Consider the following 55,914-nt stretch of genomic DNA (forward strand, 5'->3'; position numbering starts at 1 on the left):
CAGCGGATACGGCGTCCGGCCAGTTGTCAGCTCGACGAGCGTGGCCCCCAGACCGTAGACGTCGGTCTGCGCACTGAGCACTCCCCCGCGCAGCAGTTCCGGTGCCGCGTACGGGATGGATGCCATCACCGTCCCACCCGCAGCGAGCGGAGTCGCATCCCCCAGTAGGCGTGCAATTCCCCAGTCGGACAACATCACCTGCTCGTAGCCGTCGATTCGCTCGGTGGAGACGAGAATGTTGGCCGGCTTGACGTCCCGATGCACGACGCCCTGCGAGTGGGCGTAGTCGAGTCCCTTGGCCACCTCGGCGACGATGCGCGCCGCCCGGGACACGTCGAGAGCGATCTGTCCGCGGGCGACCAGCCGCGCGGCGCTGTAGCCGTCCACGTAGTGCATCGACATCCACAACTGGTGCTCGAACTCACCGTGCTCGTGCACCGACACGATGTTCGGGTGCACCAGTTGCGCGGCGACGGCCGCTTCCATCCGAAACTTGTTGCGCAACCTCGGCGATCGAGACGCGTCCCGGTCCAGGATCTTGAGGGCCTCGAGCCGATCGTGGCCGCGTCCGAGAACCAGATACACCTCGCTCATGCCCCCGACACCGAGGCGGCGCTGCACCCGAAATCCCGCGAACTCCGAACCCGGCTGCAATCGCATCGTCATGGAATCGCCTGCCGCACAGGGCTACTCGCGCCGCCGTAACCGACGGGTGACACGATCGGACACGTCCGCAGCATCGACAGAACTGTAGTCCGTTCCAGGGCTCGAGGCGACTCGGCAGTTTCGCCACCAGCGCCGATGTCGTTTATGGTAATTACCGGTACTTGACCGAAACAAGAGAAAAAGAACGGCAAACCGATAACGGTCAGCCGATTACGGTGACTCGAGTTGTAAGGAAGTCAAGTAAGTGAAAGCAATAAAAGAAGCATGGGGAGGCCTGCTCAAGCCGGTCTTCGTCCCCGCCTCGGTCATCATCTTCGTCATGATCGCCTTCTCCGTGATCTACGCGAGCACGGCGGCAGACTCGTTCGAAAAGCTCAACGAGGCCATCACCGCGGGCGTCGGCTGGTGGTACATCCTGGCCGCGACCGGCTTCGTACTGTTCTCCCTGTACTGCGGCCTGAGCAAAGTCGGCAACATCCGGCTCGGTCGCGACGACGAGAAGCCCGAGTTCGGCGTCCTGTCCTGGTTCGCCATGCTGTTCAGCGCAGGCATGGGCATCGGCCTGGTGTTCTACGGCGTCGCCGAGCCGCTCTCGCACTACGTGACGCCACCCGAGGCGGGCGGCGTTCCCGGTAGCACCGACCCCGCTGCACGTCAGGCCATGGAGCTCACCCTCTTCCACTGGGGCCTGCACGCCTGGGCCATCTACGTCGTCGTCGGACTCGGCATGGCGTACATGACGTACCGCAAGGGTCGCCCGCTGACCGTCCGCTGGCTGCTGGAACCGCTGCTCGGCCGCAAGCGCATCGAGGGTCCGATCGGCCACGCCATCGACACCGTCGCCATCGTCGGCACACTGTTCGGCGTCGCGACCTCACTCGGGTTCGGTGTCCAGCAGATCTCCGCGGGCCTCGAGTACCTCGGCTGGGTCGAGACCACCAATTGGTTCGTGATCGTGCTCATCGCCGCCATCACCGGTATCGCCACCTTCTCGGTGGTCAGCGGTGTGTCCAAGGGTCTCAAGTGGCTCTCGAACATCAACATGGGACTGGCAGCTGCACTCGCCCTGTTCGTGCTGCTCCTCGGCCCGACACTGTTCCTGATGCAGTCCTGGGTACAGAACCTCGGCGGCTACGTCCAGGCTCTTCCCGAGCTGGCCCTGCGCACCTCGCCGTTCTCCGACGACGGCTGGGCCGGCGGCTGGACCATCTTCTACTGGGGCTGGTGGATGAGCTGGGCACCGTTCGTCGGCATGTTCATCGCGCGTATCTCCCGCGGCCGCACCATCCGTGAATTCGTGTTCGGTGTGCTGCTCGCTCCGACCATCGTCGGCTCGCTGTGGTTCACCATCTTCGGCGACACCGGCATCCTTCGGCAGCGCAACGAGGGCGATCTGCTCGACGCCGAGGGCGCGGTGAACACCGACACCAGCCTGTTCCAGGTGCTCGACGGCCTCCCGATCGCCGCGATCACCAGCGTCATCGCCATCGCGGTCATCGTGTTCTTCTTCGTCACGTCCTCGGACTCGGGATCGTTGGTCATCGACATTCTCTCGACCGGTGGGGAACTGGAAACCCCGAAGATCACCCGGGTCTACTGGGCCGTGCTGCAGGGCGTGGCCGCGGCCGTGCTGCTGCTCGTCGGTGGTTCGAGTTCGCTGACGGCGCTGCAGACGATGTCGATAGCCACGGCCGTGCCCTTCTCGATAGTGCTGGCCCTGGCCTGTGTGTCGATGCTCAAGGCGTTCCGCTACGACGTCGCCACCACACCGCGGTACGTGCGCGTGACCACCACCTCCGACGTCGCAGGAGAGGAGACGACGGTGTCCGCACCTGCCGCACCTCGAAAGCGTGCGACGGCCGGGATCTCCACGACGTTCTCCGGACTGTCGCCGTCGCGGGAGGGGCTGACATCCTCTCGCGCCGACGGAAGCGTCGTACTGGCAGTGCACGAGGTGCCCAACGAACAGCTCGAGGTTCATCCCGAAACCGGGGCGGTCGAGTACTCCGGAGACAATGCTCCGGTCGACCCACTCGGCGGCGAAGTCTTCGACACGCAGGAATTCGCCGACTCGGCCGAGGGCCAGAAGGACAGCAACCACACCGACTGACCGATCGATCCACCTCTGGCCCTCGCGACGCCGTCGCGGGGGTCAGAGGTTTTTCGAAGCCCAGTCGGTCAGAGCCTCCAACGACGGCAGCAGCGCCTCTCCGGACGTCGTCAGGCTGTAGCCGACGGAGATGGGTGGCCCGTCGTCGACGGTGCGCGTCACCAGGCCTGCCTTGCCGAGTTCGCCCAGTCGCTCCGACAACACCGAGTCACTGATGCCACCGACCGCGCGGCGAAGGTCCGAGAACCCCATCGGCCCGTTCATCAGCGTCGCGAGAAGAATTCCGTTCCATCTCTTGCCGAGGAAGCCGAAGGCTTTGGTCAGCGCCCCGTCGCAGGCACGAGGGTCGTGAGGCTGCTCGCTGGTGACCATACGTCCACCTTACCGAGGTGCTACAGTCCGCCTTGCTGCTTCTGAATTACTAGTGGCCTCGGATATGAAAGAAGGGCTCATGTTCATCGCAACCGTCGTCGTCTCGGTTCTGCTCGCCGTCGCGCTCACGTTCTCCGCCATCGGAAAACTGACGAAGAATCCCTCCGTCATCCCCATGCTCGAACAGGTCGGCGTCCCCGCCGACAAGATCCCCTGGCTCGCCTACGTCGAAATCCTCGGAGCCGTCGGCCTGCTGGTCGGATTGGCCGTCTGGCCCATCGGCGTCGCAGCCGCGGTCGGCGTCATCCTCTACTTCGTCGGAGCCGTTGCCGCCCACCTTCGCGCCAAGGACAAGGAATTCGCACCCGCCGCCGGACTGGCCGTGTTCGCGATCGTCGCGCTGGTGCTACGGGTGCTCAGCGCCTGACCAGTCGTAATCCATCTGGCTCGCGGTGGCGAGAGCATGATCCGCTCCCGCCCACCGCGCGACCAGGTGCAACGCCAGATCGAGACCGGCGCTGATACCCGCCGAGGTCGCCAGATCGCCGTGGTCGATGTATCGAACGGCCTCGTGGACGACGAGCGCAGGCCATCGAGCGGACAGTTGCTCCAGATCCTCCCAGTGCGTGGTGACCGGGCGTGTGTCGAGCAAATCCGCTGCGGCGAGCACGAACGCACCGGTGCATACCGACGCGACCAACTCCGCACCGGGCCGAGTGCGCTGCAACCACTCCAGCACTCGGCCGTTCGCCTCGAGGGCGTCGACGACACCTCCGGGAACCAGGACGACGTCGTACCCCCGCGGATCGTCGATCGTGGTGTCCACCCCGATCCTCATTCCACCCCTGGCGACGACCGGCCTGTCATCGATCCCCACGAGACTCACCTCGAAAGGTCGTGCACTCCCGGCACGGTCGGCCACTCGATTCGCCACCGAGAACACCTCGAACGGCCCGCACGCGTCGAGTACCTCGACATCGTCGAACAAGACAATTGCAACGCTTCTGCTCATACCCTGACTTTCAGCTGCTCGTGGTCGACACGATGACGGGCACCATCACCGCGGCCATCACCGCAGCGTTCACATCCGAGACGGCCTTGCGCACAGCCGCGCCTGCCCATTCCCCCTCGGCGACCTGCTTCGCCCTCTGTTTCAGCAGCTTCTTGTCCGCATCCACTATCACCTTGTGCGTCAGGTCCACCGCCGAGATCAACGAGATCAGCGCAGCCGTGTGGGGCGACGGCGTCGTCCCGTCGACGAGCGCGCCGCGTAGGGAATCTCTCAACCCCTTCTCGTGCGAGGTGTCACGAGCAGGCCACGTCGTGGTCGGGAACAGCCCCAATACCTTGGCCTTGTTCTCGGCGACGAAACCCTGGGCCACCAACCGAGCAATCAACTCCTTCGACAGATTCTTCTGCGACTTCTCGATCACCTTCTGCGGCTTCATCGGCCGCGACGCCGATGCCACGAGATCGAACACTCGACGCAGCAGGCCATCGGCGGGGGGCGCTCCTGCGACGACCACGTGATCTTTCTTCGTCTGCTCGCCGGGGCCGGTGATGCGCAACGACCCACCCATCGCGAGCTCGACCACCAGGGCACCTGCCAGCACCCGCGGTAACTTCGTGCTGTCGGCCAGCGGCTTGCCCGAGTCGTCGTCGAGCAACAGCAACAGGAGGTCCTCTGCGATCAAGGTCATGACGCGAGGCTACCCAGGATGTACGCGTAGTTGTGAGCCACCAGTTGCTCGAGAATCGCTATGTCCACATCGGCGAGCTTGTTCACGTACAGGCAACCTGCGCCTCGCTTGTGCTTGCCCAAGCGTTCGAGCAGTGAATCCGATTGCGGGGCGTACGTCGCGCCGTACACCGACAGATTCGCCTTACGTGGGGAGAACCCCACGACGAGACTCTCGCCCCGACGGCCACTGCCCGTCGTGTAACGGTAGGCACCGAAACCCACCATCGTCGGCCCCCACATCACCGCCGGCTGCCCGGTCACCCGACCCATCATCTCGGCCAGGGCGAGACCGTCCGCGCGGCGAACCGGATGTTCGACAGCGGCCAGAAAATCCTCGGCCGGTACATCGGTGGGTCGAGTCAGGTTCTCGTTCAATTGATCAGGGCCTGCCAGTTCGACGGCACCCGCTCACGCGGCCCGGGCACCGTCTGATCGAGCGGATGATGTTGCGGCGGAGCCAGTTCGGGGCCGTCGTACATCTGCTCGTCGGCATAGTTGTAGAACCAGTCCTCGCCGGGCTCGTAACTGCGCACGAACTGGTGCCGGGTGGACTCCGCATGCTTACTGGCGTGCTGCGACGGTGAGGAATCGCAACACCCGATATGGCCGCACTGCGCGCACCGACGCAGATGCACCCACCACCCTTGCGTTTGCGTGCACTCCACACAGCCCGGGCCCGACGGTGGGACCTTCGGGTCGATGCCTTCGATGGTCATGTTGCCTCCTCTGTGGCCGGGTCGACGGGCAGCCGAACGATGAACCGTGTGTCGCCCGGTTCGGACACCACTCGCAGATCACCCTGGTGCTTCTTCACCACGATCCGCCACGAGATGTCCAGACCGAGACCCGTACCTTCGCCGACCGGTTTGGTGGTGAAGAACGGCTCGAAGATCCGCGACCGAATCTCCTGCGGCACACCGGGTCCGGTATCACAGATCTCGATCTGAACCTGATCCTCGTCCAACGATGTCCGCACCGTCAACACCCCCTTCTCTTTCGGGGTCGTTCCTGCAGGCTCCACTCCCGCGCCTGCCATCGCCTGCACGGCATTGTCGATCAGGTTCGTCCACACCTGGTTGAGTTCGGCTGCGTAGACCGGGATGGGCGGAACCGCGGGGTCGTAGTCCTTCACCACCCGAATCTCGTCACCGATCTTGCGGCCCAACATGATCAAAGTGCTGTCGAGCAATTCCCGCACGTCGACGGTCTGGTACGGCGCGCGGTCCATCTGCGAATACTGTTTCGCTGCACCGACGAGCGTGGAGATGCGCGTGGTCGAATCCGCGATCTCGTTCATCAACAGCTCGGTTTCGACGGTGTAGTTGAGCCACCGGATCGCACCCTCCAGCATCGTCGGATCGTCCACCGTCGCAGCAACCTTGTCGAGCCACGGCACATCCAGACCGGCCGAGACGAACGTCGGAGCCAGATCCCAACCGTCGCCGATACCCTTGTCCTCGAACCATTCTCCGAGTTCGTCCTCGCGGTCCGACGCCTCCATCGCGGTCAGCTTCGGAGCCTTGGCCACCAACTCCACGGCCTCGTTCTGCAGTCCGACCAGATGCGCCATGCTGCCGCGATCGAGAGTGCCGCCGGCGATCATCGCCAACTTCTGCCGCATGTGCGCCACCCGATTCCGCAACGCCGACGTAGCCCGCACCGCAGCGGCTGCCGGATTGTTCAGCTCGTGCGTCAACCCGGCAGACAGAGAACCCAACGCCAACAGGCGTTCTCGTTGTTCCACTATCTGCTTGGTGTTCTGATTGCCGAAGAACAGACCCTCGAGCAGGTGCAGCGCCATCGGGAACCATTCCCGCACGATGGACGCGAAGCACTCGGCGTCGAGCACGAAGAACCGCGAGCGCTCGGTCACCCGCATCGAACCCTGGTACGTCTGCGGCACCCGATCACCCAGGTACGCCTGCCACGCACCCGCGTACACCCCCCGCTGGGAGGTCCGGTTGACCACCAGATCCTCCCCGCCCGAGAGCTTCGAGAGCACGACGGCACCGTCCATCAACACGTAGAAGCACGTCGCCGGATCGCCCTCCGCATACACCGGCCCGGGTTCGATCGTTTCGATGCGTCCGTCCCGACACAGCTCCGCCAGCTGCGAGTCGGAGAGATGCTCGAACAAGAACAGAGTCCGCAACTCCTCCGGATCACACGCAAGCCCACTCTGGTCACTCCGCGGGCTCCGCTCCTGCGCGCTCACGGGTTCGCCAGATATCTGTGCACCAACATCACGGCCATTGCTCCCTCTCCCACTGCCGACGCGACGCGTTTGGCCGAGTCGGATCGAACGTCACCGGCCGCGAAGACGCCGGGCACACTCGTCTCGAGGTGATGCGGCAGGCGAGTCGGCGTCCACCCGGCAGGTCCCCGTCCGTCGGTGACGAGATCCGGCCCGGTGACCACGAATCCATGGTCGTCCCGCACGAGTACCCCGTCGAGCCACTCGGTGCGCGGCGCCGCCCCGATGAACAGGAACAGATACTGCGCGTCGACGGTCGTCGTCTCGTCGGTTGCCCGGTTCCGCAGCGTGATCGACTCGAGGTGACCGTCGCCCGACACGCCCGCGACCTCGGTGCACGGCCGAACGCTGATCTTCGGATTCTCTTCGATCTGTTTGATGAGGTAGTACGACATCGACGCTTCGAGGGAAGACGCTCTGATCAGAATTGTCACCGACTTCGCCCCGCGCGAGAGGTACACCGCCGCCTGCCCGGCCGAGTTCGCGCCGCCGACGATGTAGACGTCCTGCTCGGCACAGCGCGCCGCCTCGGTCATCGCCGATCCGTAGAACACGCCGCGTCCGGTGAAGTCGTCGATTCCCGGTGCGTCCAGCCTGCGATAGGCGACACCGGTGGACAGGATGATCGTCTGTGCACTGATGCTGCGGCCGTCGGCGAACCGTACGGTGCGCGCGGCACCGTTGGTTTCCAGGCCGACGACGTCCTGGGTGGTGACCACCTCGGCACCGAACTTGAGCGCCTGCCGCCGTGCACGCTCGGCCAGCTGTGCACCCGACACCCCGTCGGGAAAGCCCAGGTAGTTCTCGATGCGAGAACTCTGACCGGCCTGGCCACCGGTTGCGGTCCGCTCGATCAGGGTCGTCCGCAGACCCTCCGACGCACCGTAGAGCGCAGCTCCCAGTCCCGCCGGTCCGCCGCCGATGACGACCAGGTCGTAGAACTCCTCGGACGGCGACACCGTCAACCCGAGCCGATTGCCGAGTTCGGCATCGGACGGTTCGATCAGCGCATCGCCCTCGGTGGTGATGACCACCGGCAACCGGCTGTCGTCCACGCCCGCGGCCGCCAGCAGCCGGGCACCCTCGGACTCGTCGGACATGTACCAGCGATACGGCAGCTGATTGCGAGCGAGGAACTCGCGGATCTCCGACGAGCGCGCGGACCAACGGTGGCCGATGATCTTGGTGTCCTCGACGGCCCGATGGTCGTAGGCACACCAGGCCTCGAGTTGGGCGTCGAGCACGGGATAGAGCTTCTCCTCGGGGGGATCCCACGGCTTGAGCAGGTAGTAGTCGAGGTCGATGACGTTGATCGCGTCGATTGCGGCGTCGGTGTCCGCGTACGCGGTCAGAAGGATGCGCCTGGCCGTCGGGAAGATGTCCATGGCCTGCTCGAGAAATTCCATGCCGCTCATCTGCGGCATCCGATAGTCGGCCAACAGTATGGCGACCGGTGTGCCGCGCAGCGCGAGTTCCTTCAGCGCGTCGAGCGCCCCGGAACCGGACTCCGCACGCACGATGCGGTACTGCTCGCCGTATCGGCGGCGCAGGTCGCGGGCGACCGAACGTGAAACCCCTGGATCGTCGTCGACGCTGAGAATGACCGGTTTCATGACCCTCCAGAACTGGTGCTCACCAACGACATGAGCATGCCACCGCGTCGCCCCGAATGGGAGGCAAGCAGTCCTGGAATCAGTGGGGTCAGATTCGGCCGCGCCTGATCAGATCGAGCTCCTGCGGGGTGAGGAGTCGTTCGAGCTTCTCGGCGGGCCAGGTGCGTGGGCTGCCGCTCATCCTGGCGGTCTTCAACAGCGGGAGATCTCTGCTGGTACGACGCATTATCGACTGTAATTTCACGGTGGATCACTCCGAACAATTTCTTCGTTGGTCCCGACACTCCGCTTGCTACATCGATCAGTGTCCGCCCGGTGTTAACGCCTCGGTGGGATCTCGTGCGGCGTTTCGCAGCTCGAGACAGTTTCCTCGGTCCTCGCTCGGGGTAAACGAGAGCCCCAATCTACTGATCGGGGAACGATAGTGAACACGTCGGGAAATGTGGCCAGTTCCGTACAGAACAACGGAGCATTCGAGAAAGCGGCGCGAGCCGGCCATTTCGTCAGCGGAGTGCTGCACATTCTGATCGGATACATCGCGGTTCGGTTGGCATTCGGCCAGGCAGGTAATGCAGACCAGTCCGGTGCACTCGCCGAATTGGCCGACAAGCCCGGCGGGAGGATTGCGCTCTGGGTGGCGGTGGTCGCTTTCGTGGCGCTGGCGCTGTGGCGCATCGTCGAAGCGATCGTCGGCAAGAAGTCCGACGCCGACGCAGGCAGTGCGATGGACCGTCTCAAGGCTGCCGCGCTGGCCGTTGTCTACATCGCGTTCGCTTTCTCGACCTACGGCTTCGCTACCGGCTCGGGCAAGTCGAGCGGGCAGCAGAACGCCGGCTGGTCGGCGCGATTGATGGAATCCGGCGGCGGCAAGCTCGTGCTCATTGCTGTCGCGCTGGTCGTCATCGGCGTCGGCGGATACCACGTCTACAAGGGCGTTTCGAAGAACTTCCTCGACGATCTCGAAGGCCACCGGAGCGGGGCCGTCGTCAAACTCGGCATCGCCGGATACGCCGCGAAGGGCACTGCCCTCGTCGGAGCCGGACTCCTCGTCGTGGTGGCCGTTCTGCAGTCCGATCCGTCGAAGGCCACCGGCATCGACGGTGCCCTCAAGACCCTCGGCTCACAGCCCTACGGTCAGGTTCTGCTGATCCTCGCCGGAGTGGGCATCGCGCTCTACGGGCTCTATGCCTTCGTCCTGGCTCGCTTCGCTCGCATGTGAGCGGGAGTGGTGCCTGCGGAACGACCCCAGGTGAGCGGGAGTGGAGCCTGCGGAACGACCCCAGGTGAGCGGGAGTGGAGCCTGCGGAACGACCCCAGGTGAGCGGGAGTGGAGCCTGCGGAACGACCCCAGGTGAGCGGTACTTCGTAGTGGGCTACGAATTTCTGCTCACCTATGTGGTCGATTGTGTCCGTTGACACATAGGATGCGCACGATTGAGTGTGACATTCAGTTGCATCTACTCACTATCAGGAGGCCCACGTTGAGCAAGACTCTCGAAGCCACGATCGACATCGCCGCGAGCCCCGAGACCGTATGGTCCATCGTCTCGGATCTGCAGCGCATGGGTGAGTGGAGCCCGCAGTGCAAGAAGATGAAGGTCTTCGGCGGACCGGTCGGCAAGGGCACCAAGACGCTCAACGTCAATCGCAAGGGGATGCTCGTCTGGCCCACGACCTCCAAGGTCGTCACCTTCGAGCCCAACCGTGAACTCGCCTTCCGCGTCGTCGAGAACAAGACGATCTGGTCCTACACCCTCACACCGACCGCGACCGGAACGACCGTGGTCGAGAAGCGGCAGGCACCCAGCGGCACGTCGGCGGTGTCGTCGTTGCTGGTCAAGCGTGTCCTCGGCGGCATCGACGAGTTCGACGTCGAACTGGTCGAGGGTATGAACAGCACCCTGCGCCGCATCAAGGTCGAGAGCGAGAAGCTGGGAAGAAAATAATTCTTCTCAGGAAGGTTTCAGGTTTGTTTCCCTCGGGCATCCGACGTTTCGACAAGCAAACGACACGAACGGAAAGTGGGGGCAACACATGTTGGGTCTCGGATTCATCGGCTGGATCATCATCGGCGGACTCGCAGGGTGGATCGGCAGCAAGATCATGAAGACGGACGCTCAGATGGGCATCATCCTGAACATCGTCGTCGGCGTCATCGGTGGCCTCATCGGCGGATACCTGCTGAAGGTCTTCGGCGTCGACGTCGAAGGTGGCGGACTGATCTTCAGCTTCATCACCTGCATCCTCGGCGCAGTCATCCTGCTGTTCCTGGTCAAGCTCGTGACAGGTCGCAGCCGCGTCTGATCGACTCGCAGCTCCCGACTGCCGGGGCACCTCACGTACGCTGTGAGGGCCTCGGCAGTCGTGCTTTCACGCCTCGATTGCTTCCGGCATCACGACCTGCCGACACCTGTCCGACGAAAAGTTAGAGGAGACCGTGGCACGCCGTCCCGCCCCGATTGGTCAACCGCACCGCACCGGAGCGGCTCACATCGTCGACCTGGTCCGTGAAACGGTTCCACCGCTCCACCCCGCAGGCCTGCCGTTCGTCGGTGGCCCGCTCGCCGTCGCCGTTCTCGGCCGCCGATCCAAGTGGGTTCGCAACGCCGGCCTCGTCGCCGCCGGAGCCTGCGCCACCTTCTTCCGCCACCCGTCGCGGGTGCCACCGAACCGCCCCGGCGTCGTCGTCGCTCCCGCCGACGGCCTGGTCACCCTCGTCGATACCGCCGTCCCGCCCGCCGAGCTCGATCTGGGCTCGCAGCCGGTTCCGCGCGTGAGCATCTTCCTCTCGGTCCTCGACGTGCACGTCCAGCGCGTTCCCGTCGCCGGTCGAGTGGTGGAGGTCGTGCATCGCCGAGGCCAGTTCAAGTCCGCAGACCTTGCCGAGGCCAGCGAGGTCAACGAGCGCAACAGCATGCACATCAGGACCGACTCCGGTCAGGACGTCGCCGTCGTGCAGATCGCCGGTCTCATTGCTCGACGCATCATCAACAACGCCAAGGTGGGCGACGCCCTGTCGATCGGCGACACGTACGGCCTGATCCGGTTCGGTTCCCGCGTCGACACCTACTTCCCCGCGGGCACCACACTGCTGGTCGAACGCGGTCAACGCGCCGTCGGCGCCGAGACGGTCCTCGCCGAGCTTCCACAGTAGAAACCGACATGATCACCAGACGCGCCAAGCCGCCTGCTGCCATTCGTCTGCTCCCATCCGTCGTCACGATTCTCGCGCTGTGCTCGGGCCTGTCCGCGGTCAAGTTCGCCCTCGACGGGCAGCTCGGCACTGCGCTCGCCATGATCGGTGCCGCTGCGATACTCGACGCGTTGGACGGCCGCATCGCTCGACTGCTCGACGCCACCAGCAAGATCGGTGCCGAACTGGACTCGCTGTCCGACGCCATCTCGTTCGGTGTGGCCCCGGCTCTGGTGCTGTACGTGACACTGCTCGAGGGCAGCAGCGGCGGCTGGATCGTCGCACTGGTCTACGCCGTGAGCATCGTGCTCCGTCTCGCGCGCTTCAACACTCTGCTCGACGAGGACGACACGCCTGCCTACGCCCGCGAGTACTTCACCGGAGTTCCCGCTCCCGCCGGAGCGCTCATCGCCATGGCACCGATCGCGGGCTTCGAGCAATTCGGCGACGGTTGGTGGGCCTCGTTCTACGTCGTCGCCGGGTGGTCGATCCTCACCGCCGGTCTGATCGTCAGCCGCATCCCCACGTTGGCGCTCAAGACGGTCTCGGTGCCGCCGCGGCTCGCCGCGATCCTGCTGGTGCTCGTCGCGCTGCTCGCCGCCGCGCTCATCACCTTCCCGCTGATCCTGCTGATGGGCTTGGTGCTGGCCTACCTGGTGCACATCCCGTTCGCGGTGCGCTCGCAACGCTGGACTGCCGCGCGCCCGTACACCTGGGACGCCAAGCCGGCCGAGCGCCGCGCAGAGCGTCGGGCCATCCGACGCGCACCGGGCAACAATCGTCGGTCGCAGGCTCGTCTGGGACTGCGTCGACCTCGCAGCTAGTGTCTCGCCGCTACTGCAGGGAGTGGAGCCTGCGGAATGACCCCAGTAGGTTGGGTGTGTGACCGAATCTCGCTCGACGACGCCTGAGCTCGTTCTCACCGCCCGCCTCAACACCTCGGCCGCCGATGCCCGACGCGGCGTCGTGCGCCTGCATCCGGAAGTTCTCGCGGCGCTGGGCCTGCGAGAGTGGGATGCCGTGTCGCTCATCGGTTCTCGTCGCACGGCCGCCGTCGTCGCGGCGGCACCCGACGGATCACCCCAGGGCACCGCACTTCTGGACGACGTCACGCTCTCCAACACCGGCCTTCGCGAAAATGCTTCTGTCGCAGTCGGACCCGTCACCGTCTACGGAGCCAGGACCGTCGCGGTGACAGGCTCCGCGCTCGCCACCGGTTCCATCTCCGACGCCACCCTGCGCCAGGCTTTGCTGGGCAAGGTGCTGACGGTGGGCGACACGGTCTCGCTCCTCCCCCGCGATCTCGGACCCGGCACCTCGACCACATCGGCGACGCAGGCGCTGTCGAGAACGTTCGGGGTTGCGTGGACGACCGAGCTGTTGACGGTCTCGGCCGTCGACCCGTCGGGTGGGCCGGTGAGTGTGCAGCCCAATTCGGCGGTCGGGTGGGGCTCGGGCACCGTCACCGCTGCACAGCCGCAGGCCGCGTCGCGTCCCACGCCGAAGTCCGCAGCACCGCCGGTGAGCGTGGCGGATCTGGTGGGAGTGAGCGTCCAACAGTCGAAACTCACCGAGTGGCTACGGCTGGCGTTGGACGAGTCGGAGTTGTTGGCGACGTTGGGCGCATCGCCGCATCTGGGAGTGTTGATCACCGGACCGGGCGGGGTCGGTAAGGCGACGTTGGCGCGCGCGGTCATCGGAGAACGCGCATGCGTCGTGCTGGACGGACCGTCGATCGGCGCGCTCGAGGCCTCGGCTCGGGTCGATCGGGTCACCGCGGCGGTCGACGAACTCGCCGGCTCCGGGGTTCTGCTGATCACCGACGTCGACGCGTTGCTGCCCTCCGTTCCCGAGCCGGCGTCCACGTTCGTCCTGGACGTATTGCGCCGGGCCGTCGACACTCCCGGTCTTGCCCTGATCGCGACGACGGCTCATCCGGAGGCAACAGATCCCCGGCTGCGCGGTCAGGACCTGTGCGATCGGGAGCTCACCATCACCCTGCCCGACGCGTCGGGCCGCAAGGGATTGTTGGAGCATCTGCTACGCAAGGTTCCGCAGGGCGACGTCGATCTGACCGAGATAGCTTCACGGACACCGGGTTTCGTGGTCGCCGATCTGGCTGCACTGACGCGGGAGGCGGCACTGCGGGCGGCGGCTCGCGCATCGAACGATTCGGCCGCGGCCTCGTTGACGCAGGACGATCTGGTGGGCGCTCTTCAGGTGATCCGTCCACTCTCGCGATCGGGTAGCGAAGAACTGGCCATCGGCAGTCTCACGCTCGACGACGTCGGCGACATGGTGGAGACCAAGCAGGCACTCACCGAGGCGGTGCTGTGGCCGCTGCGTCACCCGGATTCGTTCGCGCGCTTGGGAATCGAGCCACCGCGCGGAGTTCTACTGTATGGCCCGCCCGGCTGCGGCAAGACGTTCCTCGTGCGGGCGCTGGCCAGTTCCGGGCAGCTCAGCGTGCACTCGGTCAAGGGCGCGGAACTGATGGACAAGTGGGTGGGATCCTCGGAAAAGGCTGTGCGAGAACTGTTTCAGCGTGCACGCGATTCCGCTCCCTCGCTGATCTTCCTGGACGAGGTGGACGCGCTCGTCCCCCGACGCGGCCAGAGCTCGGATTCCGGCGTCGGCGACCGGGTGGTCGCGGCGCTGCTGACCGAGCTCGACGGCGTCGAACCGTTGCGCGACGTCGTCGTGCTCGGGGCGACCAACCGACCCGATCTGATCGATCCCGCCCTGTTGCGCCCCGGCCGCCTCGAGCGCCTGGTGTTCGTGCCGCCGCCGGATTCCGATGCGCGCGTTGACATCCTGAAGGCGTCGGGCAAATCGATCCCGCTCGCCGAGGACGTGGATCTGGAGTCGCTGGCGCGCGATCTCGACGGCTACTCCGCGGCCGACTGCGCAGCCTTGCTGCGTGAGGCCGCGTTGACGGCGATGCGTCGGTCGATGGATGCGGCCGACGTCACCGCCGCCGATGTCGCCACTGCTCGGGCGACGGTGAAGCCGTCACTCGATCCCGAGCAGGTGGCGCATCTGCGGGCCTACGGGTCGTGAACGGAAACTCGTAGCAGGCTACGAAGTTCTGCTCACCTGCGGCGAAGCCGCTCTCACTTCCAGCGGCCGCGGATCTCCTCTGCCCGCTTGGCCAACTCCATCTGGAAGATCGGTCCGAAGCTGATGCGACCGACACCGAGGGATGCGAAGTGCGACAGATCGCCTTCGGCCGGGTTGGCGATGGCGTTGATGGGCAGCGGGAGTTCCTCGGCGAGACGCTTGTAGTCGGCGTCGTTGTGGAATCCGACGGGGTAGAGCGAATCGGCTCCGGCCGCGGCAGCCAGCTTCAGGCGCGCGATGGCGCGGTCGACGCGGTCGCTCTCGTCGCCGATCGCCTTGACGAACAGGTCGGTGCGGGCGTTGATGACCACGTGTACGTCGGTGGCGTCGGACGCCGCGCGCAGTGCTCCGACGAAGTCGGCGTGTTCCTGCGCTTCGCGCAGGCGTCCGCCTTCGCTGTGCACGGTGTCCTCGATGTTGAGGCCGACGGCTCCGACGGAGATGAGGCCGTCGATCAGTCGCTTGGGGTCCTCGCCGTAGCCGGCTTCGATGTCGACCGACAGCGGCACGTCGACGGCGGCGGAGATCTGCGAGATGCGGGCGAGCAGTTCGTCGAAGGTCATGCCTTCGTTGTCGGGCTTGCCGATGGAGTCGGCGACGGGGTGGCTTCCGACGGTCAGCGCGGTGAAGCCTGCGGACACGGCCAGATTGGCGGACCAGGCGTCCCACACGGTCGGCAGTACGACCGGGTTTCCGGGCTTGTGCAGCTCGAGCAGGGTGGTGGCTTTGTCGGACAGGTTCGTCATCGGGACTCCTCAACGGTGGCCGGTGGAGAACGTTCGTTCTCTCGGTTCCCAACGTACCCGCTTCAGTCGATCAAATCGAGCGCTCTCATCCGGTCGAACACCATCAGTGATCCTGGAGCGACGTCCGGCATCGCTGCGTACTCGTCACGGGTGAAGTACCTGATCTCTGCGATCTCGCTGGTCGGCGTCGGCTCGTCGGCCAGATCGGCGAGGAAACACGTGAGCTCGAGTGGGGTGCCCGCCGGGTGCCCCCATGCCTGACACTCGAACACCCCGAGCAGCCGGGCACCCGTCACCGACGCGTCGAGCTCTTCTCTGATCTCCCGATGGAGGGCTTGCTCGGGTGTCTCGCCGGGGTCGATCTTTCCGCCCGCCATGTAGAACGCGGATTTGCCGGCCGATCGCGTCTGGATCATTCGGCGATTCCGGACGTACGCCAGCCCGGCGGTCCGAATGATCCTCGATCCGCTCACGACAACGCGCTCCCCTCGACCGGAGTCACCGCGACCGTTATGTACCGCTTGGCACGCGTCCGACCACGCAAAGTAAAGTGGACATCGACAACTCACGGCTGCCGTTCGGCAACCGGTTCGTACTTCTCAAAGCCTCACATCGAATTTCACACGGACTTCGCACACCCTACTCATCGCCGCCCTACGACCACCGCTCGGTTTGACCGCCGATGCGACCGAGACGACGGAGTGACTTTTGCTCGCCATTCTTCTTGCGCACGCCGCCGCCGCGCTGCTCGCGCCGCTGCTGGTCCGGTGGTGGGGTCGCAATGCCTTTTTCCCCCTCGCGCTCGTACCCCTGCTCAGCCTGATCTGGGTGTTCGGCAACTGGGGAACCGAACAGAAGCTCGACATCGAATGGGTCCCGGGCCTGTCGATGAACATCGACATGCGATTCGATTCGCTCGCCGCCATCATGTCGCTGCTGGTCCTCGGAATCGGTGCCCTGATTCTGCTCTACTGTGCGCGCTACTTCGAGGACGACGAACCTCGGCTCGGGCTGTTCGCCGCCGAGATGGTCGCGTTCTCCGGTGCGATGTTCGGCCTCATCACCAGCGACAACATGCTGGTGCTCTACATCTTCTGGGAAATCACGACGGTCCTGTCGTTCCTGCTCGTCGGTCACTACGCCGAGCGTGCCTCGAGCAGACGCGCAGCCACTCAGGCGCTGCTCGTCACCACCGCGGGTGGCCTGGCGATGCTGGTGGGCATCATCATCCTCGGCCAGGTCTCCGGTACCTACAACCTCTCCGAGCTGGTCGCGAACGCGCCGGGCGGATGGTTGCCCGGTGTCGCGATCGTGCTGGTCCTGATCGGTGCACTGAGCAAGTCGGCCATCGTGCCACTGCACTTCTGGCTGCCAGGAGCCATGGCCGCACCGACCCCGGTGAGCGGCTACCTCCATGCCGCCGCGATGGTCAAAGCAGGCATCTACCTCGTGGCACGCCTGGCCCCCGGGTTCGCCGATTCCGGCCCGTGGCGCGCCACCGTGATCAGCCTCGGACTGCTGTCGATGATCCTGGCCGGTTGGCGAGCGCTGCGGGCATTCGACCTCAAGCTGATCCTCGCGTTCGGAACCGTCAGTCAGCTCGGCTTTCTCATGGTGTTGGTCGGCATCGGTTCGGAGAAGGCGATGCTCGCCGGCCTGACGATGGTGATCGCACACGCGATGTTCAAAGCGGCGCTGTTCATGGTCGTGGGCATCGTCGATCACACCACCGGTACCCGCGACATCCGCAAGCTCGCCCACCTGGGCAAGAAGGCTCCCTGGCTCGCCGCGATAGCGGCGCTGGCCGCGGCCAGCATGGCCGGACTCCCGCCGATGCTCGGGTTCGTCGGCAAGGAGACTGCGTTGTCGGCCGTGATCAGCACGCCGACGCTCGATCCCGTCGTCGCGGCCGTCGTCGTCGCGGGCCTGGTGATCGGCTCGATTCTCACGGTCACCTACAGCATCCGATTCGTCTGGGGCGCATTCGCACGCAAGCAGCTCAAGCGTCCGAGTCCGTCGGTCAGGGCGATGCATGCACCGTCCGCACTGTTCCTGGCTGCACCTGCTTTCCTGGCGGTTCTCGGCGTGATCGCCGGATTCGGATCCTCGATCGTCGACCGCATCGTCAGTCCCTACGCCCGCACCCTCCCGTCGTACGGCCAGGAGCCCTACCACCTGGCCCTCTGGCACGGATTCAACCTTCCGCTCGCGCTGACGGTCGTCGTCGTCACCGGCGGTGTCGGGCTGTTCATCGCCCACCGGGTCGTCAACCGGCTCAAGTTCGAGCATCCCCCGCTCGGCAATGCAGACCGAATCTACGACAACGTGCTCAAGTACATGGATGCCCTGTCCATCCGCCTGACCGGCACCACCCAGCGCGGTTCGCTCCCCCTCACCCAGGGCACGATCCTGCTGACTCTGGTGCTGCTGCCGATGATCGTGTTGCTCGTCGGCCAGGACTCCGGCCTGGACTACACCCTGTGGAACACCCCGTTGCAGCTGGTCATCGGCGTGATCATGATCGCCGGTGGCCTCGGGGCCACGGTGATGCGCAACCGCCTGGCCAGCGTCATCCTCGTCGGTCTCACCGGCTACGGCTGCGGCGTCATCTTCGCCATTCACGGCGCACCGGATCTGGCACTGACCCAGTTCCTCGTCGAGACTCTCACCCTCGTCGTGTTCGTGTTGGTGCTGCGCAAGCTGCCGGCCGAGGTCGACGATCGCGGCTCGGCCGGTTCGCGCGGCCCCCGCGCCGTGCTGGCCGTCGCCGTCGGAGCGACCGTCAGTGTGCTGGGCGCATTCGCGATGAACGCCCGAAACACCGCCCCGGTGTCGCTGCTCCTGCCGGACGCCGCCTACGACCTGGGCGACGGCAAGAACGTCATCAACGTCATCCTCGTAGACATCCGCGCCTGGGACACCCTCGGCGAGATCTGTGTTCTGCTCGTCGCGGCGACGGGCGTGGCCAGCCTGGTCTTCCGCAACCGCCGGTTCGGCAGCGCTCCGCGGGTGTCCGACGCCCCCGCATCGTCCTCGGATGCGAATTTCGCCGCGGAGACGACGTGGTTGCTCGGCGGCGATCTGATCGATCCGCGACATCGCTCGTTGATTCTCGAGGTCACGACGCGATTGATCTTCCCGACGATCATGGTGCTCTCGATCTACTTCTTCTTCTCCGGCCACAACGCCCCCGGCGGCGGTTTCGCCGGTGGCCTCACCGCCGGACTCGCGCTGGTGCTGCGGTACCTGGCGGGTGGGCGCTACGAGCTCGGCGAGGCAGTGCCGATCGACGCCGGCAAGATCCTCGGTCTCGGGTTGATCTTCGCGGCCGGTACCGCGGTGGCGTCGATGTTCCTCGGAGCGCCTGCGTTGTCCTCGGCCACGTTGGAGGTGACGTTGCCGATTCTCGGCGACATCAAGTTGGTCACCGCATTGTTCTTCGACCTCGGTGTGTATCTCATCGTGGTCGGGTTGGTACTCGACGTGCTCCGTAGTCTCGGTGCCCGTCTCGACGCACAGGTGGAAATGCAGAGCCAAGGCCGAGTGAGCGCCCCATGACCGCAGATCTCGGAATGCTGATCATCACCGGTGTTCTCGTCGCATCGGGTGTGTATCTACTGCTCGAACGCAGCATCACCAAGATGCTGCTCGGGCTGCTGTTGTTCGGCAACGGCGTCAATCTGCTGTTGCTGACCGTCGGCGGGCCCGCGGGGGCACCCCCCATCGTGGGTCGCGACAACGCCGTCAATCAGGAGATGGCCGATCCCCTGGCCCAGGCGGTGATCCTGACGGCGATCGTCATCACGATGGGTATCGCCGCGTTCGTCCTGGCGCTGGCGTATCGGTCGTTCACTCTCAACACCAAGGACGACGTGGAGAACGACCCCGAGGACACCAAGGTCTCCCGGCGTCGCTCGATGGCCGAGGCCCCCGACCGCGACCGCTCGGACGACCCGGTGACGGGCGAGCCGAGCTTCGGGGGCGACGCGTTCGACTCGAAGGGCAACCCGATTCCGATCGAACAACTCGTCAATCGCGAGGACCTCGAATGCTACGAGGACCTGCACGACGGTGATTTCGACAACGACGACGACGATCCGCAGGTGCGCGGGCTCGACGGAATCGACACAGCCGAGAAGGACGACAGCAGGCCACAGAAGAAGGGAGACGACCAGTGACGATCTCCCCAGGAGTGATCGACGTTCTGACTCCGCTGCCGGTACTGATTCCGATGTTGGCGGCGGCGCTGACTCTGGTGCTGGGTCGACGTCCTCGCGCTCAGCGTTTCATCACCCTCGTCGCGCTGACCGCTGTGGTCGCCATCTCGTCGGTGATGCTCTACCTCGCCGATCGCGACGGCACCAGCGCACTGCAGGTCGGCGGCTGGGACTCCCCGCTCGGCATCTCCCTCGTGGTGGACCGCCTGTCGGCGATGATGCTCGTCGTCTCGTCGATAGTCCTGCTGGCCGTCATGGTCTACTCGATCGGTCAGGGCATCCGCGACGGCAGCGAGAACCAGCCCGTCTCGATCTTCCTGCCGACCTACCTCGCGTTGACCGCAGGTGTCTGCAACGCGTTCCTCGCAGGGGACCTTTTCAATCTGTTCGTCGGCTTCGAGGTGTTGCTCGCGGCGTCGTTCGTGCTGCTGACCCTCGGCGCGAGTGCGGACCGGGTACGCGCGGGCGTGTCGTACGTGATGGTGTCGATGGTGTCCTCGCTGATCTTCCTGATCGGCATCGCGCTGGTGTACGGCGCAACCGGAACGCTGAACCTGGCCCACATCGCGGTACGGATGGACGACATCAACCCAGGAACGAGGACCGCGATCTTCGCCGTCCTGCTGGTCGCGTTCGGCATCAAGGCCGCGGTGTTCCCACTCTCGACGTGGCTGCCCGACTCCTACCCCACCGCCCCGGCACCGGTCACCGCCGTGTTCGCCGGCCTGCTGACGAAAGTCGGTGTGTACGCGATCATTCGCGCCCACACCCTGCTGTTCCCCGACGGCTCGCTCGACAACGTACTGATGGTCTGTGGCCTGCTGACGATGCTCGTCGGCATCCTCGGTTCCATCGCACAGAGCGACATCAAACGACTGCTCTCGTTCACCCTCGTCAGTCATATCGGCTACATGATCTTCGGCGTCGCACTGTCGACGCAATCGGGACTGTCCGGCTCGATCTACTACGTCGCCCACCACATTCTGGTGCAGACGACACTGTTCCTCGTCGTCGGTCTCATCGAGCGTCAGGCCGGCTCGTCGTCTCTTCGACGCCTCGGCGGTCTGGCTGCGGCCAGCCCGGTGCTGGCGATCGTGTTCCTGGTGCCGGCCCTCAATCTCGGTGGCATTCCGCCGTTCTCGGGCTTCATCGGCAAGGTCGCACTGCTGCAGGCCGGTAGCGAGCAGGGCAGCGTGTTGGCCTGGTTGCTCGTCGCGGGCGGAACGGTCACCAGCTTGCTGACGCTGTACGTCGTCGCCCGTGTCTGGACCAAAGCGTTCTGGCGTGCTCGCGCCGACGCCCCCGAGGGCGACCTGGCGGACAACAGCCCGTCCGCGCTGCTCGACGACTCCTCGGACATCGCGTTCGGTGATCGCGAGGACGTGGGCCGGATGCCGGCCTTCATGCTGATCCCGACGATCGGGCTCGTTGCCGTCGGCTTGGCCATGACGGTGTTCGCGGGCCCCATCATCGACATCAGTGATCGCGCCGCGGCCGACCTTCGTGATCGATCGGTGTACATCGATGCGGTGCGCGGAGCGGAATTCGTCGGAGATCAGGCCGCCGAGCAGGCTCGCGGAGACGAGGAAGGCACTCGATGAAGATGAACCGCTCCCTTCTGCTACGCGTGTGGACTCTCGCGTGGTTGACCGCCATCTGGGTTCTGTTGTGGGGCAACGTCTCTGCCGCGAACATCCTCGGTGGCATCGCGGTGGGACTGCTCATCATGGTGCTGCTGCCGTTGCCTCGCGTTCCCGTCGAGGGCCGCATCCACGTGTTCTCACTCGTCAAGCTGGCCGTCGTATTTCTCTACTACGCAATGGAATCGAGCTTCAGCGTGGCCTGGCTGGCCATCCGGCCCAAGGCTCCACCGGTCACCGGGGTGCTGCGCTGCCGTATCGCGATCAAGTCCGATCTGGTGCTCACCCTGTTCGTCGACGCGATGAATCTCGTGCCCGGCACCATGGTGCTCGAAATCGACCGGACCAGACGCCTGCTCTACGTGCACGTGTTGGACATGGGCACCCAGAAGGCCGTCGACGGTTTCTACGCCTACGTACGAAACATGGAGAAGCTCTTCATCGCCGCGTTCGAGCGAGACTCCGACTGGAAGCCGAGCCCGTTGCACTTCCAGGAGTACCAGCAGTACCACGGAGTGCTCGGCGACGATCCGATCCCGGTCGATTCGGACGCGCCTCGGGACGACAAGAAGACCGACGACAAGAGGAAGGGGGACTGGTCGTGACCGTCGTACTGGCGATTGCCGGAGCCCTCCTGATCGGTGCCGCGATTCTCACCGCGTACCGATTGCTCGACGGACCGAGCACGCTCGACCGTCTCGTCGCGATGGACACGATCCTCGCCGTCTCGATGTGCGGTCTCGGCGTGTGGGCCGTGTACAGCCGCGACACCACCCTCGTACCGGCCATCGTCGCGCTGTCACTGGTCAGCTTCGTCGGGTCGGTCAGCATCGCACGATTCAGGGTGAGGGACGAATGAACAACACTGTGAGGGACGAATGAGCACCGTAGCCCAGGTCATTTCTTCCGTCTTCATCCTGTTCGGAGCCCTGCTCGCCTTCACCGCGGCGGTGGGCATCGTGCGCTTTCCCGACACCCTCTCGCGGATGCACGCGGCCACCAAGCCACAGGTGGTCGGGCTGATCATGGTTCTGATCGGGGCCATCATCAGCCTGCGCGGCAACGTAGACATCTGGATGCTGGTGCTGGTGGGCATCTTCACCCTGGTCACCGCTCCGGTCATCGCGCACACGGTCGGCCGCGTCGCCTACCGCGAACAGCGCGGCCGCGACGGACTGCTGATCGTCAACGAGATGGAACCGAACGAATCGGACCAGTAGGCGAGCGGATCAGGATCGGAGGTCGGTGACCAACGATTCGACGACGGCTCGCAGGTCGCCGCCCGATTGCGCGGCCACCGCCCGCTGACGTTGGTACGACGCCCCCCGCCGGGGAATGTCGGCCACTGCTGCCAGTTCGTCGACGCAGTTCAGTCGGACGGCCGTCGGCGTCAGCTTCTCGAGCAGATCGTGCAGATCGTCGGTGACCAGCCGTTCGTTGCTGTCGGAGTCGAGGATGATCTCGGCATCGAGGCCGTACCGCGCGGCCCGCCACTTGTTCTCCTGCACGTGCCACGGCGGTATCGACGGCAGGGTCTCCCCCGCTTCGAGACGTTCGTCGAGATGGACGATGAGGCAGTGTGTCAACGCGACGAGAGCCGCGAGCTCCCGCTTCGTCGACGCCCCGTCGCACACCCGAACCTCGATCGTGCCCCACTTGGGAGCAGGACGGATGTCCCAGTGCATGCCGCCGAGTTGCTCGATGACGCCGGTCTTGAGCTGATCGCGGACGAATCCCTCGAACTGCGACCAGTCCTCGAACTGGAACGGCAGACCGGCCGTCGGCAGCTGCTGGAACATCAACGCCCGATTGCTGGCGTAGCCGGTGTCGTTGCCCGCCCAGATCGGCGAGGACGCCGACAGCGCCAGCAGGTGCGGGTACTGCAGCAGCAGCGAGTTGAGAATGGGAAAGACCTTGTCGGGAGACGACACACCCACGTGCACGTGCACACCCCAGATCAGCATCTGCCGACCCCACCACTGGGTACGAGCGATCAACTCGTCGTAGCTCGGAGAACTGGTGAGCTGCTGGGTGGACCACTCGGCGAACGGATGAGTGCCCGCCGAGAACAGATCGATTCCCAATGGGTCCGCGGCGCGCCGCACCAATTCCAGCGAGCCGCCGAGGTCCTCCATGGCCTCCCCGACGTTCTCGCACACTCCGGTGACGAGTTCGACGGTGTTGCGCAGCAGTTCCTTGGTCACCCGCGGGGTGTCCCCGGCGAGATCGCGGACGCCGTCCATGACCGCCTCGGCGGAGTTGACCAGGTCCCGCGTGTTCTTGTCGACCAGCGCGATCTCCCACTCGACGCCGAGCGTCGGGCGCGGTGAACTCGCGAAGTCGATCCGGGGAGCGTTCAAACTACTGCAGTACCGCGCATGCCGCCCGCGAGCCGGCGTCGCCGGTCATCAGAGTCGTCATGTCCGGCACAGCGGCACCGTCGGGCAGGGTGTATCGCGGCGGGATGTTGGCGAAGTTGTCGGCACCCTCGTGCACGATCACCGAGGTTCCGGCACCGTCCGCACGCAGATCGTCGAGTGTGATCGCGTCGGTGGTGGTGACGAGCATTCCGGTGCCGTCCTCGCCGACCTGGATGGACGTCAGATCACCGCTGGCCGGGTGCTCCGTGCGGCCGTCGACCTGCAGGTGACCACCAGCGGACAGGAACGCGCCCGGATCTCCACCGGTCGGTGCCACGGAGTTCGGCTCGCAGGCGGCGACGGCATGGACGTGGAAGCCGTGGAAGCCGGGGGTCATGCCCTCGACCTCGGCGGTGACGGTGAGCTTGTCGCCCTCGGCCGCGAACGAGACCGTGCCCACCTCGGCACCGCCGGCGTCGCGCAGTGTGCCCTCGATGGTGTCGCCGGAGCCCGACTCGGCCGGGCCGTCACCCGCCACGGCTTCTGCCGACGGATCGGCCTCGCCGGTCCAGACCGGAGGGACGGTTCCGGGGACATCGGACGGAACCTCGCCGTTGCTGCAGGCGGAGAGCCCGAGCGCCGCGATCGCGAGGACCGGGGCCACGTAACGCAACGATCGGGTCGCAGCAGTGCGTCGCTTGAACATGTCCATCGGAAATCGCTCCTCTTTCAGGCAGTTTCGCCGGGCTCGGAAATGATAACGTGCCGACCGATTCAGCCGAATCGGGCACGGAAGTCGATGCTGTGCAACTGGCCGCTGCAGGACTACTGAGTCACGATGACGACGACGCCTGCCGTGGATTCGAGTGAGGTCGGCTTGGGTTCGGCCGGGACTCCGAGCTGCGTGGCGATCGTCTGCGCGGCCTGTTCCTCGCCTGCGGCGGTGCCGTAGTACACCGCGGTCTGAGCGAACTGGGCTTCGCTGAAGTTGCCGGTCTCGGCGACGGTCCATCCCTCGGCGGTCAACGTACTTGCGGTGCCTGCCGCGAGACCGGAGATGTTGGAGTTGTTCAGAACCCGCACCTCGACGTCGGCGGGGGTGCCCGAGGTGGTGGTGGTCGGCGCGCTGCTGGTCGTCGCGTCACCTGCCGGTACCTGAGCCGCCGGAGCCTGTGCGGTGGGTGCTACCGCAGCCGGTGCACTCGTCGTCTCGGCGGCGGGCTCGGCGGCCGAGTTGTCGGAATCGGCACCCGTCAGCGACAACGCGCCGATCGCCGCGAACAGAATCGCGAGCGAGATCAACACCATGGCCAGGGCACGGAGTGGTGGCCCGGTCTGTTCCGGGTTCGGGCTGCTCACGTAGTCGACCCTAGCCGACCGTCGACGGCGACCCAGCACACGGAACTCGAGGACCTGCTCAGACGTCGAACCCGAGTCGACGTGCCGCACGAGCCTTCTGCCGACTCGCACGCAACCGGCGCAGGCGCTTGACCAGCATCGGATCAGCGGCAAGTGCCTCGGGACGATCGACCAACGCGTTCAGGATCTGGTAGTAGCGGGTTGCCGACATGGAGAAGAGTTCCTTGATGGCCTCTTCCTTCGCCCCGGCGTACTTCCACCACTGCCGCTCGAAGGACAGGATGTCGTGCTCTCGTCGACTCAGTCCGTCCGCACCGACCTCGTTCGGATCCTGTGAGCCGTCCGAACTTCCCGGTTGCTGAGACTGGTTCGAGTCACGCGCTGCTGCGCCGTCCATCCCACTCCTCGACTTCTCGACTTCCTCGGGTCTGCAAGATCACCCACCCGGAGAAATCTGCTTCCCCCAGCACTGCCGGCACCCAAAGGAGCACCGACCGAATTACACGGTTGTACTTCGGGGATCATTCAACCACGTTCGACGGCTCGAGCACGGCTCCCGCGAGGTACCGGCGCGTGGCGTGTTCCATGTGCTCGACCACATGCAGCAGGCACTCGGGTCGTTCCGCAGGCTCCACTCCCGCCCACTATCCTTCACAACCATGGCAATTCTTCCCATCCGGATCGTCGGCGATCCGGTGCTGCACACCGCAACCGCACCCGTCACCGAGTCACCCGCCGAGCTGGCCGAGCTGATCGCCGACATGTACGAGACGTTGGCCGCCGCGAACGGCGTCGGTCTCGCCGCGAATCAGGTGGGCGTCGGCAAGCGTCTGTTCATCTACGACTGCCCCGATCAAGGCGAGGACGGCAAGATCTTCCGCCGCCGCGGCGAGGTCGTCAACCCGGTGCTCGAGACGTCGGAGATTCCGGAGACGATGCCCGATCCCGATGACGACGACGAGGGCTGTCTGTCCGTCCCCGGCGAGCAGCACCCCACCGGGCGCGCCGAGTGGGCCAGGGTGACCGGTACGGACGCCAAGGGCGATCCCGTCGACATCGAGGGCCGCGGCTTCTTCGCTCGGATGCTCCAGCACGAGGTGGGTCATCTCGACGGTTTCCTCTACACCGACGTGCTCATCGGACGGCATGCGCGGGCGGCCAAGAAGGCCATCAAGCGCGCCGGGTGGGGCGTGCCCGGACTGAGCTGGACGCCCGGCACGGTGGACGACCCGTTCGGCCACGACGACGAGGACGACGACTGACCGTCCCGGTGGGTACGCGGGTGATGCTTCGCTATCGGTTGCCACCCGGCCACACCCACCCGATGACGGACGTGATCGGTGAACTGGTGTCCAGCGACGCCGGCGCGGTCTCGGTGCGCGGCCGGGACGGCACACTGGTTCAAGTTGCCGCCGACCGAGTCGTGGCATTGAAACCCCTGGGGCCCAGGCCGATTCGAACCTCGGAGATCCGCTCGCTCGAAGCCGCCGCTGCCGACGGCTGGCCGGGCGTCGAGCGGGAAGGGATCGACGGCTGGCAGGTCCGCTTCGGTCTCGGTTTCACCGCCCGCGCCAATTCGGCCGTGCCGCTCGAACCCGGAGCGTCGACGGCACCAGAGACGCTGGCGCGCATCACCACCCGATACGCCGCTCGCGGATTACCGCCGACGCTCGCCCTTCCCGATCGGCTCGGCAGCGCGCCGGCCGGGTGGCGGACCTACAACGAGACTGCCGTCATGGCCGCGGACATCTCGAATCTCGTTCTGCGTGAGGGTGACTCGGCGATCACCGTCAGCTCGGAGCCGTCCCGGCAGTGGTTGAGTTGCCTGTACTACCAGGGACGTGCAGCACCCGCGGGCGCAGCGGAGGTGGTCTCGGCGGTTCGGGGCGGAACCCTTGGTTTCGGGATGATCGGCGCGCGCTCGTCCTCGGCAGCCGCGGTCGGTCGTGCCGCGGTGACCACCGCCCCGGACGGTCGCTGCTGGGTGGGACTGACCTCGCTCTGGGTCTCCCCCGAGCATCGGCGCAACGGGCTCGGCACCCTGATGTGCGGAGAACTGGTGCGCTGGGGACGCGAGCACGGCGCGACGCACGCGTACCTGCAGGTGGCGGTCGAGAACACCCGAGCCGTTGCCCTGTACCGAGACCTCGGCTTCGCCGACCATCATCGCTATCGCTATGCCCGGCCCGAGAGCGCGATGGGTCCGAACCCTGTCGGGGCCGTTCGATAGGGTTCCTCTCCGTGCGCTTGGCTACTTGGAATGTGAACTCCGTCCGCTCTCGTCAGGATCGAATCGTCGACTGGCTGCAGCGATCCGATGTCGATGTCCTGGCGATGCAGGAAACCAAGTGCAAGGACGCACAGTTTCCCTACGAGCGGTTCACCGATATCGGGTACGAGGTGGCCCACGTCGGGCTGAGTCAGTGGAACGGCGTCGCGATCGCATCCCGCGTCGGCCTGGACGACGTGCAGGTCGGGTTCGAGGATCAGCCCGGGTTCAGCAAGGATCCCGAGATCGACCCCGCTCAGGAGGCGCGCGCCATCGGCGCAACGTGCGACGGGGTGCGCGTGTGGAGCCTGTACGTGCCGAACGGCCGCGAACTCGCCGATCCGCACTACACCTACAAGCTCGAGTGGCTCGCTGCGCTGAAGGCCGACGCTCAGGCGTGGGTGGCAGCGGATCCGCAGGCGCAGATCGCACTCGTGGGCGACTGGAACATCGCGCCAACCGACGACGACGTCTGGGATCCGGCTCTGTTCGAGGGCAAGACCCATACCTCGCAGGCCGAGCGCGACGCCTTCACCGCGTTCGGTGACGCCGGCTTCACCGAGGTGACGCGGCAGTTCACCCCCGAGCCCAGGACGTACACCTACTGGGACTACACGCAGTTGCGGTTCCCCAAGAAGCAGGGTCTGCGCATCGATATGGCGTTGACTTCCCCTGCTCTCGCGGCTCGGGTGACCGGTGCGTCGATCGACCGCGAGGAACGCAAGGGCAAGGGGGCCAGCGATCACGCTCCGGTGATCGTGGAGATCGGCTGAGGCCGAGCCCGGTCGACTATTCGGCGATCAGATCCAGGAATTCCTCGTGCTGCGCCAGATAGCGCCGGACGTAGGTGCAGATCGGGACGATGCGCCACTGTCGATCGCGAGCGGTGTTGAGCGAGGCTCGCACCAGCACTCCCGCCCACCCGCGGTCGCCGTATTCCTCTTTGACGACGGTGTGCATGAGTGCGACGACCGGGCCGACGCCGTCGTCGTCACGCTCACCGAAGCGGTACCCGAGAATGCCGACGAGTTCGTCGTCGACGAAGAGATCGAACCTGTAGTGATCGACGTCGTCCTCGATGCGAACGACGGGTCGATCGACCGAGGGAACCGCGTCGGCTCGTCGAGGAAGTATGTGACTCATGTCACTTATGAGATCAGTGTTGTCCATGTGACGCGAGGCGAGTGCCTCGATCGTCGCCGAGTCGTGCCCTGAATGTGACCGGTCCTACCGTGACCGGTCGACAACCCGGGAAAGAAACGTCAGAGCGCGACGAGCATGTCGTTGTACTCCGGGTTGGCCGCGGCGAAGCGCTGCACGTACGTGCAGACGGGCTTGACCTTCCAGCCGTAGGACCGAGCACTGTCGAGCGCGCGGCGCACCAGAATGCCGGCCAGTCCTTGATGACCGAAGTCCTCGGTGACGACCGTGTGCATGAAGGACACGACATGAGTACGCGTCGCGCGCGAGCCGTTTCCTTCGACCTCGTAGAAGCCGACGATCCCGACGAGATCGCCGTTGAGTCGAAGCTCGAACCGGTTCTGGTCTTTGTTGATCGAGACATCAGCGCTAGGAGAACTTGCCAGCATGGGACGCCTCCTTCGCTGTGTGTGGAGTGATGAACGAGTGAAAACGATGTGACGTGCACCACTATTAAACATGCGCACGGTGGGTCTGTCACCTTTTCTACCAACAAACCTTCGGATGCGTAGGTTCGTCCGCCGAACAGGACAACAATGCTGGTACGGATCATAAGTGACCCTGTTCGACGTTGTGATACAACAACATTCAAGGCCAGCCCATATTTTCGCCATCTGCTCGGCAAACCGTGTCGACGGCAGCGACCCCCCGTCTCTCCGCCCGCCGGTACTGTCTTCTCTCGTGAAGTTCCTACCGCTCACGCCCAACGGCGAGACTCCCGTCCGCGCGCTGACCATCGCCGGAACCGACTCCGGCGGCGGAGCCGGAATCCAGGCGGACAGTCGAACGATGGCCTTGCTGGGTGTCCACGCCTGCATCGCCGTCGCTGCGGTCACGGTCCAGAACACCGTCGGCGTGACGGGCTTCCACGAGATTCCGCCGGACGTCGTCGCTGCGCAGGTTCGCTCCGTCGTCTCCGACATCGGGGTCGGCGCAGCGAAGACCGGAATGCTGGCCTCCACCGCGATCATCGAAGCTGTCACGGCCGTGTGCACCGAGGTGGGTATCGGCCGAGATCAGCCGGTTCCCCTGGTCGTCGATCCGGTGTGCGCGTCGATGCACGGTGACCCACTGCTGCACGCGGAAGCCCTCGACGCCATCCGCCACACCCTCTTCCCCATCGCCTCGCTGGTCACCCCCAACCTCGACGAGGTTCGGCTCATCACCGGCATCGACGTGGTCGACGACTCGAGCGCGCACCGCGCCGCGGAGGCCCTGCACGGGTTGGGCGCGCAGTGGGCCCTGGTCAAGGGCGGTCACCTGCGGACGTCGACGCACAGCACCGACCTGCTGTTCGACGGCGACACCTTCCTCGAGTTCACCAGCGAGCGCATCGACACCGGCAACGATCACGGCGGCGGCGATACCCTCGCCGCATCGATCGCGTCGGCGCTGGCACACGGCTATTCCATGCCCGACGCGGTCGCGTTCGGCAAGGAGTGGGTCACCCGCTGTCTGGCTGCGTCCTACGATCTGGGCGCGGGCCACGGACCGGTGTCACCGCTGTGGCGACTGCACGAGTCGGAGGATGCGTAGGTCGTCGGGTGCGCCCTTGATCTTCGGAGCGAAGAAGCTGCGGCGATAGGGCTTGGAGACCACGTGCAAGGCGTCGAGCACCTCAGGCGGGACCGCCTCGAGGGCAGTCGCGGAGATCATCACGTTGCCGTTGCCGCCGGTCTGCATAACCCGGGCGGCGACGGTGACGTCGACGCCCAGCCAGTCCGATCCCACCTGACGCGGGCTACCGGTGTGGATGCCGACGCGCATCGTCGGGGTGTAGCCGTCGACGTCGACGCCCTTCAGTGCCTCTCGGGCCGCGAAGACCGCGTCGACTGCTTTGCCCACGTCGGCGAACACCGCCATGATGCCGTCGCCCAGCCTCTTGACGACGTGGCCGCCGCGGAATGCGACCTCGGGTTCGACGGCCTTGGAGACCTTGCGCAGCAACGTCAGGGTCGCGGTGTCGCCGGCCCGGAGCGACCAGGACGAGAACCCGACGAGGTCGGTGAACACGATGGTGACATCGTGCTCACCGCGGCCTCGGCCTGCGCGTTCGAGGATCGCCTGCCACAGCTGCAGCGCCCCGAGACCCACTTCGCGAGACGCGCCGGGTTCGTCGTCGAGTCCGTTCGCAGCCAGGAACCTGTCGGCGACGCGGGCGACGGCCAGGGCTCGGCCCGGACCGTCGATCGACAGGGGATCGCCGAACGTGGGGTCACCCGGTAGTGCGCGGCGCACACGCCGAACCGCCCCGACCACCGCGGGCGCTCGGTTGGTGGTGCGGACCCACTCCACGACCGAGGAGACGACTGCGTTCACAGCATCGAGCGTAACCCACGGTTACACATACTTTCCCTCACCCTTCGGCGCGCGCGGCCTCGCGCTCGGCACCCACCGGAACCCCGTTGGGGCCCTCCACCGACTGCGCGTAGACGCCGATGCCATAGGCCACGGCCGCACCGTTCTTCGCCAGTGCGGCGCGGTCGACGTTCGCCAGGGTGTCCTGGTCGGTGTGGTAGTTCTCGTCGAACGTCTGATCCGCGGTGCCTCCCCACTTCTCGGCCTGCGCTGCGGTCTTGTTCTCGTCCGCTCCGCTGAACACGCCGCCGGCGGGGATGCCGACCTCGATGAACGGGCCGTAGTCCGAGCGACCGTCGAAATCGGTCCCGTCGACGGCTACGCCCTCCTCGGCCAGTCGCTCGACGAAAGTGCGCTCGATGGCGTCGGATCCGGCCGGTCCGGCGGGCTCACCCACCTGGTCGGAGTCGTCTCCGTCGTAGGCGAGGTATCCGGCGTTGTGCGAGCCGATCATGTCGAAGTTCAAGTACAGCGCGATGTTTCGCTTGTCCTCGTCGGACAGTCCCTCGACGTACTTGGTGGAACCGACGAGTCCGTTCTCCTCGGCACCCCAGAACGCGAAACGCACCGCGTTGGTGATCTCGGGGGCGCTGCCCATCTGCAGTGCGGTCTCGAGGACTGCCGCCGTTCCGGTTCCGTTGTCGTTGATGCCGGGGCCCTCAGGGACGCTGTCGAGATGGGCACCGGTGACCACGACGTTCTCGGTCGAACCGGTGGTGGTCTGCGCAATGATGTTGCGACTGGTGGTCGTTTCGGTTTCGGTGACGAGCGTCAGCGTCACCTCGGGTGCGGCGAGAACGGCCGCGCCGTCCTCCTGGCTGACACCGCCGGTCGGGATCCGCGCGGTGTCGGCGTCGCCGAGCGTGCCCGAATCGAGCGGTCCCGGTTCGTTGTTGACGATGATCGCGGCGGCCGCTCCCAGTTCTGCTGCGACGGTTTGCTTCACGCCGAACGGGCACACTCCGCGCGGCACCACCGCGACGGCTCCGGCCAGGTCGAGGCCGGTGTAATCGGCTGCCTCGCAGCCGTCCGCACCGGCGGGAGCGCCGACAACGCGCGCGGTGATCCCCTCGGCGGTGGTGGTCGGCGAGTAGCTGAGTGCGAACACCGGAATCTCGGTGCCCGCGAGCGACAGGGTTTGGGTCTGCGCCTCGAAGGTCTCGAACTCGAATTCCGGGGTGGTGACCTCGAACCCGGCCGATTCGAGTTGCGAGACAACATAATCGACACTGGCGTCGTAGCCGGCGGTGCCTGCGGCGCGGTTTCCGTCGTGGTCGGCGGCGATTGATTCCAACTGTTCGAGGTGCCCCACCAAGGCCTCCTCGGTGACCGCGGCAGACAGGCCGGGCCCGTCGGGTGTCGCGAAAACTCTGGCCGGTTCCTCGTCCGAGGTGGACGAGCAACCGGCCAGAATCAAGACAGTGACAGCGCTACCTGCAAGTAGGGAAATCCGCATAGCGGACACCCTACCGGCGAGTGGCGTCAGGCGTCCCGACGATTGACGACGAACACCGCTGCCCCGAAGATCACCGCGGTGAACGCGACGAAGTAGATCAGTCCGCCGATCGGGCCCCAGTGGAAGTCGATTCCGCCGTCGGAGCCAAGGAAGTGATTGGCATTGAGGAACGGTAGGAACGGCTGGATCTTCGCCCCGACGTTCGGAATGAGGCCGACGAGATTCTCGATCAGCAGCGGCCACAGCAGCAGGATCGCGATCGCACCGGCCGACTGTCGAACGAGAGCGCCGACGCCGATCGCGAGAACGACCTGCAGGAACGCCAGAATGGCGGTTCCGTACAGAACGCGCCACGTACCGTCCACGTCGAATCCGAGCAACACGCCCGCCTGTTCACCGGCCAGAGCCTTCGCGATGACGAGCCCGAGCACCGCAAGAGCGAACGACAGGACAGCGCCGTATACGCCCACCAACAGCGCCTTAGCGCCCAGAACCGATCCCCTGTTGGTCACCGCCTGGAACGTGGTGCGGATGATCCCGAACCGGTATTCGCTGGTCACGGTCAACGCGGCCAGGATCATCAGCACCATGGCACCGAACGTGCCGACTCCGACTCCGACGACATCGGCGGCGGTTGTGGGCGGAATACCCTCGGGCGCGTCGAGGCTCAGGGCCGACTTCGCAGCCCAACCCAGAATGGCCGCGAACCCGAGACCGAGCACCACGATGATCGCGCTGCACCACCACGGCGACTTGGTCGAGGTGAACTTGATTCTCTCTGCTGCCAAGACGCCCATCAGAGTGCACCGCCCATCGCTTGCTGAGTGTTGGGAGTGTCGGCTCCCGCGCCGTGATACTGCACTGTGTCTCCGGTGAGTTTCATGAATGCTTCCTCGAGCGAGCCTCGCTGGGAGGCCAACTCGTGCAATGTGATTCCGGCTCGGCCGGCGATGTCGCCGATCGCGTCGGTGGTCGAGTTCAGCACCACGAGCGAGGGCTGAAGTTCGTCGGTCCTGTCCGGCTCGCGCACGGTCAGACCGGCCGTGGTCAGCGCCTGCCGCAGACCGTCGAGCTGCGGGCTGCGGACGCGCACCGACGCCTCGGAGGCGTGGTCGATGAATTCCTGCACCGACGAATCGGAGATCAGCTTGCCACGTCCGATGACGATGAGGTGTTCGGCCGTCTGCGCCATCTCCGAGAGCAGGTGGCTCGAGACCAGGACCGTGCGGCCCTCGGCTGCCAAGCGCTGCATGAACTTTCGGATCCAGACGATGCCCTCGGGATCGAGTCCGTTGACCGGCTCGTCGAACAGCAACACCTTGGGGTCACCGAGCAACGCGCCGGCGAGTCCGAGCCGCTGCGACATGCCGAGCGAGAACCCGCCCGCATTCTTCTTCGCGACCTCCGACAGTCCCACCAGCCGCAGCACCTCGTCGACGCGCGACTTGGGGATGCCGTTGGAGGCCGCCATCCACTCGAGATGTGCACGCGCCGAACGGTTCGGGTGCACCCACTTGGCGTCGAGCAGAGCGCCGACGGTACGCAGTGGCTGCTTGAGCTGGCTGTAGTTCTTACCCTCGATGGTCGCCGTTCCCTTGGTGGGGCGGTCGAGGCCGAGGATCATCCGCATGGTCGTCGACTTGCCTGCGCCGTTGGGGCCCAGGAAGCCGGTCACGATGCCGGGTCTGATGGTGAAGGTGAGGTTGTCGACCGCCGTCACCGCGCCGTATTGCTTGGTCAGTCCTGTCACTTCGATCATGGGTACAACTGTCCCCCATCGACAGCGTCCGCACATCGACCCACAGTCGCCGATTGCATCATCCTTTCGGATGACACACACCCTGAGACAGTCGGTCACACGGGCGCGGGGTCACAGGGGCTGAGGGGTCACGGGGGCCGCGGAGTCACGGGGGTCGCACACCCACAGCCGCAAACGCGCGCGCATTCGTCAGGCGCGCGCGAAATCGCCCACCTATCCGCCACTATTCCGCGCGCCTTCCGCAAACGCGCGCGCGTTTGCCGGAAAAGCAACACCACAAACAAGAGCTACGCCGACGACACAGCAGCCGCTTGGACGAGCCGGAGCCACACACCCACAGCCGCAAACGCGCGCGCATTCGTCACGTGCGCGCGAAATCGCCCACCTATCCGCCACTATTCCGCGCGCGTTCCGCAAAAGCGCGCGCGTTTGCCGAAAAAGCAGCACCACGAACAAGAGCTACGCCGACGACACAGCAGCCGCTTGGGCGAGCCCGAGCCACACACCCGCCGCCGGCAAACGCGCGCGCATTCGTCAGGCGCGCGCGCAATCGCCCACCTATCCGCCACAATTCCGCGCGCCTTCCGCAAACGCGCGCGCGTTTGCCGAAAAAGCAACACCACAACAAGAGCTACCCCGACGACACAGCGGTCACATGGGCGAGCTGGCCTGCGCCCAGAATCGTTTCGGAATGCGGCCGGCATGTCGGGCCTGGTATCCCGCCGCCACCGCGTTCCGCATCGCCGACGCCATCAGCGCCGGGTCCTTCGCCCGGGTCACCGCGGTCGCGAGCAGCACCGCGTCGCAGCCGAGTTCCATCGCAAGGGTGGCGTCGCTGGCGGTGCCGATGCCCGCGTCGAGGATCACCGGAACCGATGCGGCGTCGACGATCATCTCGATGTTGTGGGGGTTTGCGATGCCGAGGCCGGTGCCGATGGGTGAGCCGAGCGGCATGACGGCAACGCAGCCGATGTCCTCGAGCCGCCTGGCCAGTACCGGGTCGTCGGTGGTGTACGGGAGCACTTGGAAGCCGTCGTCCACGAGTTGTTCTGCGGCCGTGACCAATTCGATGGCGTCGGGCAGCAGGGTTCGCTCGTCGGCGATCACTTCGAGTTTCACCCAGTCGGTCTCGAGCGCCTCACGGCCCAGTTGCGCGGTGAGCACTGCTTCGGCCGCGCCGCGGCAGCCTGCGGTGTTGGGCAGCGGGGCGATGTTCAACCGGCGCAGCAGATCCAGCACTCCCGTCCCACCGGCGGCGTCGACGCGGCGCATCGCAACGGTGGTCAGTTCGGTTCCCGATGCGACGAGGGCTTCCTCGAGTACCGCGAGATTGGCCGCTCCCCCGGTGCCGGTGATGAGCCGGGAGGCGAAAGTGCGATCGGCGATGGTGAGTGCGCTATCCACCCTGTACCGCCGTGAGAACGTCGATGGTCCAACCCTTTTCGACGCTGGTGCTGTCCCAGCGGCTCTTGGGCAGCACGTCGCCGTCGACGGCGACGGCGATGCCCTTCTCGGGCATGCCCAGGAATTCGAGCAGCCGACGCATGGTCATGTCCTCGGTGAGCAGGTGGTCTTCACCGTTGACGGTGATACCGATCGCGACCTGTGTCATGGTGTCCTCTCGATCTGCGGAAATCTCTGGGGGTCGGCTGCTTTCGCCTCGGGTAGCGTCTCGCCGGACACCAGTGCGGCGACGGCGTCGGCGGTGATGGGGGCGAGCAGGATGCCGTTGCGTCCGTGTCCGGTGGCGGCGATCAACCGGGGAGACAGCCTGCCGATCAGCGGTAACCCGTCCGGGCTCATCGGCCGCAGGCCGGCAGCGGTTTCGTACAGTTCGTACTCGCCGATGCTCGGCATGAGTCGTTCGGCGTCGGCGATGAGGTCTCGCACCCCGGCGACGGTGACCTGGGTGTCTTGGCCGGATTCGTATTGGGTTGCGCCGACGACCAATCCGTCGCCGCGCGGTACCAGGTAGATCGCGCGGCCGTGCACGGTTCCGCGGACGGTGCGCGATGGCGGCGGTGCGGCGCTCGGCCGTCGTCGCAGTCGCAGGATCTCGCCTTTGACCGGCCGGACGGGGAGCGTGGGCCACAGTGCGGCCGACTGTGCCCCGGCGGCCAGGACCACCTGATCGGCGTCGGGCACGGTCTCCACCGGGGTGGTCACCAATTCGACTCCCGCGTCCCGGCAACCCTGCTCGAGCGCGGCGATCAGCGCCCGATTGTCCACCGACAACTCGGTCGGAGCCAGCAGGCCCAGTCGGATGTTCTGCGCCAGTGCAGGTTCGAGCTCACGCAGCTGTGCTCGGCCGAGAATCTCGAGTTCGTGTCCCTGTTCGCCCACCCATTCGGCGATGGTTCGTAGGTCGGCGGCATCGGCCGAGTCGAGGGCAACCGTCACCGATCCGGTTGCGGAGAACACCGATGGTCCGGGGAGGCGTCGGGCGAAGTCCGGCCATCTCGCCAGCGACGCAGCGCCCAGGTGCAGCAGTTCGTGTTCGCCGGGCCAGCCCTCGGACAGCGGTGCCAGCATGCCGCCTGCGACCCAGGATGCGCCCTTGCCGAGCGCGGGATCGTGCACCACCACTCGGTGACCGTCCTGGCTCAGGCGCAGCGCCGTCGACAACCCGATGACGCCTCCGCCGATAACGACGATGTGCACGCGATTCACGTCCTCACTCCCTGCGCCCGCATGATCGGGTTCAGGTATTGACGGTAAGGGCGGCGAACCCACTCTCAGCCCCACGATCCTCGGGACTCCCGCGATTTCTCGGCCACTCCGTCGTCGGTGGCGGCCTCCATGAGAATACAGTTCGCTTTGTGCATCCATCTCAGACCGCCCGCAACCAGACTCCCCGTGAGCGTCTTGCGTCCGCTCGCCTGTACCTGTGTACCGATGCCAGGCGCGACAAGGGCGACCTCGCGCAGTTCGCCGAGGCCGCGTTGTCCGGTGGCGTCGACATCATCCAGCTGCGTGACAAGAATTCCGCAGGCGAGCGCGAGTTCGGGCCCCTCGAGGCCAAGGACGAGCTTGCGGCGCTGGCGATTCTGCTCGCTGCGACCAAGCGGCACGGTGCGCTGTTGGCAGTCAACGACCGTGCGGATCTGGCGTTGGCCTCGGGCGCGGATGTGCTGCACCTCGGTCAGGGTGATCTGCCGGTGCACTACGCGCGGCAGATCCTGGGGCCGGATGTGGTGATCGGCCGCTCGACGCAGAACCGGGCCCAGTCCTCGCTCGCCGCGATCGAGGACGGCGTCGACTACTTCGCCGTCGGGCCGGTGTGGCCGACGCCCACCAAGCCCAACCGCAAGGCTGCGGGGCTCGAGACTCTGCGGGCGACGGCGGACGCGCTGCCGGAACGGCCGTGGTTCGCCATCGGCGGCGTCGACGCGACCAATGTCGATCAGGTTCGGGCCGCCGGTGCCGATCGCATCGTCGTGGTCCGCGCGATCACCGAGGCGCGGGATCCACAGGCCGCAGCCCGCGACTTGGTCCGAGCACTGCAGGCCTAGAGCCAACCCAGTACTGCGGACGGCGTCAGGACCTGCACCGATTCCGGCAGCCGGTCGCGTAGTCCGCGGTCGGCGGTGACGAGCGCGGTCAGGTCTCCGTCGATGTGTGCCTGCTCGGCCAAGGTGTCGTCGCCACTGCCGTCGGCGAGAATCGTGCGGGTGCGGGGGTCGTCCACCACGGCGTCCCTGGCCAGGCCTTCGAGCACGGCGTCGATGCGGGTGAGCCAGCCGTACTGACCGCTGGGCAGTTCGACGGTGCGAGGCAGCGTCTCGGCGAGCGAGGTCAGCAGTGCGCTCGTCGACCCGGTGCGGTCCTTCCACCATCCGTTCGGCCGGGACCCCAGCACGTTGGCGGTGTCGAGCAGCACCCTCAGCGGCACGGTACGCAGCGACGGCCAGCTCGACGCGAAGCCCGGGTGCAAGGGGAGTTCGTCGACGACCGACTCCGGCACCCAGCGCAGCTCGGTGCTCTCCCCGTTGGGCACGGTGGTCAACGGATGATCGGTGTCGGCGACGACGGTGGTGTACGACCAGCCGCTCTCGACACTCGCGGTGACGCGCTCGCTGCGAACACTGACCTGTTCGGCCGTGATACCGGCTTCTTCGTGGGCCTCGCGCACCGCCGCGTGCGCCGTGCTCTCGTGGGAATCGCGGGCTCCGCCGGGCAGTGCCCACGTTCCGCCCTGGTGACTCCACAGGGCACGGTGCTGCAGCAACACCATCGGCTCGCCTGCGTCGGACGGTGCGCGCAGCAACAGGCCGGCGGCACCGTGCCTCCCCCAGTGCCGAGTGCCGTTCTCGCCGATCACCCAGCCGTCGCCGTCACCACGCATGCTCACCACCCTAGGTGAATCACCTGCCTGTAGTGGCTGCAGTACCGTCCGCCTACTTATATGCTCGGGTGCGTGATCGCGGCCGGTATTACCCCCTCCGCTGCCGTCCCCCCGACAACGGCCACACACGTCGGTGTCGCTGCAGGCAAGCCACCGGTTCGCTACACGATGCGCTCGACGCCCGCGCGGTTGGTCGCGATGGGAATCGCGCTGGTGGTGCTCGCGCTGACGGTCGGAAATCTCGCGTCCACGGCCGTGACCGATCGGGTCGACACCCTGGGCACCCTGTTGGTGCGCACCGAGCCCTTCGCGAACTCGGCACAGAATCTGTACGGGGCTCTGTCGGTGGCCGACGCGGCCGCGGCCACCGCGTTCATCGCCGGTGGTCTCGAACCGCCCGAGGTACGCGAGCGCTACTCGCAGGCGCTCGGCGAGGCATCGTCCGAGCTGATCGCGGCCTCGGCCGGGGTGACCGAGAACGACGCGGCCACGAGCGCGGTGCTCACCCAGATCGCGGCCGGGTTGCCGGTGTACAGCGGTCTGGTCGAGACTGCGCGAGCCAACAACCGCAGCGGAAATCCGGTGGGCGCGGCGTATCTCGGCGAGGCGTCGACCATGATGCAGTCGAGTTTGCTGCCGCTGGCCGAGAAGTTGTACACCGAACAGGCGTCGCGAGTCTCGGCCGATCAGGAACGATTCACCAGTCCTCCCCTGTTCGCGATCGGCTCGCTGGTGTTCCTGTTGCTGTTGACCGGCCTGGCTCAGTGGTATCTGTCGCGGACCACCCGCCGAACGTTGAACGCCGGATTCCTCACTGCCACAGTTGCTGTCGCCGGACTGCTCGGCTGGATGCTGGTGGTGGGACTGATTTCCTCGATTGCCACCGATCGTGCGATCGACCGTGGAGTGTCCCCGTTGAAGTCCTACACGACGGGTTTCATTCTGGCGCAACAGGCCAGAGCGGACGAGACACTCGACCTCGCTCGTCGCGGCGGCGGCCAGGATTACGGAGAATCGTTCGACGCCAACGTCTCTCGGCTCACCGAGATGTTCCAGGGCGACACCACGGTGATCGATGCACTGAACACGTGGTCGGTCTCGCACTCGAGGATCGACTCCGCCCTCGAGGTCGGCGATTTCAACGGCGCGGTCTCCATCGCCACCGGATCGGGCGAGTCCGATTCGGCGGCCGCGTTCACCGCGCTCGACAGCGTTCTGGTCGACGGAATCGAGAATGCGCGAAGCGAACTGCGGTCCAACATCGACCGATCGGTGTGGGTGCTGTCCGGACTGTCGAACGGTGCCTACGTGCTCACCGTCTTCGCGTCGATCGCCTTCGGTGTCGGCCTCTTCCCGAGGCTGCGTGAGTACCTGTGAAACGTCTACTCGCCGTTGGCATTCTGGTCACCTCCCTGGTGGTCGGCTGCGCCACGCCGGAAAACGCACCGCCGCAAGCGGAGACGACGTTCACCGAACCGCCGCTACCGGACGGCGCGTCCGTCGCCGCCCGCCCCACCGAAAGTCCCGCCGACGACGAGTGCGCGCGCCCCACTGCCAGCCTGCGCCCGCTGCAGGCAGGCACCGATGCTCCGCCGCCGCCACAACCGACCGTCGACGCATTGCGCGCCAAGGGCCGGTTGGTCGTCGGGTTGGACACGGGCAGCAATCTTTTCAGCTTCCGTGATCCGATGACCGGCCAGCTGGTCGGGTTCGATGTCGACATCGCGCGGGAAGTCTCACGAGATCTGTTCGGCGATCCGAATCGATTGGACTTTCGCATCCTCACCTCTGCGCAGCGGCTCGAAGCTCTGCAGGATTCTTCGGTGGACATGGTGGTCAAGACCATGACCATCACGTGTGCTCGCCGCAAGGATGTCCAGTTCTCCACCGTGTACTTCCAAGCGCAGCACCGTGTTCTGGTGGTGCAGGGATCGGGCATCCGCGGTGTCGAGGATCTGGCGGGCAAGAGAGTGTGCGCAGTGGAGGGCACCACCTCGCTGCGACGCGTTCAACGCGTCCAACCCGCCGCGACGGTGGTGACGGTGCCGATGTGGTCGGATTGCCTTGTGGTGCTGCAGCAACGGCAGGTCGACGCCATCAGCACCGACGACGCGATCCTCGCCGGTCTCGCCGCTCAGGATCCCTACCTCGAGATCGTCGGTGACAGCCTGAGCCCGGAGCCGTACGGGGTGGGGATCAACAAGAACAACGAGGATCTGGTGCGCTTCGTCAACGGGACGTTGGCGCGCATCCGCTCCGACGGCACCTGGAATCGCATCTACGATCGTTGGCTGACGGTGCTCGGTCCCTCCCCCGGTCCGCCCAGCGCGACGTACAGCGATTAGGGGCCTGGACATGGACGACGAACAGCAGCCCACGGCCCCGGCGGAGCGAACGCAGGCGGTCTCGCGCACCGACGACAGCGAGCGCACCCGGGCGGTGTCGAGAACGCAAGCAGTGTCGGGAACGGACGGCGTCGAGCGTACTCAGGCCGTCTCGCGGTCGACGGTCGGCGATCCGACCCCGACGGCGTCACAGTCCGCTTCCACCCGCTCCAAGACGGGTCGATCGAGATCCGGTCGATCGCGCAGCACCGGCATTCGGCGACGGCTCGGCGGCGGTCTGGTGGACGTGCCTCGCGTCGAACCGATCGATCCCGCCACTGCAGTGATGTCGGATCCGACGGTGCCGCAGCACAAACGGTTCTGTTGGAAGTGCAATGCCAAGGTCGGTCGCAGCGAACCGGGTGAGCCCGACGTGGCGATGGGTATCTGCCCGCACTGCGGCGCCACGTTCGACTTCACCCCACTGCTCGAGCCGGGCGATCGCGTGGTCGGCCAGTACGACGTGCAGGGCTGCATCGCACACGGTGGACTCGGCTGGATCTACCTCGCCATCGACCGCAATGTCAGTGACCGCTGGGTGGTCCTCAAGGGACTGCTGCATTTCGGGGACGAAGAGGCGCACGCGGTCGCGGTCGCGGAGCGACAGTTCCTCGCCGAGGTCGCCCACCCCGGCGTGGTGAAGATCTACAACTTCGTCGAGCAACCCCGCAGCGACGGCTCGACCGTCGGCTTCATCGTGATGGAATACGTCGGCGGCCGTTCGCTGCGCGACATCCTCACCGCCTGCGGTGACGGTGCCCGTCTGCCCGTCGAGCAAGCGTTGGCCTACGTACTCGAAGTGCTTCCGGCACTGGGCTATCTGCATTCGATCGGGCTGGTCTACAACGACCTCAAACCGGAGAACATCATGGTCTCCGACGACCAGATCAAACTCATCGACCTCGGCGCGGTCGCGGGCATCGAGGACTACGGCTACCTGTACGGCACGGTGGGCTATCAGGCACCGGAGATCGTGAAGACGGGACCGACGGTGGCGTCGGACATCTTCACCGTCGGCCGCACACTCGCGGTGTTGACGCTGGACATGCCGTCGAAGAACGGCAAGTACCTGGACGGACTTCCCTCGGCCGAGGAATCCGAAGTGCTACAGCAGTTTCCGTCGTTGCATCGACTGCTGCTGCGCGCGACGCACGAGGACCCCACTCGGCGGTTCCGATCCGCGGACGAGTTGGCCGGGCAGGCCACCGGCGTGCTGCGTGAGATTCTGGCCATCAGGACAGGTGTCGAGCGGCCCGGACTGTCGACGGTGTTCAGCCCGCCCCGTACGACCTTCGGCACCGAGCAGTCGGTGGGACGCACCGACACCTACGTGGACGGTACGGTACGCCACGAACGAATGACGGCCGCCGAAGTGGTTGCTGCGCTTCCGGTTCCACTGGTGGACCCCAACGATCCGAGCGCGCCGTTGCTGGCGGCGGCCGTACACGTCGAACCGCGACAGACCCTGGACTCGCTGCAGCACGCCAAACGCAACGGCATCGAACGCGTCACCGCCGGAGCCGAATCGGGCCGCTCCGCAGGTTCGTCGAGTCCGGTGGAACTGAGCCTCGAGATCACGCTCGCCGAGGTCAAGGCCCACCTGGATCTCGGGAACGTCGTCGATGCAACCGACATCCTGGCGAAGGTGCAGTCGACCGACCACACTGCCGACCCCTGGCGGGTGCAGTGGTACGCGGGCCTGATCGCGCTGCTGCATCACGAATACGATTCTGCGTTCACCCATTTCGACAACGTGCTCGGTGCGATGCCCGGCGAACTCGCGCCCAAGCTCGCTCTCGGAGCCACGTCGGAACTGCTCGGGCATGTGGCCGCGGGTGACAAGGAGGAAGCCGAGAAGTGGCGGGCCCGCGCCGAGGGCCTGTACCGAGCGGTGTGGCGAACCAATCGTGGCATCGTCAGCTCGGCGTTCGGCCTGGCGAGGCAGTTGCAGCGCCGCGGCGATCAGACCGGTGCCATCGCCGCGCTCGATCAGGTGCCGATCAGCTCGCGGCACTACTCCATGGCCCGCATGACCAGCGTGTTGACGTTGCTGATGGATCGCTCGCGAGCCGAGCTGTCCGAGGCCGATTTCCGTTCTGCAGCACGTCGAGTGGCGCTGCTACCCAAAGCCGAGAGCCGGGCGTTGCAGATGCGGACGCTGGTGCTGGCGATGGCCCTGGACTGGATCGTCTCCGGCCACGCCGCCACAGCCGAGCGAGAACCCATTCTCAGCGTCCCGTTCACCGAGGACGGGTTGCGGCGCGGCACCGAGAAGGGCCTTCGCGCACTGGCCCGCAACGCCACCGATCGCGCCCACCGCTTCTCGCTGGTGGATCTGGCGAACGCGATCAGACCACGGTCGCTCTTCTGACTGCAGCGCTGTTCTAGCTGCCTCCTCGGACGAGGTCGTCCGCCGCACGAGCGATCGCCAGCTCCTCGTCGGTCGGCACCACCAACACCGTGACGGCAGACGCGTCGGTCGAGATCACCCGAGCCTGCTTGCTGCGCAGGGCATTACGCTCGGCGTCGATCTCGATGCCGAAGCCCTCGAGATTCGCCAGGGCATCCGCACGCACCGCTGCGGCGTTCTCACCGACACCGGCGGTGAACGTGATGGCGTCGAGTTTGCCCAAGCCGATCATGTACGCGCCAATGTACTTGCGGAGACGATGAATGTAGACCTCGTACGCCAGACGTGCCGAGGCGTCCCCGTCGTCGATGCGCTGCTGCAGTTGCCTGAAGTCGTTGACCCCGGACAGTCCGATCAGGCCGGAGCGACGGTTGAGCAGGTCGTCGATGTCGTCGACGCTCATGCCTGCACTGCGCCGCAGGTGCATGATCACACCGGGGTCGATATCCCCACTGCGGGTACCCATCACGAGCCCTTCGAGTGGAGTCAGTCCCATCGAGGTGTCGACCGCCTTGCCCCCTGCGACGGCCGAGGCCGAGGCACCGTTGCCCAGATGCAGCACGATCTGGTCGATGTCGGCGAGGTCGCGACCGAGGAACTGCGCCACCTGCTCGGACACGTACCGATGCGAGGTGCCGTGGAAGCCGTAGCGCCGAATGTCGTGCTCGGCAGCGACGGTTGCGTCGATGGCGTAGGTCGCGGCGGCGTCGGGCAGGGAATGAAAGAAGGCCGTGTCGAACACGGCCACGTGCGGCACGTTCGGCAGTTGCTTCCTGGCGACCTCGATGCCCAGCACGTTCGGCGGATTGTGCAGCGGTGCAAGGTTGCTCAGATCGGAGATCTGTTGCACGACGGAGTCGTCGATGATCGTCGGACGGTAGAAGACCGTCCCGCCGTGGACCACACGGTGCCCGACGGCGGTGACCGATTCCAGTTCGACGCCTGCGTCGGCGAGCATCTCGAAGGCCAGGGCCAGACCGGCACCGTGATCGTCGATGCGCTGGACTCGCTCGACGGTCTCGCCCCGGTGGTCGAGTTCGACGCGTCCGTCGGACTCACCGATGCGCTCGACGAGCCCGCTGGCCACGGACTCCCCCGAGCCGGGGTCGACCAGTTGGAACTTGACCGAGGACGAGCCGGAGTTGACGACGAGGATGCTCACTTGCCCTCCCCATCGGCCGCGGCGATGCCCTGTGCCTGAATCGCGGTGATGGCGACGGTGTTGACGATGTCCTCGACCAGCGCGCCGCGCGAGAGATCGTTGACGGGCTTGCGCAGGCCCTGCAGAACGGGTCCGACGGCGACCGCACCGGCACTGCGCTGGACGGCCTTGTAGGTGTTGTTGCCGGTGTTGAGGTCCGGGAAGATGAACACCGTCGCACGCCCTGCAACGTCGGAGTCGGGCAGCTTCGACGCGGCGACGGACGGTTCGATCGCCGCGTCGTACTGAATCGGACCCTCCACGAGCAGTTCCGGATTGCGTTCGCGCACAAGTGCTGTGGCTTGCCGTACCTTGTCGACATCGGCTCCGGAACCGGACTCGCCGGTGGAGTACGACAGCATCGCCACCCGCGGCTCGATACCGAACTGGGCTGCTGTCTGCGCGGAGGACACGGCGATGTCGGCGAGTTGCTCGGCCGTCGGGTCGGGTACGACGGCGCAGTCGCCGTAGGCGAGAACACGATCGGACAGGCACATCAGGAAGATCGACGACACGGTCGACACGCCCTCGGTCGTCTTGATGATCTCGAACGACGGCTTGATGGTGTGCGCGGTGGTGTGCGCGGCACCGGAGACCATGCCGTCGGCAATTCCCTTGTGCACCATCATCGTTCCGAAGTACGAGATGTCGGCCATGATCTCGCGGGCACGGTCGATCGTCATGCCCTTGTGTTTGCGCAGCTCGGTGTACTCGGCGGCGAAGTCCTCGGCGTAGTCGCAGTTCTTGGGGTCGAGAACCGTAGCGCTGTCCAGATCGACGCCCAGTTCCGATGCGCGTCGTCGAATGGGGCCCTCCTCGCCGAGGATCGTCAGGTCCGCGACCTGACGCTGCAGCAGACGTCCGGCAGCCCGGAGGATGCGATCGTCACCGCCCTCCGGAAGCACGATGTGCTTGCGGTCGGCGCGGGCTCGGTGGATCAGCTGGTACTCGAACATCTGCGGGGTCGTGATGGTGGGGATGGCGATGTCGAGCCGCCCCAGAAGGGTTTTCGCGTCGACCCGCTGTTCCATCAGTCCGAGTGCGGTGTCCACCTTGCGCTGCGATCCCACCGCCACGCGGCCGCGCGTCTGCGCTGCAGCGGAGGCGGTGTCGAAGGTGCCGAGCTCGGTGGTCAGAATCGGCAACCGGGGGCCGAGCCCTGCCACCAGACGAGCGATCGCCGGATGGGGTTCGATGCCGCCGTTCATGATGATGCCGGCCAGCGACGGAAAACCCTCCGCCTCATGGGCATTGACGAGAGCAAGCAGTACGTCCGATCGGTCCGCCGGCGCGATGACGACGACGCCCTCGGTGAGGCGTTCGAGGATGTGTTCGGCCGTCATACCACCGACCATGACCCGCAACGCTTCTCGCTGCAGCAGCGACGAGTCACCGGAGTACAGGGAACCGTCCACCGCCTCGAGCAGCTCCGCCATCGTCGGCGCGACGAGCAGTGGGATCTCCGGTAGCGACCACGCAGGCACGCCGACCGACGCCAAGGCGTCGGTCACCGCATCGAGATCGTCCGGCGCGCAACGGTTGGCCACGATCGCAGCCAGGTGGGCATGATGCTGACGCAGCTCGCCGTGGCACAGAGTGGCCAGCTGCGCGATCTCGTCGGGCGTGCGACCGGACCCGCGCAGCGCAAGCAGCACGGGGGCGCCGAGATTGACGGCAATGCGGGCATTGAAACCGAGCTCACTCGGGCTGCCGACGTCGGTGTAGTCGCTGCCCACGATCACCACGGCGTCGCACTGAGCGGCCACCTCGTGGTACCGGTTGACGATCTCGCTGAGCGCTGCATCCGCATCGGCGTGCACCTGCTCGTACGTGACACCGAGCGACTGCTCGTACGTCAGATCTGCGGTGGTGTGCTCGACGAGCAACTCGAGGATGTAATCCGGCTCGTCGGTGGAGCGGGCGATGGGACGAAACACCCCGACCCTGGCCGCGGACGCGGCGAGCATCTGCAGCACACCGAGCGCGATGGTCGACTTCCCGGTGTCCCCTTCCGGTGACGCGATGTAGATGCTCGAGGGATACATGTCCGACGCGTCGGTGCCGCTGGGCTCAGCCATGCCCGCCAGCCTAGTAGGGGTCGTTCCGCAGGCTCCACTCCTGCCCAGTGGTTGCGGTGTTGACACCGGGCGCGGTCGGGTTGTCCCATGAACCATGGCCGAATCACCGTTCCCGGATGTGCGCTGGGGCAGCGAAACCTCGTTCATCCGCAAGCCTGCCGTGAAGTTCGCGTCGACGAAGCCCGGTTCGTGGGTCATCAGGAACCTCGCAGGCGTCGACCGGTGGTTGCTGACCAAGTCCGACGGCCGCTTCACCGTCCTCGGCCCCATCGCGGCACCGGTGGTGTTGCTGACCACCACCGGCCGCAAATCCGGCAAACCCAGGACCAGCCCGCTGCTGTACTACCGGGAGGCCGACAAGATCTACGTCGTCGGATCGAATTTCGGTCAGCAGCACCACCCGGCGTGGACGTCGAACCTGCTCGCCGACCCGAAGGCCGTCGTGGCCATCGGCGGCAAGAAGATTCCGGTGACGGCCACCCGCATCACCGGCGACGAGAAGGCACGCATCTACCGCCAGTTCGACGCGATGGTCGAGGTGTACGGCGAATACGAGACCAGGACCGACCGCGACATGCGATTGTTCGCACTCACGGCCGATCGCTGATCTCGTCGGGAGTCAGCCGAGCTTGCGCAGGCGCGGCGCGAGGTCCTTCTCGAACAGTTCGAGGAACCGCTTCTGATCGTGGCCCGGTGCGTGGAACACCAGGTGGTTCAGGCCTGCGTCGGTGTACTGCTTGACCTTCTCCACTGCCTCGTCCGGGTCCGATGCCACGATCCAGCGCTTGGCGACCTGTTCGATCGGCAGCTCGTCGGCGGCCTTCTCCATCTCGATCGGATCGTCGATCGAGTGCTTCTGCTCCGGCGTCAGTGACAGCGGGGCCCAGAAGCGGCAATTCTCCAGCGCCAGTTCGGGATCGGTGTCGTAGCTGATCTTGATCTCGATCATCCTGTCGATCTCACCGGCGTCGCGCTCGGCCTTGCCCGCGCCCTCTTCCACCGCGGGAAGCAGTTTGTCGGTGTAGAGCTCCATGCCCTTGCCCGAGGTGCAGATGAATCCGTCGCCCGCGCGTCCTGCATACCGCGCGACGACGGGTCCGCCTGCGGCGATGTAGACCGGGATGCCGCCCTCGGGGACGTCGTAGATCGACGCGCCCTTGGTCGTGTAGTACTCGCCCTCGAAGTCGACCCGGTCGCCGAGCCACAGCTCACGCATCAACCGCACCGACTCACGCAGGCGCGCGAATCGTTCCTTGAACTCCGGCCATTCGCCGGTGAACCCGGTGGCGATCTCGTTCAGCGCCTCACCGGTACCCACACCGAGCATGATGCGTCCGGGATACAGGCAGCCCATGGTCGCGAACGCCTGCGCGATGACCGACGGGTTGTAGCGGAACGTCGGCGTCAGCACCGAGGTGCCGAGCTGGATCGTGTTGGTGCGTTCACCGACGGCCGTCATCCATGCCAGCGAGAACGGCGCATGGCCACCCTCGTGACGCCACGGCTGGAAGTGGTCACTGACCGTCGCCGAATCCATACCGTGCTGCTCGGCCAGCACACCGAGCTCGACCAACTCCCGCGGTCCGAACTGCTCCGCCGATGCCTTGTAACCGAGTTTGAGACCCTGCGCCACGCCGAACTCCTGTCGTTGGTCGTCCTAGTTCTTCGATTGTGCACCCGCGGTGGTCGGCTGAGTACTACTGGATCCCCAGAACCGTGACCACTGCAGCCAGCAAAGCCACCGCACCGATACCGATCGCGAAGATCCACAGGTCTCGAGACTCCGGCATCGGTGCACCGTTCTCCAGAGCATGTCGAACGCGCAGCCACCGCCGTAGGCCGATGATCGGTGCCGCTGCGGCGAGGCCGATGAGAATCAGACCGAGGGTCGTCCGAACCCATCCCGTACTGAAATCGGGAACCAGGTGAACGATCGCGATTCCGCCGGCCAGGAGCCCGAGCGACGTCCTCAGCCAGGCGAGAAAGGTGCGCTCACTGGCGAGCGTGAACCGCTCATCGGGGCGCGTCACTGCCGTGCGGTCATGCGCTCGCGAATCAGATGGGCAACCGATTCAGGATCGTCGGGGGTGAAGACCGGCGAGATGCGGCGGATGGTGAGCACCACTGCAGTGTCCTTCTTGGGACGCATCACGTCCAGCGGAAGCCACTGGTCGATCCAGGACGCACCCCACAGCCGCCACCGCCCGTTCCAGTTGCCGAGAACAGCGGTATCGACCGCGCGAATCCTGCCGTAGGGCACGAATTTCTTCGTGGCGAAGGGGAAGTAGTAGTACCTCAGGGTGACGCCTGCCTCGTCGAGACGGACCAATCCGTCGTCGTAGATCACATCCCGATTTGTTCGCACAGGTAACGGTATGCCTTCGGGCTCAGAGCGCGCAACAGCGAATTTCGGAACCTATCCCGAGTTCGACGCGGGCGTACGGACCAACGTCAGCTGCGAGGTTCGACGCAACTCGAATCCGATGGCGAGGTAGAGCTCGATGGCGCGGCCGTTCGCGTCCGACGCATGCAGGAACGGCTCCTCACCGCGGCCGCGAATACCGTGACCGACGGCGCGAACCAGATCCGTCGCCAGACCCTGTCCGCGGAAGGCCGGGTCGGTGCACACCGCGCTGATCTCCGTCCACCCCGGAGGGTGCATGCGCTCGCCCGCCATCGCGATCAGCGCGCCATCGCGTCGAACACCGAGGTACATGCCGAGTTCGATGGTGCGGGGCAGGAACGGTCCCGGCTCGGTGCGGCCGACCAGATCGAGCATCTCCGGGACGTCCGCAGCCGTCAGCTCGACCGCCTCGGCGAAGGGCCGCGTCTCGAGATGCGTGCCGACCAGCTGCACCAAACCGAATGTCTCCACATGCGACCACCCCTCGGGCAGTGCGCGTTCCGGACCGTTCAGCCCTACGACGGTGCGTGGCCCGAACAGAGCGGCGATGTCGTCCCAGTCCTGGGACTCGAGCACGTCGGGGTGCACCAGGAACGGAGACACCTCGGGATCGGCCCGCACGATCCGTCCGCGGCTGACGGCGAACCGCGAGAGCGAGCCCTCGAGGGAACAACGAACGGGGTCGTCGAGAGGATGAGCAGACACGACAGACAGCGTCGCACGAACCGAAACACGGCTTTGCGTGCCGTCGGACTCGACACCAATACTTATACCGGTATCGTTGTTCGGCATACGTCGAAAGGCACCACATGATCGAGATCCTCCCTCCCAGCAAGATCCCCCTCGCGCGCGAATCCGGCGCCCTGGTCGCCGGAATACTTCGGACCGTCCGCGAACGCGCCACAGTCGGCACCAATTTGCTCGAGATCGATCAGTGGACCAAGGAGATCATCGAGGGAGCCGGGGCGACGTCCTGCTACGTCGACTACGCGCCGTCGTTCGGGAGCGGGCCCTTCGGTCACTACATCTGCACTTCCGTCAACGACGCTGTGCTGCACGGTCTCCCGCACGATTACTCTCTTGCCGACGGCGATCTGCTCACCCTCGATCTGGCCGTGATACTCGGCGGTGTGGCGGCGGACTCGGCCATCAGTTTCGTCGTGGGCGAGGCCCGAGGAGAAGACACCGCGATGATCGAGGCCACCGAACGAGCATTGGCCGCAGGCATCGACGCAGCTCGCCCCGGCAACAAGATCGGCGACATCTCCCATGCCATCGGCACGGTCCTCGGTGCCGCCGGCTATCCGATCAACATGCAGTTCGGCGGCCACGGCATCGGCTCGACGATGCATCAGGACCCGCACGTGTCCAACTCCGGACGGCCGGGCCGTGGCTACGGCCTTCGACCGGGTCTGATGCTGGCACTGGAGCCGTGGATCATGGAGAACACAGACGAGCTGGTCACCGACCCCGATGGGTGGACCTTGAGAAGCTCGACGGGATGCCGCACCGCGCACAGCGAGCACACCGTGATCATCACCGACGACGGTGCCGAGATCATGACCCTGCCCAAGCTCTGACCCTCGATCGACTCACCACCGTTTCTCGAAGGTGTTGGAGAACGGGAGCACGTCGTAGGGCGCGAACACCGGGATACGGGTGTAACCGCTTTTCTCGTACAGCCTGACTGCGTCGGGCTGACGGTCTCCGGTTTGCAGGATCAGCCGCGGCAGTCCCTGCTCACGAGCCGCGTTCTCCGAGGCGACCAGCAGTGCCGTCGAGACGCCTGTTCCACGGTGGTCCACGTGGACGAACATTCGTTTGAGCTCGAGGTCGAGCCCGTTCCACCGCAGTGCCGCATGGCCGACCGCCTGCTCGACCCCCTCGGCATCGCGGCGGTAGACGACGAACGTGCGGTGCACCGTGCCCTCGTCGACGGCATTGGCCTGGGTCTTCGCCATCAGGGCAGCGCGATCTGCGTAGCGAGGACCCACCTCGGCGGCCATCTCGGCCCGGAGAGCGTCGGCGTCGGGATGATCCCAGTCGACGGAACGGGTGATGAGGTCGGTGCGAGGGTGGAGTGCGTCGGTCACGCCTGATCGCAACACGCGCGAGATCCTCCGGTCAACCCTTGCAATCACGGTGAGCGCATCCCTGACGAAACCTCACCCCATCGATCATTCTGTGACTGTGAACGAGAACTGTCGCTGCCCACGCTGACCATCCGACCCAGTTCTGCAGCGCACGTTCGTCACAGGAGACAACCAGCCATGAGCACCGAAGCCACAGTCGTCCTCCGCATTTCGGACTCGGGCACGTCGTCCTTGCAGGGATTGACCCGCCCACAACTGCACGCACTCGCCGATGCCCTTCGTGGCGCAGCGAAAAGCTATGCCCCGCATGCGAAGATCCTCACCCGATTCGACGTGCGGGTCAACGAACTCAACGCTCCTCTGGTGATCGACCTGCCGGCTCGCGACGTGATCGTCGGCGGCAAGAGTGTGCGCCTCAGCCACACCGAGTTCGAGATCTTCGCGTATCTCGCACAACGCCCGCGCGTTGTCGTGAATCGGTCGGAGCTCAGCGGTTCCGACGGCGGTCGCAGCGTCGACGTACACCTGTCGAGGGTGCGAACCAAACTCGGACACTTCGGCCGACTGATCACCACCGTCCGCGGGGCCGGCTACCGGTTCGACCCGGAGCCGGGCATCCGCGTCATCACCGACCCGACCGTACTGCGGAGCGCGTGACCGTTACTGCGACAGTGCGACGGACCTGCGACGACGATTTCGGCGAACGACAACGAAGACCAGCAGAGCCACGAGGACCACGGCGATGATCGCGCCCAATGCCGTCGCGCCGCGGAAGCCCGGTGCGCTGGTGTCGAGAGTGCGTTCGCCGGCATGAGCGGCATTGCTGGTTCCGAGAACGATGGTGAGTGTCAACAGGTTCGGGATGGCGGTGACGACAGCCAGGATCACCGATCCGATGGCCAGCTGCTTGCCCGCTCGACCCTTGCGGACCGACCATGCGCTCCAGAAGAACACCAGCGGCGCGAAGGTGCAGACGATGCCGAACAACAGGCCCCACAGAATGCCCTTGGTGAACGTGCGGTCGGCCAGTTCCTCGACCCGCAGACTCCACCAGCGCGGTAGGAAAGCCGCGAGGATGAAATACGCGATCAGCAGAAGCACGATGCCCGCTCCGACGAGGATGGCGCGTCGTTTCCAGTTGGCCGAACTGGTCGACGGTGCGGGCGTGGTCGGATCTGCAGTCATGTCGCAATCGTAGATCGTGCGGAGCGTTACCCCACGCGAGTCGAGACCCGATCGTTAGCTGGACCTCCCGCGAACGAACGACGTTAGACTCCTCGGCCATGGTCGCCGACTTCCTGCGCGAATGGCTCATCGACTCGGATCCGGCGCTGCGTTGGCAGGTCGAGCGCGACATCGTGAACGAATCCCCCGCGATATGGGAGGCAACGCGCGCACGAGTGCCGACCGAAGGATTCGGTGCACGGCTATTGGCGCTGCAGGACGCGGACGGCCAATGGGCGGGTGGTGCTTACTTCCCTGCCGGCTTCGACGGTTCGGCCGAACAGGGGCAACCCTGGACCGCAACCACCTGGTCGCTGAACTCGCTGCGTGAATGGGGTGTCGACCCAGCCGTTCTGCGATCGCGTCGCACTGCAGAACTGCTCGCGGAGAACAGCCGGTGGGAGTACGAGAACCTGCCGTACTGGGGCGGCGAGGTGGACTGCTGCATCAATGCGTGGACCCTCGCCAACGGGCTGTGGCTCGGTGCCGACGTCGAGGGCATCGTCGAATGGTTTCTCGCGCACCAACTGCAGGACGGTGGATGGAACTGCGAGTGGGTCGACGGCTCCACCCGGTCGTCGTTCCACTCGACGCTGAACTCGCTGAAAGGATTGCTGGCGTACGACGCGGCCACCGGTGCCACGATGGAGACGCGGGCCGCACGACGCACCGGTGAAGAATATCTGCTGACGCGAAAGCTGTTGTACACGTTGTCCACCGGCGAGGCGGTCGGACCCTGGGTGAGTCGCTTCGTCCACCCGTTCCGCTGGATGTACAGCGCTCTCAACGCACTCGATTATTTTCGGCACGCGTCTGTGCTCGACGGAACGCCGCCGGATCGCCGTCTGGAGGAGGCAATCGGAGTCGTCCGGGCCGCCCGACAGAGCGACGGAACGTGGTTGCAGGGTCGAACCCTGTCCGGTCGGGTCTGGTTCGAGACCGACGTGCCGGAGGGCGAACGCTCGAAGTGGCTGACCCTGATCGGAACCCGCGTACTGACATGGTGGGATTCATACGACCGCTGAGGGTGCGGGCCAACCCCCGTCCGTATTCAGCCGCGAATACCGAAGTCGACGGCAGCGTGGGTGCAGGCAGGTTGTGATCCCAGACGATCGATGATGGCCGTCAGTCGTCTTCTGAGCCAGGTCATGAACGCGACGCTAGGCTCGCCGCCCGAATAGCGCACCCGTTGCAATCACGCTGACTCGAAGGCCTGGCGCTACCGATCCTGTTCCGTCGACCTCCAAGAAGATCCGGTCTCCCGTTCGAACGCTGGTCGCACGTCGACCGTGTCGTACACGATCGACAGTGTTGTGATCCGGCCGTCGTCGTCGAGTTCGGCGACATCGACGACGTCGAACGGGGCAGCCACCCCGGAGGGTAGCCGCCAGTCGAAATGGAACCAGAACGTGACGAGCCGCGTTCCTGCCGAGGTGCGCCCCTCTGACACGCCCTTCGACGTCAGCTCCGCGCTGTCGGTATCGATGAACAAAGCGCGATAGAAGTCGGGTGCGGGAGTCGGACCGTACAACGGCGAATGCACAACGGCACCTGGCGCGAACAGACTCACGATCGCATCGAGGTCGGCGCGATGGAGGGCGTCGAGGTAGCTCTTCACCAGGTCGTCCGTGGCCGAGTTCATGCGCCAACGCTAACCGATCGCAGAACGTCCGCGGCGGCCCGCCACAGAGCGGATCGCACAGCTCCCGCGTCAGGGAATCAGGACGAACTTTCCGCGGGGGTGCGTCGACTGCAGTTCGGCGTGCGCCCTCGCGGCGTCGGAGAGCGGGAAGGTCTTGGCGACCGTCACTTCGATGACTCCCGCGGCGGCCTGCTTCAACAGGGCGGGCGATGCGAGGCGTCGACGCTCCATGCTTGCCGGCCCACCGACGGTCGAGAACCCGTCCGCTTCAGCACGGCCGAAGGCGGCCGTCGTCACCAAACGTGCTCGGTCCGTGAGCACTTCGAGAGAGACATCGATGGCCTCGTCGGTACCCACGGCATCGACGGCTGCATCGATACCGTTCGGGGCAGCCGCACGAACACGATCGAGCAAGCCATCACCGTATTCGACGGGCTCGGCCCCGAATGCTCGCAGTGCGTCGTGATTCTGTGCGCGTGCGGTTCCGATGACGGTGGCACCGCGCTCTTTCGCGAGCTGGGCCACGACGGATCCGACGCCGCCTGCGGCCCCGTGCACGAGGACCGTGTCACCGTCTTTCACGGCGACGGATTCGAGTGCGTCGTAGGCCGTTCCGGCTACGGCCAGCACTCCGGCAGCAACGTTCCAGTCCAATGCGGCCGGCTTCGGAAAGACGAACCGTGCGGGAACCAGAATCCTCTCGGCGTAGGTACCGTTTCGGCCCGACACGATCACGGCGTCGCCGACGGCGATGGGTCCGACCGGCCCCTCGACGTCTCCGCCGACCGCAACGACGATGCCCGACGCCTCACTGCCCAACGCGATCGGGAGCTTGGATTCGTCGGTGCCGAACGCGCCGCTGTAGCTCTTGTAGTCGAAGGGATTGACGCCGATCGCCTTGAGCTCGACCAGGACCTCACCGTCGGACGGTTCGGGAACCTCTCGTTCGACGATCTCGATGACGTCCGGCCCACCGTAGGACGCTGCCACTGCTGCTCGTGTCATGGAACCTCCAACGGTCGATGCGGTGAGTATGTTCCGATCACACCCGTAGTCGCGGCAGTCCCCACTCCTTACCGAGCAGCTCGTACGAACGCAACCGATCCACGTGATCGTAGGTCACCGAGGTGAGCACCAGTTCGTCCGCGCCCGTCACCTCCTGCAACGCCTCCATCCTGTCCGTCACGGTGGCTGCGGATCCGACGAACTGGGTCTCCACCCGATCGGCGACGAGCCGATACTGCTCGTCGGTCAACGGCCTGGCACCGTCGGGATTCGGATACTCGGCGGCACCGTGTCCACTGCGAATGCTGTACACCCACTGCGGAAACGACGCTGCCAGCCCACGTGCCTGCTCGTCCGATTCCGCGACGACCACATCGGCCGACACCGCCACGTACGGCTCGGACAGACCTGCCGAGGGCACGAAGGATCGGCGATACTCGTCGATCGCGTCGAGCGTCGTGCCCGGGCTGAAGTGATAGCTGGCCGCGAAGGGCAGACCACGCGCACCTGCCTCACGCGCGGTCGGCCCCGCGCTGCTGCCGAATAGCCACACCGACAAGCCCGCACCCGCACCCGGCCTCGCCGTCAACGGCACACCGTCCCGTTCGTAAGTCCCGGCGAGCAGCGCGGCCAGATCGTCGAGCTGACCGACGAAATCCGGTGCCTGCGCCTCGGGCTGTTGCAGCGCCGCCAGG

62 protein-coding genes and 1 riboswitch (2 of these 63 cut by a window edge) are annotated in these 55,914 nt (G+C 65.8%); of the genes, 26 read left to right on the plus strand and 36 right to left on the minus strand.

Annotated elements, in window-relative coordinates; genetic code table 11:
• A protein-coding gene (locus CH249_RS18155) for a serine/threonine-protein kinase (protein ID WP_045198773.1) crosses the window boundary here: on the minus strand, window positions 1-666 show its 5' portion. It extends 249 nt beyond the left edge of the window; 666 of the gene's 915 nt are visible here — the first part of the coding sequence; its start codon is at window positions 664-666; its stop codon lies off the left edge, out of view.
• Between the two features lie 244 nt (window positions 667-910).
• Here CH249_RS18155 and CH249_RS18160 point away from each other — a divergent pair, with 244 nt between their 5' ends.
• A complete protein-coding gene (locus CH249_RS18160) occupies window positions 911-2,776 on the plus strand; it encodes a BCCT family transporter (RefSeq protein WP_179272845.1) in 1,866 nt (621 codons plus the stop codon).
• 42 nt (window positions 2,777-2,818) lie between these two features.
• Here the strand turns inward: CH249_RS18160 and CH249_RS18165 are convergent, their stop codons facing one another.
• Window positions 2,819-3,148 (minus strand): helix-turn-helix domain-containing protein, encoded by a 330-nt coding sequence (locus CH249_RS18165; RefSeq protein WP_032393789.1) that lies wholly within the window; start codon window positions 3,146-3,148, stop codon window positions 2,819-2,821.
• A gap of 79 nt (window positions 3,149-3,227) precedes the next feature.
• On the opposite strand from CH249_RS18165, the gene CH249_RS18170 reads away from it, so the two are divergent.
• Window positions 3,228-3,575, plus strand: a complete 348-nt coding sequence (locus tag CH249_RS18170) for a DoxX family protein (RefSeq protein ID WP_045198769.1) — start codon at window positions 3,228-3,230, stop codon at window positions 3,573-3,575.
• Here the strand turns inward: CH249_RS18170 and CH249_RS18175 are convergent.
• From CH249_RS18175 to CH249_RS28020, 7 genes are all read right to left on the minus strand, one after another.
• The gene (locus tag CH249_RS18175) at window positions 3,555-4,160 is read right to left on the minus strand and encodes a DJ-1/PfpI family protein (RefSeq protein WP_094630891.1); all 606 of its coding nucleotides are present in this window, start codon (window positions 4,158-4,160) and stop codon (window positions 3,555-3,557) included. The genes CH249_RS18170 and CH249_RS18175 overlap by 21 nt on opposite strands.
• 10 nt (window positions 4,161-4,170) lie before the next feature.
• The gene (locus CH249_RS18180) at window positions 4,171-4,848 is read right to left on the minus strand and encodes a GPP34 family phosphoprotein (RefSeq protein ID WP_032393786.1); all 678 of its coding nucleotides are present in this window, start codon (window positions 4,846-4,848) and stop codon (window positions 4,171-4,173) included.
• Window positions 4,845-5,264 carry a DUF1801 domain-containing protein gene (locus CH249_RS18185; protein ID WP_094630892.1) on the minus strand — a complete coding sequence of 140 codons (420 nt, stop codon included), beginning with the start codon at window positions 5,262-5,264 and terminating at the stop codon, window positions 4,845-4,847. Before CH249_RS18185 ends, CH249_RS18180 begins: the two co-directional genes overlap by 4 nt.
• On the minus strand, window positions 5,261-5,605 hold the full coding sequence (locus CH249_RS18190) for a UBP-type zinc finger domain-containing protein (RefSeq protein ID WP_045198761.1): 345 nt from the start codon (window positions 5,603-5,605) through the stop codon (window positions 5,261-5,263). Before CH249_RS18190 ends, CH249_RS18185 begins: the two co-directional genes overlap by 4 nt.
• Window positions 5,602-7,104, minus strand: coding sequence for an ATP-binding protein (locus tag CH249_RS18195; protein ID WP_094630895.1), 1,503 nt, complete (start codon window positions 7,102-7,104; stop codon window positions 5,602-5,604). Before CH249_RS18195 ends, CH249_RS18190 begins: the two co-directional genes overlap by 4 nt.
• Window positions 7,101-8,756 (minus strand): FAD-dependent oxidoreductase, encoded by a 1,656-nt coding sequence (locus tag CH249_RS18200; RefSeq protein WP_032393782.1) that lies wholly within the window; start codon window positions 8,754-8,756, stop codon window positions 7,101-7,103. Before CH249_RS18200 ends, CH249_RS18195 begins: the two co-directional genes overlap by 4 nt.
• 88 nt (window positions 8,757-8,844) lie before the next feature.
• The gene (locus tag CH249_RS28020) at window positions 8,845-8,982 is read right to left on the minus strand and encodes a hypothetical protein (RefSeq protein WP_176460599.1); all 138 of its coding nucleotides are present in this window, start codon (window positions 8,980-8,982) and stop codon (window positions 8,845-8,847) included.
• A gap of 198 nt (window positions 8,983-9,180) precedes the next feature.
• Here CH249_RS28020 and CH249_RS18205 point away from each other — a divergent pair, with 198 nt between their 5' ends.
• The 6 genes from CH249_RS18205 (at window position 9,181) to CH249_RS18230 (ending at window position 15,009) form a co-directional block, all read left to right on the plus strand.
• Window positions 9,181-9,975: a DUF1206 domain-containing protein gene (locus CH249_RS18205; protein WP_052049233.1), complete on the plus strand. Its 795-nt coding sequence runs from the start codon at window positions 9,181-9,183 to the stop codon at window positions 9,973-9,975.
• Window positions 9,976-10,237: 262 nt separating this feature from the next.
• A complete protein-coding gene (locus CH249_RS18210) occupies window positions 10,238-10,702 on the plus strand; it encodes an SRPBCC family protein (RefSeq protein WP_094681998.1) in 465 nt (154 codons plus the stop codon).
• 88 nt (window positions 10,703-10,790) lie between these two features.
• Window positions 10,791-11,060, plus strand: coding sequence for a GlsB/YeaQ/YmgE family stress response membrane protein (locus tag CH249_RS18215; RefSeq protein WP_045198755.1), 270 nt, complete (start codon window positions 10,791-10,793; stop codon window positions 11,058-11,060).
• 133 nt (window positions 11,061-11,193) lie between these two features.
• Window positions 11,194-11,910: a phosphatidylserine decarboxylase gene (locus CH249_RS18220; RefSeq protein ID WP_094681944.1), complete on the plus strand. Its 717-nt coding sequence runs from the start codon at window positions 11,194-11,196 to the stop codon at window positions 11,908-11,910.
• An 8-nt stretch (window positions 11,911-11,918) separates the two neighbouring features.
• Entirely contained in the window at window positions 11,919-12,773 is an 855-nt protein-coding gene (locus tag CH249_RS18225) for a phosphatidylcholine/phosphatidylserine synthase (RefSeq protein ID WP_032394133.1), read from the plus strand.
• A 58-nt stretch (window positions 12,774-12,831) separates the two neighbouring features.
• A complete protein-coding gene (locus CH249_RS18230; protein WP_094681945.1) occupies window positions 12,832-15,009 on the plus strand; it encodes an AAA family ATPase in 2,178 nt (725 codons plus the stop codon).
• Window positions 15,010-15,062: 53 nt separating this feature from the next.
• Here the strand turns inward: CH249_RS18230 and CH249_RS18235 are convergent, their stop codons facing one another.
• The gene (locus CH249_RS18235; protein WP_094681946.1) at window positions 15,063-15,815 is read right to left on the minus strand and encodes an isocitrate lyase/phosphoenolpyruvate mutase family protein; all 753 of its coding nucleotides are present in this window, start codon (window positions 15,813-15,815) and stop codon (window positions 15,063-15,065) included.
• Window positions 15,816-15,877: 62 nt separating this feature from the next.
• Window positions 15,878-16,288 carry an NUDIX domain-containing protein gene (locus CH249_RS18240; RefSeq protein WP_329955499.1) on the minus strand — a complete coding sequence of 137 codons (411 nt, stop codon included), beginning with the start codon at window positions 16,286-16,288 and terminating at the stop codon, window positions 15,878-15,880.
• 235 nt (window positions 16,289-16,523) lie between these two features.
• On the opposite strand from CH249_RS18240, the gene CH249_RS18245 reads away from it, so the two are divergent.
• Genes CH249_RS18245 through mnhG form a run of 6 tightly spaced genes read left to right on the plus strand, consistent with a single transcriptional unit; the run spans window position 16,524 to window position 22,892 of the window.
• On the plus strand, window positions 16,524-19,373 hold the full coding sequence (locus tag CH249_RS18245) for a Na+/H+ antiporter subunit A (RefSeq protein WP_094681947.1): 2,850 nt from the start codon (window positions 16,524-16,526) through the stop codon (window positions 19,371-19,373).
• The gene (locus tag CH249_RS18250) at window positions 19,370-19,993 is read left to right on the plus strand and encodes a Na(+)/H(+) antiporter subunit C (RefSeq protein ID WP_032393775.1); all 624 of its coding nucleotides are present in this window, start codon (window positions 19,370-19,372) and stop codon (window positions 19,991-19,993) included. The genes CH249_RS18245 and CH249_RS18250 overlap by 4 nt, the downstream gene beginning before the upstream one ends.
• Complete coding sequence (locus CH249_RS18255; protein ID WP_032393774.1) at window positions 19,990-21,633, plus strand: Na+/H+ antiporter subunit D; 1,644 nt, start codon at window positions 19,990-19,992, stop codon at window positions 21,631-21,633. Before CH249_RS18250 ends, CH249_RS18255 begins: the two co-directional genes overlap by 4 nt.
• 2 nt (window positions 21,634-21,635) lie before the next feature.
• Window positions 21,636-22,277 (plus strand): Na+/H+ antiporter subunit E, encoded by a 642-nt coding sequence (locus tag CH249_RS18260; RefSeq protein WP_373453493.1) that lies wholly within the window; start codon window positions 21,636-21,638, stop codon window positions 22,275-22,277.
• Window positions 22,274-22,531, plus strand: coding sequence for a monovalent cation/H+ antiporter complex subunit F (locus tag CH249_RS18265; protein WP_032393772.1), 258 nt, complete (start codon window positions 22,274-22,276; stop codon window positions 22,529-22,531). The genes CH249_RS18260 and CH249_RS18265 overlap by 4 nt, the downstream gene beginning before the upstream one ends.
• 19 nt (window positions 22,532-22,550) lie before the next feature.
• Window positions 22,551-22,892 (plus strand): monovalent cation/H(+) antiporter subunit G, encoded by a 342-nt coding sequence (gene mnhG / locus CH249_RS18270; RefSeq protein ID WP_032393771.1) that lies wholly within the window; start codon window positions 22,551-22,553, stop codon window positions 22,890-22,892.
• Between the two features lie 9 nt (window positions 22,893-22,901).
• On the opposite strand, the gene CH249_RS18275 is transcribed toward mnhG, so the two are convergent.
• The 4 genes from CH249_RS18275 to CH249_RS18290 form a co-directional block, all read right to left on the minus strand.
• Window positions 22,902-24,032: a glutamate--cysteine ligase gene (locus tag CH249_RS18275; RefSeq protein ID WP_230596607.1), complete on the minus strand. Its 1,131-nt coding sequence runs from the start codon at window positions 24,030-24,032 to the stop codon at window positions 22,902-22,904.
• Window position 24,033: 1 nt separating this feature from the next.
• On the minus strand, window positions 24,034-24,744 hold the full coding sequence (locus CH249_RS18280) for a superoxide dismutase family protein (RefSeq protein ID WP_045198742.1): 711 nt from the start codon (window positions 24,742-24,744) through the stop codon (window positions 24,034-24,036).
• 113 nt (window positions 24,745-24,857) lie between these two features.
• Window positions 24,858-25,391, minus strand: a complete 534-nt coding sequence (locus CH249_RS18285) for a LytR C-terminal domain-containing protein (RefSeq protein ID WP_256988366.1) — start codon at window positions 25,389-25,391, stop codon at window positions 24,858-24,860.
• A gap of 58 nt (window positions 25,392-25,449) precedes the next feature.
• Window positions 25,450-25,788 carry a DUF3263 domain-containing protein gene (locus tag CH249_RS18290; RefSeq protein WP_032393769.1) on the minus strand — a complete coding sequence of 113 codons (339 nt, stop codon included), beginning with the start codon at window positions 25,786-25,788 and terminating at the stop codon, window positions 25,450-25,452.
• Window positions 25,789-26,050: 262 nt separating this feature from the next.
• Between CH249_RS18290 and CH249_RS18295 the strand changes: the two genes are divergently transcribed.
• From CH249_RS18295 to CH249_RS18305, 3 genes are read left to right on the plus strand one after another with little or no spacing between them, the layout of a single operon-like run.
• Entirely contained in the window at window positions 26,051-26,653 is a 603-nt protein-coding gene (locus CH249_RS18295; RefSeq protein ID WP_032393768.1) for a peptide deformylase, read from the plus strand.
• Between the two features lie 23 nt (window positions 26,654-26,676).
• Window positions 26,677-27,621: a GNAT family N-acetyltransferase gene (locus CH249_RS18300; protein ID WP_179273082.1), complete on the plus strand. Its 945-nt coding sequence runs from the start codon at window positions 26,677-26,679 to the stop codon at window positions 27,619-27,621.
• A gap of 11 nt (window positions 27,622-27,632) precedes the next feature.
• A complete protein-coding gene (locus tag CH249_RS18305; protein WP_094646806.1) occupies window positions 27,633-28,433 on the plus strand; it encodes an exodeoxyribonuclease III in 801 nt (266 codons plus the stop codon).
• Between the two features lie 16 nt (window positions 28,434-28,449).
• Here CH249_RS18305 and CH249_RS18310 read toward each other — a convergent pair whose 3' ends face one another.
• Both CH249_RS18310 and CH249_RS18315 read right to left on the minus strand, forming a co-directional pair.
• On the minus strand, window positions 28,450-28,803 hold the full coding sequence (locus CH249_RS18310) for a GNAT family N-acetyltransferase (RefSeq protein ID WP_094682000.1): 354 nt from the start codon (window positions 28,801-28,803) through the stop codon (window positions 28,450-28,452).
• A 119-nt stretch (window positions 28,804-28,922) separates the two neighbouring features.
• Window positions 28,923-29,249 (minus strand): GNAT family N-acetyltransferase, encoded by a 327-nt coding sequence (locus CH249_RS18315; RefSeq protein ID WP_032393766.1) that lies wholly within the window; start codon window positions 29,247-29,249, stop codon window positions 28,923-28,925.
• Between the two features lie 292 nt (window positions 29,250-29,541).
• Between CH249_RS18315 and thiD the strand changes: the two genes are divergently transcribed.
• Complete coding sequence (thiD, locus tag CH249_RS18320; RefSeq protein WP_094646804.1) at window positions 29,542-30,396, plus strand: bifunctional hydroxymethylpyrimidine kinase/phosphomethylpyrimidine kinase; 855 nt, start codon at window positions 29,542-29,544, stop codon at window positions 30,394-30,396.
• Here thiD and CH249_RS18325 read toward each other — a convergent pair.
• The 7 genes from CH249_RS18325 to thiO all read right to left on the minus strand — a co-directional run bounded on the left by CH249_RS18325 (window position 30,358) and on the right by thiO (window position 37,094).
• Window positions 30,358-31,179 (minus strand): adenylate/guanylate cyclase domain-containing protein, encoded by an 822-nt coding sequence (locus CH249_RS18325; protein WP_094681950.1) that lies wholly within the window; start codon window positions 31,177-31,179, stop codon window positions 30,358-30,360. The two genes, thiD and CH249_RS18325, sit on opposite strands and share 39 nt — an antisense overlap.
• Window positions 31,180-31,216: 37 nt before the next feature.
• The gene (locus CH249_RS18330) at window positions 31,217-32,674 is read right to left on the minus strand and encodes a M28 family peptidase (protein ID WP_045198733.1); all 1,458 of its coding nucleotides are present in this window, start codon (window positions 32,672-32,674) and stop codon (window positions 31,217-31,219) included.
• A gap of 26 nt (window positions 32,675-32,700) precedes the next feature.
• Window positions 32,701-33,471 carry an ABC transporter permease gene (locus CH249_RS18335; protein WP_045198732.1) on the minus strand — a complete coding sequence of 257 codons (771 nt, stop codon included), beginning with the start codon at window positions 33,469-33,471 and terminating at the stop codon, window positions 32,701-32,703.
• Window positions 33,471-34,433: an ABC transporter ATP-binding protein gene (locus tag CH249_RS18340; protein WP_032393761.1), complete on the minus strand. Its 963-nt coding sequence runs from the start codon at window positions 34,431-34,433 to the stop codon at window positions 33,471-33,473. The genes CH249_RS18335 and CH249_RS18340 overlap by 1 nt, the downstream gene beginning before the upstream one ends.
• Before the next feature lie 651 nt (window positions 34,434-35,084).
• Window positions 35,085-35,837 carry a thiazole synthase gene (locus CH249_RS18345; RefSeq protein ID WP_094646802.1) on the minus strand — a complete coding sequence of 251 codons (753 nt, stop codon included), beginning with the start codon at window positions 35,835-35,837 and terminating at the stop codon, window positions 35,085-35,087.
• A complete protein-coding gene (gene thiS, locus CH249_RS18350; protein ID WP_094681952.1) occupies window positions 35,830-36,045 on the minus strand; it encodes a sulfur carrier protein ThiS in 216 nt (71 codons plus the stop codon). The genes CH249_RS18345 and thiS overlap by 8 nt, the downstream gene beginning before the upstream one ends.
• A complete protein-coding gene (gene thiO, locus CH249_RS18355) occupies window positions 36,042-37,094 on the minus strand; it encodes a glycine oxidase ThiO (protein ID WP_082074071.1) in 1,053 nt (350 codons plus the stop codon). The genes thiS and thiO overlap by 4 nt, the downstream gene beginning before the upstream one ends.
• A riboswitch (TPP riboswitch) is annotated at window positions 37,093-37,206 on the minus strand. (Overlaps the previous gene by 2 nt.)
• A 46-nt stretch (window positions 37,207-37,252) precedes the next feature.
• Between thiO and thiE the strand changes: the two genes are divergently transcribed.
• Window positions 37,253-37,945 (plus strand): thiamine phosphate synthase, encoded by a 693-nt coding sequence (gene thiE / locus CH249_RS18360; RefSeq protein WP_032393757.1) that lies wholly within the window; start codon window positions 37,253-37,255, stop codon window positions 37,943-37,945.
• Here thiE and CH249_RS18365 read toward each other — a convergent pair.
• Window positions 37,942-38,778 carry an NUDIX hydrolase gene (locus CH249_RS18365; protein ID WP_094646878.1) on the minus strand — a complete coding sequence of 279 codons (837 nt, stop codon included), beginning with the start codon at window positions 38,776-38,778 and terminating at the stop codon, window positions 37,942-37,944. The genes thiE and CH249_RS18365 overlap by 4 nt on opposite strands.
• Before the next feature lie 72 nt (window positions 38,779-38,850).
• Here CH249_RS18365 and CH249_RS18370 point away from each other — a divergent pair, with 72 nt between their 5' ends.
• From CH249_RS18370 to CH249_RS18380, 3 genes are read left to right on the plus strand one after another with little or no spacing between them, the layout of a single operon-like run.
• Window positions 38,851-40,155 (plus strand): hypothetical protein, encoded by a 1,305-nt coding sequence (locus tag CH249_RS18370; RefSeq protein WP_256981146.1) that lies wholly within the window; start codon window positions 38,851-38,853, stop codon window positions 40,153-40,155.
• Window positions 40,152-41,123 carry a glutamate ABC transporter substrate-binding protein gene (locus tag CH249_RS18375; RefSeq protein WP_094681953.1) on the plus strand — a complete coding sequence of 324 codons (972 nt, stop codon included), beginning with the start codon at window positions 40,152-40,154 and terminating at the stop codon, window positions 41,121-41,123. Before CH249_RS18370 ends, CH249_RS18375 begins: the two co-directional genes overlap by 4 nt.
• A 10-nt stretch (window positions 41,124-41,133) precedes the next feature.
• Entirely contained in the window at window positions 41,134-43,533 is a 2,400-nt protein-coding gene (locus CH249_RS18380) for a serine/threonine-protein kinase (protein WP_094646799.1), read from the plus strand.
• Window positions 43,534-43,546: 13 nt separating this feature from the next.
• Here CH249_RS18380 and CH249_RS18385 read toward each other — a convergent pair whose 3' ends face one another.
• On the minus strand, window positions 43,547-44,734 hold the full coding sequence (locus tag CH249_RS18385) for an acetate kinase (RefSeq protein WP_094646798.1): 1,188 nt from the start codon (window positions 44,732-44,734) through the stop codon (window positions 43,547-43,549).
• Window positions 44,731-46,851, minus strand: coding sequence for a phosphate acetyltransferase (gene pta, locus CH249_RS18390; protein ID WP_176459345.1), 2,121 nt, complete (start codon window positions 46,849-46,851; stop codon window positions 44,731-44,733). The genes CH249_RS18385 and pta overlap by 4 nt, the downstream gene beginning before the upstream one ends.
• A gap of 94 nt (window positions 46,852-46,945) precedes the next feature.
• On the opposite strand from pta, the gene CH249_RS18395 reads away from it, so the two are divergent.
• Window positions 46,946-47,458 (plus strand): nitroreductase/quinone reductase family protein, encoded by a 513-nt coding sequence (locus CH249_RS18395; RefSeq protein ID WP_032393754.1) that lies wholly within the window; start codon window positions 46,946-46,948, stop codon window positions 47,456-47,458.
• Between the two features lie 12 nt (window positions 47,459-47,470).
• Here CH249_RS18395 and fgd read toward each other — a convergent pair whose 3' ends face one another.
• The 4 genes from fgd to CH249_RS18415 form a co-directional block, all read right to left on the minus strand.
• Window positions 47,471-48,484 (minus strand): glucose-6-phosphate dehydrogenase (coenzyme-F420), encoded by a 1,014-nt coding sequence (fgd, locus tag CH249_RS18400; protein ID WP_032380238.1) that lies wholly within the window; start codon window positions 48,482-48,484, stop codon window positions 47,471-47,473.
• A 64-nt stretch (window positions 48,485-48,548) separates the two neighbouring features.
• Window positions 48,549-48,881 (minus strand): YidH family protein, encoded by a 333-nt coding sequence (locus CH249_RS18405; protein WP_032393753.1) that lies wholly within the window; start codon window positions 48,879-48,881, stop codon window positions 48,549-48,551.
• Entirely contained in the window at window positions 48,878-49,198 is a 321-nt protein-coding gene (locus CH249_RS18410; RefSeq protein WP_082073910.1) for a hypothetical protein, read from the minus strand. Before CH249_RS18410 ends, CH249_RS18405 begins: the two co-directional genes overlap by 4 nt.
• Window positions 49,199-49,267: 69 nt before the next feature.
• A complete protein-coding gene (locus CH249_RS18415; RefSeq protein ID WP_094646876.1) occupies window positions 49,268-49,960 on the minus strand; it encodes a GNAT family N-acetyltransferase in 693 nt (230 codons plus the stop codon).
• Window positions 49,961-50,064: 104 nt separating this feature from the next.
• Here CH249_RS18415 and map point away from each other — a divergent pair, with 104 nt between their 5' ends.
• The gene (gene map / locus CH249_RS18420) at window positions 50,065-50,835 is read left to right on the plus strand and encodes a type I methionyl aminopeptidase (protein WP_032393751.1); all 771 of its coding nucleotides are present in this window, start codon (window positions 50,065-50,067) and stop codon (window positions 50,833-50,835) included.
• A gap of 12 nt (window positions 50,836-50,847) precedes the next feature.
• On the opposite strand, the gene CH249_RS18425 is transcribed toward map, so the two are convergent.
• A complete protein-coding gene (locus CH249_RS18425) occupies window positions 50,848-51,261 on the minus strand; it encodes a GNAT family N-acetyltransferase (protein ID WP_082074070.1) in 414 nt (137 codons plus the stop codon).
• A gap of 264 nt (window positions 51,262-51,525) precedes the next feature.
• Here CH249_RS18425 and CH249_RS18430 point away from each other — a divergent pair, with 264 nt between their 5' ends.
• Entirely contained in the window at window positions 51,526-52,005 is a 480-nt protein-coding gene (locus tag CH249_RS18430) for a winged helix-turn-helix domain-containing protein (protein ID WP_032393750.1), read from the plus strand.
• Window positions 52,006-52,008: 3 nt separating this feature from the next.
• Here CH249_RS18430 and CH249_RS18435 read toward each other — a convergent pair whose 3' ends face one another.
• Window positions 52,009-52,533, minus strand: coding sequence for a hypothetical protein (locus CH249_RS18435; RefSeq protein WP_032393749.1), 525 nt, complete (start codon window positions 52,531-52,533; stop codon window positions 52,009-52,011).
• A gap of 98 nt (window positions 52,534-52,631) precedes the next feature.
• On the opposite strand from CH249_RS18435, the gene CH249_RS18440 reads away from it, so the two are divergent.
• A complete protein-coding gene (locus tag CH249_RS18440; protein WP_094646797.1) occupies window positions 52,632-53,597 on the plus strand; it encodes a squalene cyclase in 966 nt (321 codons plus the stop codon).
• A 194-nt stretch (window positions 53,598-53,791) separates the two neighbouring features.
• Here the strand turns inward: CH249_RS18440 and CH249_RS18445 are convergent, their stop codons facing one another.
• From CH249_RS18445 to CH249_RS18455, 3 genes are all read right to left on the minus strand, one after another.
• The gene (locus CH249_RS18445; RefSeq protein WP_032393747.1) at window positions 53,792-54,214 is read right to left on the minus strand and encodes a nuclear transport factor 2 family protein; all 423 of its coding nucleotides are present in this window, start codon (window positions 54,212-54,214) and stop codon (window positions 53,792-53,794) included.
• A 69-nt stretch (window positions 54,215-54,283) separates the two neighbouring features.
• Window positions 54,284-55,219, minus strand: a complete 936-nt coding sequence (locus CH249_RS18450) for an NADP-dependent oxidoreductase (RefSeq protein ID WP_032393746.1) — start codon at window positions 55,217-55,219, stop codon at window positions 54,284-54,286.
• A gap of 37 nt (window positions 55,220-55,256) precedes the next feature.
• On the minus strand, window positions 55,257-55,914 hold the 3' portion of the coding sequence (locus tag CH249_RS18455) for an LLM class flavin-dependent oxidoreductase (RefSeq protein ID WP_094646796.1). It continues 467 nt past the right edge of the window; the window shows 658 of its 1,125 coding nt (coding positions 468-1,125); the start codon falls outside the window, past its right edge; the stop codon is at window positions 55,257-55,259.

This window comes from Rhodococcus sp. 05-2255-3B1 (assembly GCF_002258545.1).
Taxonomy (GTDB): domain Bacteria; phylum Actinomycetota; class Actinomycetes; order Mycobacteriales; family Mycobacteriaceae; genus Rhodococcoides.

Bases quoted from the DNA above. Each gene is read 5' to 3' on its own strand.
- CH249_RS18190 (WP_045198761.1), bottom strand. From the start codon at position 5,605: ATGACCATCGAAGGCATCGACCCGAAGGTCCCACCGTCGGGCCCGGGC.
- mnhG (WP_032393771.1), top strand. From the start codon at position 22,551: ATGAGCACCGTAGCCCAGGTCATTTCTTCCGTCTTCATCCTGTTCGGA.
- CH249_RS18330 (WP_045198733.1), bottom strand. From the start codon at position 32,674: ATGCGGATTTCCCTACTTGCAGGTAGCGCTGTCACTGTCTTGATTCTG.
- CH249_RS18170 (WP_045198769.1), top strand. From the start codon at position 3,228: ATGTTCATCGCAACCGTCGTCGTCTCGGTTCTGCTCGCCGTCGCGCTC.
- CH249_RS18340 (WP_032393761.1), bottom strand. From the start codon at position 34,433: ATGATCGAAGTGACAGGACTGACCAAGCAATACGGCGCGGTGACGGCG.
- CH249_RS18225 (WP_032394133.1), top strand. From the start codon at position 11,919: ATGATCACCAGACGCGCCAAGCCGCCTGCTGCCATTCGTCTGCTCCCA.
- CH249_RS18430 (WP_032393750.1), top strand. From the start codon at position 51,526: ATGAGCACCGAAGCCACAGTCGTCCTCCGCATTTCGGACTCGGGCACG.
- CH249_RS18425 (WP_082074070.1), bottom strand. From the start codon at position 51,261: ATGGCCGCCGAGGTGGGTCCTCGCTACGCAGATCGCGCTGCCCTGATG.
- CH249_RS18450 (WP_032393746.1), bottom strand. From the start codon at position 55,219: ATGACACGAGCAGCAGTGGCAGCGTCCTACGGTGGGCCGGACGTCATC.
- CH249_RS18290 (WP_032393769.1), bottom strand. From the start codon at position 25,788: ATGGACGGCGCAGCAGCGCGTGACTCGAACCAGTCTCAGCAACCGGGA.
- CH249_RS18200 (WP_032393782.1), bottom strand. From the start codon at position 8,756: ATGAAACCGGTCATTCTCAGCGTCGACGACGATCCAGGGGTTTCACGT.
- CH249_RS18380 (WP_094646799.1), top strand. From the start codon at position 41,134: ATGGACGACGAACAGCAGCCCACGGCCCCGGCGGAGCGAACGCAGGCG.
- CH249_RS18365 (WP_094646878.1), bottom strand. From the start codon at position 38,778: ATGCGTGGTGACGGCGACGGCTGGGTGATCGGCGAGAACGGCACTCGG.
- CH249_RS18335 (WP_045198732.1), bottom strand. From the start codon at position 33,471: ATGGGCGTCTTGGCAGCAGAGAGAATCAAGTTCACCTCGACCAAGTCG.
- CH249_RS18280 (WP_045198742.1), bottom strand. From the start codon at position 24,744: ATGGACATGTTCAAGCGACGCACTGCTGCGACCCGATCGTTGCGTTAC.
- CH249_RS18395 (WP_032393754.1), top strand. From the start codon at position 46,946: ATGGCCGAATCACCGTTCCCGGATGTGCGCTGGGGCAGCGAAACCTCG.
- CH249_RS18235 (WP_094681946.1), bottom strand. From the start codon at position 15,815: ATGACGAACCTGTCCGACAAAGCCACCACCCTGCTCGAGCTGCACAAG.
- CH249_RS18295 (WP_032393768.1), top strand. From the start codon at position 26,051: ATGGCAATTCTTCCCATCCGGATCGTCGGCGATCCGGTGCTGCACACC.
- CH249_RS18445 (WP_032393747.1), bottom strand. From the start codon at position 54,214: ATGAACTCGGCCACGGACGACCTGGTGAAGAGCTACCTCGACGCCCTC.
- CH249_RS18165 (WP_032393789.1), bottom strand. From the start codon at position 3,148: ATGGTCACCAGCGAGCAGCCTCACGACCCTCGTGCCTGCGACGGGGCG.
- CH249_RS18300 (WP_179273082.1), top strand. From the start codon at position 26,677: ATGCTTCGCTATCGGTTGCCACCCGGCCACACCCACCCGATGACGGAC.
- CH249_RS18260 (WP_373453493.1), top strand. From the start codon at position 21,636: ATGAACCGCTCCCTTCTGCTACGCGTGTGGACTCTCGCGTGGTTGACC.
- CH249_RS18180 (WP_032393786.1), bottom strand. From the start codon at position 4,848: ATGACCTTGATCGCAGAGGACCTCCTGTTGCTGTTGCTCGACGACGAC.
- CH249_RS18175 (WP_094630891.1), bottom strand. From the start codon at position 4,160: ATGAGCAGAAGCGTTGCAATTGTCTTGTTCGACGATGTCGAGGTACTC.
- CH249_RS18215 (WP_045198755.1), top strand. From the start codon at position 10,791: ATGTTGGGTCTCGGATTCATCGGCTGGATCATCATCGGCGGACTCGCA.
- CH249_RS18250 (WP_032393775.1), top strand. From the start codon at position 19,370: ATGACCGCAGATCTCGGAATGCTGATCATCACCGGTGTTCTCGTCGCA.
- CH249_RS18315 (WP_032393766.1), bottom strand. From the start codon at position 29,249: ATGCTGGCAAGTTCTCCTAGCGCTGATGTCTCGATCAACAAAGACCAG.
- CH249_RS18440 (WP_094646797.1), top strand. From the start codon at position 52,632: ATGGTCGCCGACTTCCTGCGCGAATGGCTCATCGACTCGGATCCGGCG.
- map (WP_032393751.1), top strand. From the start codon at position 50,065: ATGATCGAGATCCTCCCTCCCAGCAAGATCCCCCTCGCGCGCGAATCC.
- CH249_RS18435 (WP_032393749.1), bottom strand. From the start codon at position 52,533: ATGACTGCAGATCCGACCACGCCCGCACCGTCGACCAGTTCGGCCAAC.
- pta (WP_176459345.1), bottom strand. From the start codon at position 46,851: ATGGCTGAGCCCAGCGGCACCGACGCGTCGGACATGTATCCCTCGAGC.
- CH249_RS28020 (WP_176460599.1), bottom strand. From the start codon at position 8,982: ATGCGTCGTACCAGCAGAGATCTCCCGCTGTTGAAGACCGCCAGGATG.
- CH249_RS18310 (WP_094682000.1), bottom strand. From the start codon at position 28,803: ATGAGTCACATACTTCCTCGACGAGCCGACGCGGTTCCCTCGGTCGAT.
- thiS (WP_094681952.1), bottom strand. From the start codon at position 36,045: ATGACACAGGTCGCGATCGGTATCACCGTCAACGGTGAAGACCACCTG.